Raw genomic sequence first — 57671 nt, 5'->3', positions numbered from 1 at the left:
TCGGGCCGTGGGATCGCCCGAAGATCAAGGGCATCCTCCCCGACGAGCTGCCGCCCGCCATCAACCCCGGGCGCCACAAGACCTGGGGCCAGGACTCGTTCGAGTTCTTCCCGAACTTCACCCTGCTCTTCTGGGTGCCGGGCTGGTATCTGACGTACAACTACTGGCCCACCGGCGTGGACAGCCATATCTTCGAGGCCGACCTCTACTTCGTGCCGCCGAAGAACCTGCGCGAGCGACTCTCCCAGGAACTTGCGGCAGTGACGTTCAAGGAATACGCGCACCAGGACGCCAACACACTCGAGGCGACCCAGACCCAGATCGGCACCCGGGCCGTGCTCGACTTTCCGCTGTGCGACCAGGAAGTCTTACTGCGCCACCTGCACCACACCGCGCACAAGTATGTCGACCGGTACAAAGAAGCCCAAGCGAACGGCAACGGTTCAGCCAACGGCGCGGCCCACACCAAGAGCGAGAAGGATTCCGCAAATGTCTAAACTGCCCGAGGAATTCGCCGATCTGGAGCGGTTCAGCGACTGGTGCCTGCCCACCGAGGAGGAGCGCTATCAGAAGCGACTCAACTCGTCGATGGAGGAGATGCAGGAACTCTACGATGCCGGCATGGCGCGGCTCGAGGACATCATGGTCTACGTCGACGCGCGATTCCCGCTCAAGGGGATGCCCGAGGACGCCAAGGCCCTGGTCCATCTGGGCCAGTCGATCGTCATGGTGAGCTTCCCGATCGAAGTGTGGAAGCAGCCGCGGGTGCTGGACGCCGGTGCGGCGTATGTCCAACTCATCAAGGAGCCGGTGGTCTAGGAGTGACGCAAGCGACCCTCAAGGCTGCGGGTTACGTCGACGTCGACGCGGGTGAGATCGTCCGGCCCGGCGTCGTCACGGTGGAGGACGGCGTCATCGTGGGCGTCGGTGGCGACGTGCCGGAAGACGCGGACGTCATCGACTTGGGTGATGCCATCCTGCTTCCGGGCCTGATGGACATGGAGGTCAACCTCCTGATGGGCGGTCGTGGCGAGAACCCGGGCCTGTCACAGGTTCAGGACGACCCGCCCACCCGGGTGCTGCGTGCCGTGGGCAACGCCCGCCGCACGCTGCGCGCGGGCTTCACCACGGTGCGCAACCTCGGACTGTTCGTCAAGACCGGCGGATACCTGCTCGACGTCGCACTCGGCAGGGCGATCGAAGCAGGCATGATCGAGGGCCCGCGAATCATCCCCGCCGGACATGCGATCACCCCGACGGGTGGGCACCTGGACCCGACGATGTTCGCCGCGTTCATGCCCGGCGTGCTGGAGCTCACCGTCGAGGAGGGCATCGCCAACGGCAACGACGAGATCCGCAAGGCCGTCCGCTACCAGATCAAGCACGGCGCCCAGCTGATCAAGGTGTGCTGCTCGGGCGGCGTGATGTCGCTGACCGGAGAAGCGGGCGCACAGCACTACTCCGACGAGGAGTTGCGCGTCATCGTCGATGAGGCGCACCGGCGCGGGCTGCGGGTCGCGGCCCACACGCACGGCGCCGAGGCGGTCAAGCACGCCGTGGCATGCGGCATCGACTGCATCGAGCACGGCTTCCTGATGGACGACGAGGCCATCCAGATGCTGGTCGACAACGACCGCTTCCTGGTCTCGACGCGCCGGCTCGCCGAGGCCATGGACGTCTCGAAGGCGCCGAAGGTGCTGCAGGACAAGGCCGCCGAGATGTTCCCGAAGGCCCGCACCTCAATCAAGGCGGCCTACGAGGCCGGGGTGAAGATCGCCGTCGGCACCGACGCCCCGGCCATCCCCCACGGGAAGAACGCCGACGAACTGGTCACGCTCGTCGACTGGGGCCTGCCACCCGCCGCAGTCCTGCGCGCTGCCACGGTCGTCGCCGCCGATCTGATCGACCGGCCCGACCTCGGCCGCATCGCCGAGGGCTATCTCGCCGACATCATCGCGGTGCCGGGCGACCCACTGGCCGACATCACCATTACACGGAACGTCAACTTTGTAATGAAGGGCGGTAAGGTCTACAAGAATGACACCCACAAAAACTGAGGATCTCGTCGAGATCCAGCAGCTGCTGGCCAAGTACGCCGTCACGATCACCCAGGGTGACGTCGACGGGTTGGTGGAGGTGTTCACGCCGGACGGCACCTACAGCGCATTCGGTGACACGTACACGCTGAACCGGTTCCCGGTCCTCGTCGATGCCGCGCCGAAGGGGCTCTTCATGACCGGGACCGCGCTCGTCGAGTTCGACGACGACACCCGGGATACTGCAACGGGCACACAGCCGCTGTGCTTCATCGAGCATTCGAAGCACGACATGCGCATCGGCTACTACAAGGACACCTACGTCCGCACCGAGGACGGCTGGCGGCTGAAAACGCGTGCCATGACGTTCATCCGGCGCAGTGGCGAGCATGACTCCGGGCGCCCGCACGCGATCGGCAGGCCCGAGGCCGGATGAGCGCCCCCACCACCGCCGAGTTCCGATCGAATCTCGTCGCCTGGCTGGATGAGAATGATCTGACCCCGCCCGACGATCATTCGCTGCAGGGCCAGATGCGCCAGTTCGCCAGGGTGCAGAAGGCGCTCTACGACGCGGGCTGGAGTCGCTACGGCTGGCCCGAGGACGCAGGCGGGCTCGGCGGTCCGGCCATGCTGCGCGCCGTCGTCGGCGAGGAGGTGGTCGGGCGCCGACTGGCCGAACCGGGCCCGTACTCGATGCCCGAAGTGCTGGCGCCGACGATGATCGACTACGCGCCCGCCGAACTCGCCGCCGAGATGGTGCCGCGACTGCTCAGCGGCGAAGAGCAGTGGTGCCAGGGGTTCTCGGAGCCGGGCTCGGGCAGCGACCTGGCGTCGCTGACGACGCGCGCGGTGAAGCGCGGTGATCAGTGGATCATCAACGGCCAGAAGGTGTGGACCAGCTTCGCGCAGTACTCGCACCGCTGCATCCTGCTCACCCGTACCGGCGACGCGGACACACCGAACCACGAGGCCATCACCGCCTTCTTCGTCGACGTCGACACCCCGGGCATCACGGTCCGGCCGCTGCGCACGATGCACGACGTCGACGAGTTCTGCGAGGTGTACTTCGACGACGTGGCGGTGCCCGAGAGTCGCATGCTCGGCAAGCCGGGCGACGGCTGGCGCCTGGCGATGGATCTGCTGCCCTACGAACGGTCGACCTGCTTCTGGCAGCGCATCGCCTACCTGTACTCCAGGTTCGACGCGCTGATCGAGGACGTCAAGGGCGTCGGACAGGCGGCGGACGCCGACCTCGGCGACGTGTATCTGGCCCTACACACGCTGCGCTGCCGCTCCCGGGCCACCCAGCACCGGCTGGCCGACGGTCAGAAGCTGGGACCGGACACCTCGATCGACAAGGTGTTGCTGGCCGGCGCCGAACAGCTGCTGTACGACACCGCACGCGATCTGCTGCCCGGCGTCATCGAACTCGACGACTCCGACTGGCGCACCGAGTTCCTGTATTCGCGCGCGGCCACCATCTACGGCGGCACCGCCGAGGTGCAGCGCAACATCATCGCCCGCCGTCTCCTGGACCTCGGGAAGGAGTGACCGTGGATCCCCGATCTGACACAGAATCACTGGCCATGCTCGAGGACGGGCTGCGCAAGACCATGCTGTCCACCTCGGGTGCCGAGCTGGACGCCGCGCTGGGCGAACTGGGCTGGGCCGACATGCTCTCCGAGATGCACGAGGCCGCGATCCCGCTGGTGTTCCGACTGCTGGGCGAAACTGGTTCGCACGCTTCGATTCTCAACGACGTGGTGCTGCTGACCTCGGGCGGCGAGCCCGGCACGACCCCGGCGCTGCCGTACGCAGGTGGCGGCTGGGTGGTGTGGGATTACGCTTCGGCAGCCGAGAGCTCGGCGTTGGGCGGACTGCCGCTGCGCCGGGTGGAGGAGGGCGGGCACCTGCGGTTGCCCGACGCCCGCCGGGCGGTGGGCTGGTGGCTGGTCGGTTCGGCGAGGGCGATGCTGACCCTGGCCCGCCAACACGCGCTGGACCGGGTTCAGTTCGGCAGGCCGATCGCGGGGTTCCAGGCGGTCCGGCACCGACTGGCCGAGACCCTGGTGGCCATCGAAGGCGCCGAGGCGACGCTGAGCCTCCCCGGCGCGGACAACCCGGATCTGACCGCGCTGCTGGCCAAGGCCGCCGCGGGCAAGGCCGCGCTGACCGCGGCCAAACACTGCCAGCAGGTGCTCGGCGGGATCGGCTTCACCGCCGAGCACGAGCTTCACCACCACGTGAAGCGAGCCCTGGTGCTCGACGGATTGCTCGGCAGCTCAAAGGAACTCACCCGCAGGGCGGGGGCGGGCCTGCGGGCGCGCGGCTCGTCGCCGCGGCTCGCAGTTCTCTGAGGGGTCGCGGCGGGCCGACTACTTGATGTTGGCCTTCATCTCCTCGAGGTTCACCAGCACCGGCCAGCCGCCGACGCTCAGGGCGTTGCCGTGTCCGGTCTGGTGAACGTCGAACACCGACTGGATCGCGGCGTAGAACCCCTGCACGTCCAGCGTCTGGTTGACCGCCCGCTTGGCCTGGCGCAGGGCGAACGGCGGCATCTTGGCGATCTGCTCTGCCAGTGCCCTGGTCTCGGTGTCGAGCTGATCACGGGGCACCACCTTGTTGACCATGCCGGTGCCGTGCACCTCCTCGGCGGTCATGGCCCGCCCGGTGAAGAGGATCTCCTTGGCCTTGCGAGGCCCGAGTTCCCAGGTGTGGCCGTGGTATTCGACTCCGCCGATGCCCATCAGGACGACCGGGTCCGAGAACTGCGCGTCGTCGGCGGCGATGATGAGGTCGCAGGGCCAGCACAGCAGCAGGCCACCGGAGATGCAGCGGCCCTGGACGGCGGCGATGGACGGCTTGGGGACGTTGCGCCAGCGAAGCGTGTACTCGAGGTAGCGCTTCGCCTCGTGCTGGATGATGAACTCCAGGGTGATCTTGTCGGGCACCGGGCCGCCGCCCCTGAGGTCGTGCCCGGCGGAGAAGTGCTTCCCGTTGGCCCGCAGCACGATCACCGCGACGTCGTTGTCCTCAGCGGCCCGGGTCCACGCCGCGTCGAGCTCGTCGAGCAACTCCGGATTCTGGGCGTTGGCCGCCTCGGGCCGGTTGAGGGTGATCGTGGCGATCTTGTCGGTCACGTCATAGTCGATGTACACGGCGGGTCCTCCGGTCTCGGGCGGGCCCGACGTGGATGCCGTCAGCCGGTGGGCCGACGTGGTGCGATATCTGGGCCTTCTGTTATCACCAAAATGAGAATACTATTCTCGCAGTGAGGAAGTTACAATCTCTGACACGTGCGCCGAGAGGGGGTCGTGGACCGTTATGGCAAGGCGTTCTCCGGTACAGTCAGTTCATGTTCTCCCGAATCGGCCTGCGACAGAGCCGCCGATGACGAGTCCAAGCGAGGAACCCGCCTGGAAGCAGCGCGCGGTCGAGCGGTCCATCAAGACCGCCAAGCTCCGCGCCGCGCAGCGCGTGCAGCGCTTCCTCGACGCCGCGCAGGCCATCATCATCGAGAAGGGCAGCACCGACTTCACCGTCCAAGAGGTCGTCGACCGCTCCCGCCAGTCGCTGCGAAGCTTCTACCTGCAGTTCGACGGCAAGCACGAACTCCTTTTGGCGCTGTTCGAGGATGCGCTGAGTCGGTCGGCAGACCAGATTCGTGCCGCCACCGCCGGCCAGGAGAAGCCGATCGCGCGTCTCAAAGTCGCGATCCAGCTCCTGTTCGAATCGTCCCGTCCCGACCCCGCGGCAAGGCGACCGCTGTTCACCGACTTCGCCCCGCGCCTCCTGGTGTCGCACCCTTCCGAGGTCAAGGTGGCCCACGCGCCCCTGCTGGCCCTGCTCACCGAGCTGATGGAGGAGGCCAGCGCAGCCGGGGAACTGCGCGAAGGAATCAATCCAAAGCGCATGGCCGCCATGACCATGCAGACGGTGATGTTCGTCGCACAGTCCAGCGGTGACGCGGGTGACGGCACCGCCAATCCCATCACCGCGGACGAGGTCTGGGACTTCTGCGCACGCGGATTCGCCGCCGAATAGGCGAGAACTCCTTTCTCTGCAATCTAGAATCCGATTTTCACGTCGCGGCCGTCATGCCGCACTTTCGAGACCCCTCCCGCGAATGAGAAGATAGTTCTTCTCCTCGGAGAGGATTGATTGCCCGAAACGAGTCGGCCATTGACACTCTTTGTCGGCGATGCCACAGTTGTGAGACAAATTGCAGCCCGTTGTCTTACGCAAGACTGGTCCAGCGAGAGGGACACCGTGACGATCAGCGCTGAGAGCGCCGCCGCGCAAGATTCCGTACGAGAACCGTATTTCGTTCCCTACGACGTCGAGATCAATGCCGATCCGTACCCGGCGTTCGCCCGTCTGCGCGAAGAAGCACCGCTCTATTACAACGAGCAGTTCGACTTCTACGCGCTGAGCCGCTTCGACGACGTTTCCAAGGCACTGGTCGACCACGAGACGTTCAGCTCGGCACGCGGCGCGATCATCGAGCTGATCAAGGCCAACATCGAAATCCCTCCGGGCACGGTGATTTTCGAGGACCCACCGATCCACGACGTGCATCGCAAGCTGCTGGCGCGGATGTTCACCCCCCGCAAGATCAACGCGCTCGAACCCAAGATCCGCGAATTCTGCGCACAGAGCCTCGATCCGCTGGTCGGCCGGAGCCGGTTCGACTTCATCACCGACTTCGGCGCCCAGATGCCGATGAAGGTGATCAGCTCGCTCCTCGGCATACCCGAGGACGACCAGGAGATGATCCGCGACTACGGCAATGCGCAGCTGCGCACCGAGGCCGGCAAGCCGATGAACGCGGCCCAGGACGGCATGGTCACCGGTGAGGTGTTCGAGGCCTACATCGACTGGCGCGCCGACCATCCCTCCGACGACATCATGACCGAGCTGCTCAACGTCGAGTTCACCGACGAGACCGGCACCGTGCGCCGGCTCCGTCGCGAAGAGCTCCTCGTCTATCTCAACGTGGTCGCCGGCGCGGGCAATGAGACCACCACCCGGCTGATCGGTTGGGCGGCCAAGGTGCTGGCCGAGCACCCAGATCAACGCCGCCAACTCGTGGAGAACCCCGCGCTGATCCCACAGGCGATCGAGGAACTGCTGCGCTTCGAGCCGCCCGCTCCGCACGTCGCGCGCTACGTGACCCGCGACGTCACGCTGTACGGCCAGACCGTGCCCGAAGGCAGCACGATGATGATGCTGATCGGTGCCGCGGTCCGCGATCACCGACAGTTCCCCCCGGACGGCGACGTGTTCGACATCCACCGGGAGCCGCGCCAGCATCTTGCCTTCAGCGTCGGTACGCATTACTGCCTGGGATCGGCGCTGGCCCGCCTGGAAGGTCGCATCGCGCTGGAGGAGATGCTCAAGCGCTTCCCGGAGTGGGATGTCGATATGGACAACGCCGCGCTGTCACCGACATCGACCGTTCGGGGTTGGGATTCCATGCCGGCGATCATCAGGTGAGTTCGGCTAGACCACCAGAATTGACCAACACAATCACGAAGGAATAGAGGTAGCCATGACTGGACGTGTTGAAGGCAAGGTCGCTTTCATCACCGGCGCTGCGCGCGGACAGGGGCGGGCGCATGCGGTGCGCCTGGCCCAGGAAGGCGCCGACATCATCGCCGTCGACATCTGTAAGCAGGTCGACACCGTCGACCTGATTGCACCGTCGACGCCCGAGGATCTGGCCGAGACCGCGGATCTGGTCAAGGGGTACAACCGCCGGATCTTCACCGCCGAGGTCGACGTCCGCGACTACGACGCGCTCAAGGCCGCGGTGGACGCCGGCGTCGAGCAGATGGGCCGCCTCGACATCATCGTCGCCAACGCCGGCATCGGGAACGGTGGCCAGACCCTGGACAAGACCAGCGAGGCCGACTGGACGGCCATGATCGACGTCAACCTCGGCGGCGTGTGGAAGACCGTCAAGGCGGGCGTTCCGCACATCCTCGAAGGCGGCCGCGGCGGGTCGATCATCCTGACAAGCTCGGTCGGCGGCCTGAAGGCCTACCCCCACACCGGCCACTACGTGGCGGCCAAACATGGTGTGGTGGGCCTGATGCGGACGTTCGCCGTCGAACTCGGCGCGCAGAACATCCGCGTCAACTCGGTGCACCCCACCAACGTGAACACCCCGCTGTTCATGAACGAAGGCACCATGAAGCTGTTCCGGCCCGACCTGGAGAACCCGGGACCGGAGGACATGAAGGTGGTCGGCCAGATGATGCACACCCTGCCCATCGGTTGGGTGGAGCCCGAGGACATCGCCAACGCCGTGCTGTTCCTGGCGTCCGACGAGGCCCGCTTCGTCACCGGCGTGACACTGCCGGTCGACGGCGGCAGTTGCCTGAAGTAGGGCGACGCAGGGTGACGACGCCGGCGGAACTGTCGATTCCGCAGGGCTGGGATGAGATCACTCCGGAGTGGATGACTTCGGCGCTCGCACAACATTTTCCGGGTGCCGAAGTCGACACCGTCCGGGTCGCGCTGCGCGACGACGGCACCAACCGCAGGGCCCGCCTGGCGCTGGGCTACTCGGCAGGCTCGGGGCCTGCGACCGTGTTCGCCAAGGCCGTCGATCCCGAGCACGCCGACCTCGTCGCGCTGACCAGCGGGCTCTACCACGAGCCCAGGCTGTTCTCGTCGGGTGTGCCGCTGCCGCTGGACCATCCGACGGTGTACACGGCGATCATCGTCGAAGACCGGCGTGACTTCCTGATGATCATGGAGGACGTCGTGGCCCGCGGGGCCGACCCGCGTGACTCCACCCGCCCGATGACCGTCGATCAGGCCGCCGCCGGGGTGCGGGGGCTGGCCCGGTTACACAGCGAGTTCTGGGGCGACCGGCTCACCGGGAACCCCACGCTGGGCTGGGTGGAGCCGTTCGTCGCGTTCGAGGGCCTTGAATACGCGCCGCTGCACATCGCGCATCAGCGCCTCGGAGACACGGTGCCCGCCGAGATCCTCGCGCTGAGCGGAACCGAGCTGTTCGTCGACATTTGGGCCCGCTACATCGGCTCGCTCACCACGTCGTCCCTGTCGACACCGACTCTGTTGCACGGGGATCCGCACATCGGCAACACGTACGTGCTGCCCGACGAGACCGTTGGTTTCCTGGACTGGCAGATGGTGCGGCGCGGCAGCTTCTCGCTCGACCTCGGGTACTTCCTTCAGGGTGCCCTCACCATCGAGGACCGACGCGCCTCCGAACGCGACCTGACCCTCGAGTACCGGGACGCGTTGCGCCTGCCCGCAGACGAGATGCCGAGCGCCGACGACATCTGGTTGGGCTACCGCGCGTCGGTGGCGCACGGGCTGGCGATCTGGATGGCCACGCTGTCCGGAGGCGACGCGTGGCAGCGCGCGGACATCTGCCTGGCGTTCGCCCAGCGTTACGCGGCGGCGTTCGTGGATCTGGAGACGCCGCAGGCACTCGACACCATCTGCGGCTGACGCATTCGGTGAAACCCCGTCGATCATGAGTCGCGAGTGGTTGCATGGTTCACCATGAAGCGGCTCAACGGCATGGACGCCATGCTGTTGTACAGCGAGACACCCAACCTGCACACGCACACCTTGAAGATCGCGGTGATCGACGCATCCGGCTACCACGGCGACGAGGGGCGATACGGGTTCGAGGCGTTCCGCCGGACGGTGGCGCGCCGGCTGCACCTGTTGGAGCCGCTGCGCTACCGCCTCGTCGACATCCCGATGCGGTTGCATCATCCGATGTGGATGAAGGACTGTCCGGTGGATCTCGACTACCACCTGCGCCGGGTGCGCGTCCCGTCTCCCGGAGGCCGGCGCGAACTCGACGAGGTGATCGGGGAGATCGCCAGCACCCCGCTGGACCGCTCCCGGCCGCTGTGGGAGTTCTACTTCGCCGAGGGGATGGCCGACGACCGCTTCGCGCTGATCGGCAAGGTGCACCACACCCTGGCCGACGGCGTCGCCTCGGCCAATCTGCTTGCGCGCCTGATGGATCTGTCCGGGGGGCCGCAGGATGAACGAGACGAACCACCCACGCCCTGCGACCCGCCGTCCAGCGGACAGTTGCTCTGGGAGGCCCAGGTCGATCATCTCCAGAACATGGCGGCCCTGCCGCACCTGATGGCCGACGCCGCCCGGGGGTTCACCCGACTGCGGAAGCGTTCCAGGGAACGACGTGCCGACCCGGACTTCGCCAGGCCGTTCCACGCCCCACCCACCTTTCTCAACCACGTCGTCTCCCCCGTTCGCACGTTCGCGACCGCGACGCTGTCACTCGCGGAGGTCAAGGAGACCGGTAAGCACCTCGCGGTGACGTTCAACGACGTCATCCTGGCCGTCGCCGCGGGCGGCCTGCGCGAACTGCTGTTGCGCTACGACGGCCGCGCCGACCGCCCGATCCTGGCGACGGTCCCGATCAGCACCGACCGGTCCGCCGAGCGGATCACCGGCAACGAGATCGGCGGCCTGATGGTGTCGGTGCCCGTGCACGTCGACGATCCGTTGGAGCGGGTCAAGCTGACCTCGCAGGCGACGAAACGGGCCAAGGAGAACAACGATCTTCTCGGGCCCACGTTGCAGGGCAGGATGCTCGAGTATCTGCCGCCGCCGCTGGCTCCGGCGATGTTCCGCGTGCAGTCCAAGCACGCCGACCACAACCGGTTGATGAACGTCGCCATCTCCAACGTGCCTGGCCCCAAGGAGCGCGGACACATCGGGGGTGCCCCGGTCAGCGAGATCTACTCCGTCGGAGTGCTTTCCGCGGGAAGTGCATTCAACATGACGGTGTGGAGTTATGTCGACCAGGTCGACATCGCGGTGCTCTCCGACGATCGCACGTTCGCCGACACGCACGAGGCGACCGATGCCATGGTCCACGCGTTCGACGAGTTGCGGACGGCATGCGGGTTGCCGCGCGCGTGTGTGGTCGACACCGCGATGGCCCCGGCGGCGTCGGGCAGCTAGCCCTGCCCGCGAAGCTCGTTGCGCAGGATCTTGCCCGTGCTCCCGCGGGGCAGTTCCGGCAGGATCGTGATGTCGCGTGGCACTTTGTAATTGGCCAGGTTGTCGCGGACATGCTGCTTGAGGTCGTCGACGGTGACGGTCGCGGTTCCAGCGGTGGCGGGCACCACGTACGCGGCCAGCCGCTGACCGTACTGCTCGTCGTCGACACCGAGGACGACCGCTTCGGCCACCCCGGGGTGGTCGGCCAGCACCTTCTCCACTTCGATCGGGTAGACGTTCTCGCCGCCGGAGACGATCATCTCGTCGTCGCGGCCGACCACGAACAGTCGACCCGCCTCGTCGAGGTAACCCATGTCCCCCGATGCCATGAACCCGTCGTGGAAGTCCTTCGTCGCACCCGAGGTGTATCCGTCGAACAGCGTCCCGCTGCGGACGAAGATCTGCCCGACTTCGCCGGCCGGCACCTCGCGGTGGTCGCCGTCGAGGATCCGGATCTCGGTTCCGTCGGCGGGACGTCCAGCGGTGTCCGGCGCGGCGCGCAGATCGGCCGGGGTGGCCGTCGCGATCATGCCGGCCTCGGTGGCGTTGTAGTTGTTGTAGATCACGTCGCCGAACTCGTCCATGAACGAGGTCACGACGTCGGGCCGCATCCGCGACCCGGACGCGGTAGCGAACCGAAGTGTCTTGCCGCTGTAGCGCTTTCGGACGTCTGCGGGGAGCTCCATGATGCGGTCGAACATCACCGGCACCACCGCAAGCCCGGTGGCCCGGTGGCGGTCGATCAGCTCCAGGGTCGCCTCGGGATCGAACTTGCGTCGCGTGACGATGGTGCAGGCCAGCAGCCCGGCGAACAGCAGCTGCGAGAAGCCCCAGGCGTGGAACATCGGCGCGGCGATGACGATCGGTTCCTCCGCCCGCCACGGGGTGCGGTCCAGGACGGCCTTGAGATCGCCCGCACCGCCGCTGCCCGCAGACCGCTTGGCGCCCTTGGGCGTTCCGGTGGTGCCGGAGGTGAGCAGGATGATGTCGCTCTTACGGCTGCTCGGCGCTGGCCGCTGCCCGAGGTGGGCGTCGATCAGCGCGTCGAGCGTCGGGGTTCCGTCCGGGTCGTCTGCCCAACCGAGAATCCGAACGGCGTCCGGCGCGTTCTGCAGGGCCCGGTCGACCGTGCCGCCGAACTCCTGGTCGTAGATCACTACGTCCGCGCCCTCGCGGTCGATGACCTCCGCCATCGCCGGTCCGGCGAACGATGTGTTCAACAGCAGCACGTCGGCCCCGATGCGGTTGGCCGCCACCAGCGCCTCGACGAAGCCGCGGTGGTTGCGACACATCACCGCAACGGTTTTCGGATTGAGCTCCTGCAGCGCGACCCCGAGGGCATCGATGCGTTCGTCGAGTTGCTTCCAGGTCAGGGTGCCGCACTCGTCGATGATTCCCGGGCGATCGGGGCAGCGCTGCGCCGCGGCCGCGAAGCCGATGGTCGCGGTGATCCCGGCGCGGCGCACCGCCGCGCCCATGCGCAGATATCGGTCGGGACGCATCGGCGCGATGAGCCGAGCCCGCCACAGTGTCGTGAGGAGTCCCAGCTGATCAGCCATGGCGCTCAACCGAGTACCGGGAACCGGCGTTCGCGGGCGAGGTCGTCGAGGGCGGCCTGCATCACCGCCCTGACGTGCAGGTCGACCTCGCCGATGTCGGCGTCGTCGCCGAACTCGGCCACGACGTCGATGGGGTCGAGGACGCGGGTGACGATCTTGGCGGGCAGCGGAAGGTTCGGCGGGAAGATGACCGACAGGCCGAACGGGAACCCGATGCTGACGGGCAGGATCTCCATCCGCGCGCGGGTCAGGCCGATCCTGCGGGCGATCGAATCCCCCCGGGCGAGGAATATCTGGGTTTCCTGACCGCCGATCGACACCATCGGGACGATGGGCACGCCGGTTTCGAGCGCCGTGCGGACATAGCCGGTGCGGCCGTTGAAATCGACGACGTTCTCACTGAGCGTGGGTCGGTACGAGTCATAGTCCCCACCGGGGAACACCAGTACCAAAGCTCCGGACCGCAGTGCGTCCGCGGCGTTCTCGCGAGTGGCCTCGATGACGCCCGCCCGGCGGAGCAGGTCGCCCAGGGGTCCGATGAAGACACCGTAGTGCGCCAGCGTGTACAGCGGCCGGTCGTACCCGAATCGCTCGTAGAAAGCGGGCGCGAAGATCAACACGTCCGGGGTGAACATGCCGCCCGAATGATTGGAGACCACGAGCGCGCCACCTGCGGCGGGCAGCGAGTCGACCCCGCGAACTTCCGCGCGGAAGTATCGTTTGATCGCCGGCCCCACCCACCTGCTGATCTGCCGGGTGAGTCCGGGGTCCCACTTCGCCATCTCGGCGCGGTCGTCGGACATCGTAGTGGCATATGTTACTCTCCGTTAAAGAGAATGTCATATCCGCAGGTAGGGGGGATTATGCCGGGTGCGGTGCTGGTCACCGGTGGCTTCGGACTCGTCGGCTCGGCAACCGTCGCGCGGCTGGCCGAGATCGGCCGCAACGTCGTCGTCGCCGATCTCGGGACCCCCGGCAACCGCAAGGCCGCCGAAAAGCTGCCCTCCGGTGTCACCGTGCACTGGACGGACCTCACCGACGCCGAACAGACCGGCCGACTGGTCGCCCAGGTTGCGCCCGAGGTGATCATCCACCTCGCGGCGGTCATCCCGCCGGCGATCTACAAGAACCGCGCACTGGCCCGTCGCGTCAACGTCGACGCGACGAGGACTCTCGTCGGCATCGCCGAGGCCCAGCCCACTCCCCCGCGATTCGTCCAGGCCTCCAGCAACGCGGTTTTCGGCGCCCGCAACCCGCACCGCGCAACCGGTCCGGTGACCGCGGATATGCCGATGCGGCACTCCGATCTGTACAGCGCCCACAAGGCCGAGGCCGAGTCGATCGTTCGGGCGTCGTCCCTGGAATGGGTGGTGCTGCGGCTCGGCGGTGTGCTCAGCGTGGACCCCAAGGCCATTCCGTTCAATGCCGACGTCCTGTACTTCGAGAGCCTGCTGCCCACCGACGGTCGAATGCACAGCGTCGACGTCCGCGACGTCGCCTGGGCGTTCGCGGCGGCGACTACCGCCGACGTCGCGCGCGAGATCCTGCTGATCGCCGGTGACGATTCCCACAAGCTGCTGTACGGCGACATCACCCCCGCGCTGGCCGCCGCGCGCGGACTCAAGGGGGGACTCGCGCCGGGCCGCAAGGGGAATCCGAAAGACGATGACGCCTGGTTCGTCACCGACTGGATGGACACCACGCGCGCACAGGAAGCCCTGTCGTTCCAGCACTATTCGTGGCAGGACATGATCGACGAGGCTGCCCGGAACGCCGGCCCGTCCAAGTACGTGCTGCCGGTCATCGCCCCATTGATTCGCGCGGTCCTCAAGCGGCGCGGAGCCTACTGGAAGCAGCCCGGTCAGTACGCCGATCCGTGGGGCGCGATCAAGCGCAAGTTCGGCGACCCCTCCCCCGACTCCTAGGACTTCCCGGGTCCGAGGGTCGGCGCATCGTCACGCGGATGGTGGTACCACCCGCCCGCAGCCTCGGTCCCGCCGTCGACGTGGATAGTCTGGCCGGTGATGTAACTGGACATGTCCGATGCGAGAAACACGGCTGCGGAGGCTATCTCGTCGACGTGCCCGGGGCGGCCCATCGGGATGCCGGCGCCGGCGTCCCCGGCCATCTCCCCGCCGGCGATGCTTCGCAGGCCCTCGGTCATGGTCAGGTCGGGCGCCAGCGCGTTGACACGGATGCGGTGGGGCGCCAGTTCGAACGACGCCGTCTTGGTGTAGTTGATGACACCAGCCTTCGCGGCGGCATAGGCCGCGTAACCCGGGGCCGCGCGTACCCCCTCGATCGAGGTGATGTTGATGACGCTGCCCGCCGCGCCTGCGCCCACCAGTCGGCGTGATATCCGTTGCGTGCACAACAGCACGTGCCGAAGGTTGCTCCGGTACAACGCGTCCCAGCCATTCTCGGTGGTCTCGAGCAGCGGCGAGTTGAAGGTGCCCCCTGCGTTGTTGACCAGGATCGACACCGTTCCGAGCTCGCGTTCGGTGCGTTCCAGCGCGGCGTCGACCGCTTGCCCGTCCCGGACGTCGGTGACGAGGCCGAGACCGCCGATGGCCTCGGCCGCCGCGGCACAGGTCTGTGGGTCGCGTTCCCAGATCGCCACCGAGGCACCGAAAGCCGCGAGCCCCTCGGCGATGCCGCGGCCGATGCCCGCGCCGCCTCCGGTGACAACCGCGACGCGGCCGGTGAGCAGGATGTCGGACGGGTCGATGGCCATGACGACGAGGCTAGCGGGCGGGTGCGGTGCCGATGACCCCGTCGGCCTCGAGTCGGCCGATCTCGTCCTCGGTGAGCCCGAGCTCGGTAAGCACGTCGCGGTTGTGCTCGCCGAGCAGCGGTGCGGGTGTTCGGTGCACACGATCGGGTCCGCGGGACAACCGGAAGGGCATGGTGGCGTGCCTGGTCGTGGGATTGACCGGATGCCCGACCGATTCGAAGAACCCCCGCGACGACAGCTGTGCGATCTCGGTCTGCCGGTGTGGCTGCATGACCTTGCCGACCGGTACCCCGTGGTCCCACAGGGCGGTGACGATCTCGTCACCGGCGCGGCTGCTGCACCACTCGGAGAGGTGGCGGTCGATCAGATCGTGGTGAGCGTGCCGCCCGGAAGCAGTCGCGAGCTGGTCTGACATCGCCCATTCGGGGCACCCGAGCGCGTCGCAGAGCCCGCCCCACTGAGCGTCCGTCGCCACGGCCACCGCCACCCAGCTGTCGGGGCGCCCGAACTCGTCGATCTCGTTGCTGCGGTAGACATTCTGCGGCGCCGCGGTGGGACCACGGTTTCCGCGGCGCTGCAGCAGGGCGCCGTAGGCGGAGTGCTCGATCACCTGCTCCGCGGCGACGCTGAGGGCGGCGTCGACCATCGCCGCCTCCACCATCGACCCCTCACCCGTGCGACGCCGGTGCTCGAGCGCCAGCAGCACCGCGTTGAACGCATGGATGCCCGCGTTGGGATCGCCGACCGAATACGGCTCGAACGGGTTCAGATCGGGGTAGCCCGTCAGCCAGCTGATCCCCGCGGCGGCTTCGATCACGTACGCGAACGCCGGGTTGTCGCGCCAGGGCCCGTCGAGCCCGAAGCCCGGCATCCGCACCATGACCACGTCGGGCCGGATCGCTTTCACCGCGTCGTACGTCAGGCCCATGCTCTCGAGCACCCGAGGGGTGAAGTTCTCGACGACGACGTCCGCGGTGGCGATCAACCGGCCGAGCACGTCGCGGCCTGCTGCACTCTGCAGATCCAGCGTCACGCCGCGCTTGTCGGTGTTGAGCCCGGAGAAGATCGGTGAGCGTTCCCACCAGAGTTCTTCGGTGACGGGAATACCGGCGATCAGGCGGGTGCCGTCGGGGTGGCGGGTGGACTCGACGTGAATGACGTCGGCGCCGAGCATGGCCAGCAGGTGGGTGCAGCTCGGCCCGGCCCAGAACGTGGTCATGTCGATGACCCGCACGCCCGCCAGCGGCAGCCCCGGTTCCGCCGAACGTGCATTCCTTGTAGCCGCCGAGTCGGATTCACGACAGGGAATGCACGTTCGCGAGCGGTAGGCGTCGGTGTGCTCGCCGAGGCGGGGCGCCGGCTCCGGCAGCCGCAGCGTCGCCGGCGACATACGGTACGGCGGACCCGGCTGGGTGAAACCGTCTCGGGGGTTCGGGACGAACGAGCGACGCGCCACGAAGTGGTCGAGCGAGTCGACGTTGGCGCCGTTGGCGACCGGAGCATTGGGGATGCGGAATGCCGTCGCGAGGTCCCTGATCTCGTCGACGGTCTGATCGGCCACCCACGCATAGAGGTCCTTCGACCTCTCGTTGGCCTGCTCGGTGATGGAGAGCGGCGAGTCCTCGTCGATCCATTCCTGGTGGCCGGTCATCGCGCACAGGTCGAACCACTGCTGCGCGGTGCCGCACCCGATGTCGACCAGCCCGTCCTTCGCCCGCGCGATGCCCGGCACGGTCAGCCGGCGCGCATCCCGCCACGGCCTGCCCAGCATCTCGAAGTAGCTCACCGGGTAGTAGGTGAGCCCGAGGATCGCGGTTTCCAGCATCGACAGGTCGACCAGTTCGGCGCCGCCCCGCATCCGGGATGCCAGCGTGGCCGCGCTGGCGTAAGCCCCCGCCAGGTACTCCCCGACCTGACCGCCGACGTACACCGGCGCCCGATCCGGGGCGCCGCGGCCGAGGCCGACGATGCCGCCCGACCAGGCTTGCAGCGTGAACTCCGTTGCGGGACGGTCACTCCACGGACCCTCAAGGCCGAACGGGGTGATCGCCGTGACCGTCAGGTGGGGGTGGTTGCGGTGGATCGCGTCCGGGCCGAAGGCAGGGTCTTCGGCCAACCCCGGCCCCCGCGACCACACCACCGCGTCCGCGTCCGCGAGCAGCGCGTTGACGAAGTCGCCGTCCGAAGTCGCGTCGGCCACCACGCTGCGCTTCGAGCACGCCAGGTAGCTGAACAGCGCGCCGTCGGCGCCGTCGACGATCTGCGCACCCGAGGCGGACCAAGCACGTAACGGATCACCCTGTGCCGGTTCGACCTTGATGACCTCCGCACCGCCGTCGGCGAGCAGCTTCGTGCAGTAGGCACCGGCGATGCCACTGGACAGGTGGACGACGACGTAGCCGGAGAGCGGCGGTGCCGGCGGCGGGGACAGCTCGGACATCGCCGCTCTAGTCCTCCTTCGCCCGGTTGCGCTTGCTCAGCCGGAACTCCGGCGGGAACTTGCTGTCGTTGTCGTTGACCGCGGCGGACAACCCGGAATCGATCGACTCGAACATGTCGAGGTCGTCGTCGCTGTCGTTGGCGACCCCGTTGCCCATCGACTCGAAGAACGCGCTCAGCAGGCTGCCCATGTACTCGCCCTGCTGCTGCTTGAAGATCTCGAAGAACATCTTCTGCTGGAACACGGTGTCCACCGGCCGGTTCCGTGCGCAAGCCAGAGCGTATTTCTGGGTTTCGGCCTCGAGTTCGTCGCGCGTCACCACCTTGTTGAGGAAGTTGCAGTCGTACATCTCCGCTGCAGTGAACGGACGCCCGGTGAAGACCATCTCCTGGAACTTGCGCAGCCCCATCATCTGCACCCAGGTCCACATCCGGGGACCCCAGCCGTGATAGCGGAACGACGGGTGACCGAACAGCGCGTCGTCGGAGGAGATCACCAGATCCGCATCCGCGCACTGGTAGAAGTGCCAGCCGTAGCAATAGCCCTTGGCCTCGACGATGCTGATCTTCTTGAAGTCCTGCAACGCGCGATTGCCGGCCTGCGAGTTGGCGTACCAGGCGCTGATGGTGGCCCCGTTGCGGAACGTGCCCTTCGGCGGGTACGTCACCTCCCCCACGCCCTCGTCCTCGAGCCGCAACTCGGCCAGTCGCGCGGCCGGATTGTCGTTGCCCTCCATGAACTCCGGAAGGTCCGCACCGCTTCCCAGGTTGTCCCCGACGCCGCGGATGATCACGACCTTCACGTCGTTGTCGGTGTTGGCCGCGCGCAGCACATCGGCATAGCGCAGCCGCGCCATGGACGTCGGCGCGTTGAGGAAGTCCGGACGGTTGAACGTGATCGTCGCGATCTTGGTCTTCGGATCCTTGTCGTAGAGGATGATCTCCTCGGGCGCGGGCCGCTCCGCGGCGGGGGGCGACGGCCGCTCAGCCATGGACGGCCTCACCGTAAGCCGGAGCGGCCGAGAGAATTTCGGCGCCGTCGGCGGTGATCAAGACCGCATCGCGGGTGAACACCGCACCTATGCCCTGCTCCCACACGTACGCGGTCACCGCAAGCACCATGCCCTCCTCTAGAACGTCGGCCTCCGCGGTCGCCCGCAGAGTCGGTGACACCACCGGCGGGTCGAAACCCAGTCCGAGGCCGTGCGCCACCGGCATCGCCGGCAGAGGTTCGCCGGCCTGCTGGTAGGCATCCAGCAACCCACTTGTGCTTCTGCCGGGCCGGCAGGCCTCGAGCAGTTTGTCCCACACGTCGTCTCGGCGCCGGTACAGCGCGCGCACGGCGTCGGTCGGCTCACCGACATAGAGTGTGCGGGCCACCTCGGCGACATATCCGTCGGCCAGTACCCCGGCCGACAACGCCACCAGGTCACCGTCGCGCACCAGGCCGTCACCGTCGGCGCGGCGCCACGGATGCTCCTTCGACGTCACCCAGGCGGCATCCTGGGTCGCCGGGGTGCTCACCCCACCGGCGGCCTCAGCCTCCAGCACGGCACCGGCGAGCGCCTTCTCGGTGGTGCCCGGACGCAGGGCGGCGACACCCGCGGCCAGGCCTTCCTCGGCGACCACCAGCGCGCGACGCAACGCCTGCACTTCCTCGGGCGTCTTGATCCGGCGGGCAGCCTGCATGGCCTGCTCGGCGTCGATCAGCTCCGCGTTCGGGAAAGCCATCGGCAGCAGCTTGGCGAACGTCGGTGTCAGAGCGTCGGTTCCAACCCGGCGAACGGTGTCGGCGCCCTTGATGTTCTGCAGTATGCCGACCAGCGTCATCGGGTTCCACGCGAACCCGTACAGATTCTCGTGCGGGATCTCCTCGGGGATGCCCTCGTCCCACGTGCTGTTGAGGTGGATCTCACCGGTGGCACGCACGAACTCACAGATCGGCCCGAACGGGCGGGTGCCCACCACCCACAGCTGGGGGGCGCCGGAGATGTAGCGGACGTTGGCCTGCCGGCCGAGCACCAGCATGTCGAGGTCGTAGGCCTCCATCTGCGCGAGGGCGCGCTCCCGACGGCTCAAACGCAGAGCGCGGCCGTCGGCCTCGATCTCAATTCCCACTGGACACCTCGTACGGGTCGTATGGATACTCGGTCAGCGGCATCCAGCCGCCCTCGGTGACCACCACGATCTCCTCGCCGCGATAGCCGCCGGTGCCGTCCTCCCAGACCACCGGCTCGAACACCAACAGCATGCCGTCCGGGAAGACGAAGTTGTCGTCCCACTCCTGGCCGAGATCCGTTCCGATCATCGGCATTTCGGCGGCGCTGGTTCCGATCCCGTGGCCCAGATAGAAGTGCGGCAGCCAGGGCTTCTCACCGCCGGCGGCCGCGGTCGCCGCGCGCCCGAGATCACCACAGGTCGCACCGGCTTTGGTCACCGCGAGCACCGCGTCGACGATCTCGCTCCACTTGTCGAACTGCTCTTGCTGAGCCGGCGTCGGATCCTGACCGACGATCCAGGTGCGCCCGTGATCGGAGCAGTAGCCGTGATAGGCGATCGACACGTCGGTCCACAACACGTCGCCCCGCTGCAGCTCACGCTCGGTCGTCAGCAGGGGCAGGGCGAGATCACCGGTGGTGGTCCAGGTTCCCTCCGCCCTCGACGAGGGCATGACCTGCCAGATCGAGTCGAACATATTGGTGGTGGCGCCGAGTTCGAAAGTGCGGCGCACGAATTCGGCGGACAGATCGATCTGACGTGCACCGGGTGCCAGCGACTTCTGAATGTCTGCGACGGCCTGTTCGGTGATCTGGCATGCCCGCCGGACGCAGGCGATCTGGTCGACGGTCTTGACCAGTTTCGCCGCGCCGATCACCGGGGCGGCATCCACCGGCGCGCCGGCGAACAGCGCACTGCCGGCCCGCCGCATCGCCCCGGTCAGTTCGTCGGTCGCCACTGTCGCACCGGCCGGGATCAGGCGGGCCAGGATCTTCGCGAATTCGGCTACGCCTTCGTCGAACTCGAGATAGACCGGTCCGTGCAGGTGGTCGTCGGGAAGGTCTGATTCCATGGCCGCACCCTCGCGGAAGGGCAGAAACAGGTGCGGGTGCTCGTCGTCGGCCAGCACGACCGACACCGGCCGCTCGACATGCGACAGCCCCGCGTCCGCCAGCGGCCAGCTGATGCCGGTGGCGTACATGACGTTGCCGTTGCCCAGCAACACCAACGCATCCACGCCCTGATCGTTCATCGCGGCGTGCAGCCGCACACCGACTTCGCTACGCAACCGGGCGAAGTCGGGCTCGTGCGGAATGTCCAGCCACGTATACCCGGTCCGAGCGATCTGGGTGACGCCCGAATGAGTGGACGTCGTCACAACAACCCCAGGAACTTCTGCACGTTGGTGCTGACGATCTTGACGGCGTTGTCCGCGCCGACCGCGTCGACCACAGTGGCCAGCGACTTCTCCGAGTATCCGAACGTGCTCTCGTTGTGCGGGTAGTCGCTCGACCACATCACGTTGTCGACGCCGATGCGGTCGATCAGCTGCAGCCCCAGTGTGTCGACCATGAACGAGGCGCTCATGTGGTTGTCCCAGTAGTGACGCACGTCGTGCTCGAGTTGGTGGTTGAACATGTGCCGGTAGGAGGCGAGCATGTGCTCGGCGTCCTGCAAAGCGGTGGGCACCCAGGCGATCCCGCCCTCGAACCAGCCGATCTTCAGCGACGGATGCCGGTCGAGGATGCCGGAGAACACGTACTTCGCGAACTGCTCGCGGAACGAGTCGACGTTGACCATCATGCCGACCACGACGCTGTTGTTCTGGCACGGCGTCTTGGGTGGGGTCTCGCCGATGTGGTGGCTGACCGGGATACCGGAGGCCTCGATCTCGTCCCAGACGGCATCCATGTCGGTGCTGCCGTAGTCGTAGATGTTGCCGTCGTCGTCCTTACCCGGGTTCAGCGGCAGCAGGAACGTCTTGAGGCCCAGAGACTTCAGCTCCTCGAGCGTGCTGCGGGTTCCCTTCGGGTCCCACCAGTTGATCAGCCCGACACCGTGGAAATGGCCGCCTGAGCGCTCCTGGAGGTCGGCGATGTGCTCGTTGTAGATCCGGAACACCCGCTCGCGGAGTGCCTTGTCCGGGTAATGGAAAAGGGCCAGCACCGCGTTCGGAAACGCCAACTCCTTGTCGATGCCGTCTTCCTTGAGTTCCCGGATGCGGGCCTCGATGTTGTTCGTCGCGGCACCGGCGAGGTCGTCGTACTGCATGAGCACCCGCCCGAAATCCCCACCGGTCCAGGCCTTGCCTTTCATGCCGACCATGTAGGCGCCGTCCTCGTACCAGATGCGCGGCGCGGCGCCCTTGAGCTCCTCGGGGAAGCGCTCGTAGAAGATGTCCTCGGCGACCGAGATGTGGTTGTCGGCGGAGAAGATCTCGGTTCCGTCGGGGAGCCCGGCGACACCGCCGCCGGCGTGACCGTGGCGGTTCTTGGGGGCACCCCAACCCTCGGCAGGGTAGAGCGTAGCTGTTGGTGTAGACATCGTCGGTACTCCAATCGGGCGGTGGGCTAGGGCTTTTCGGTGGGCGTTACCAGGCCACCGGAAGTTCGTACACGCCGTAGGCGAGCCGGTCGTGCTTGAACGGCACCTCGTCGAACGGGATGGCCAGGCGCATGGTGGGAATTCGGCGGAGCAGCGTGTGGAACACGATCTGCAGTTCGGCGCGCGCGAGCTGCTGCCCGACACACTGGTGGCGGCCGTAGCCGAAACCGAGCTGCTGGCCGGCATCGCGGGTGAAGTCGAGCTTGTCGGGCTCGGGGTAGGCGCTGGCGTCCCAGTTCGCGGGCGCGAGATCGATGATGATGCCCTCGCCTGCGCGGATGGTCTCCCCCGCGATCTCGATGTCCTCGATCGCGACGCGTCGCTGGCCGTTCTGGATGATCGACAGGTAGCGCATCAGTTCCTCGGCGGCGTTGGCGATGAACTTCGGGTCGTCGGAATCCCGAAGCAGTGCAGCCTGTTCCGGGTTCTCCAGCAAGGCCAGCACGCCGATGCCGATCATGTTCGCGGTGGTCTCGTGGCCGGCGATGAGCAGCCCGGTGCCCAGCTGGGCAGCTTCCTTGACGGTGATCTCGCCGGCGCTCACGCGTTCGGCCAGGTCGGACACCGCATCCTCGGCGGGGTTGGCCTGCTTCTCCTCGACGAGATTGATCAAGTACTGATGCAAGCTCATCGCGCCCTTCTGCATGGCGTCCGCTGCGGCGTAGCGGGCCAGACCGGCGTTGGCGTGCTCCTGGAAGAACTCGTGGTCTTCGTAGGGCACGCCGAGCATGTCGCTGATCACCTTGGTGGGCACCGGCAGCGCGAGCTTGGCGACGATGTCGGCGGGCTGAGGTCCTGCGAGGATCTCGTCGATGCACTCGTTGGTGACCTCTTGGATCACCGAACGCAGGCCCTCGACGCGCCGGAAGGTGAACGGTTTGGACAGCATCCGGCGGAAGCGGGTGTGCTCCTCGGCGTCGGACGTGAAAACCGACCGCGGCCGCTTGTTGACCGTGGAGAGCATGTGCTCGTTCCAGTGCGGGAAGCCCTCCCGCCGGTCGTCGACACTGACCCGGGGATCGGCGAACAGGGTCCGCGCCGCCTCGTGGCCGGTGATCAGCCAGGGCGTGGTCCCGTTCCAGATCCGCACCCGCGAGAGCGGCTTCTGCGCACCCATCTCGAGCATCGCCTGCGGCGGCGCGAACGGACAGCGGGCCTCCCGCTCCATCGGGTACTCGGGGATGTCGGCCGAAACATGCTCGGCGGCAAGGGTGTCTGACATGGGTTCTCCGTCATTCCTCGATGTGGATGGCCAGGGCGGGGCATGCGGCCGCGGCCTTACGGGTCACTTCGGCGTTCTCGGGTCCGGGCTCGGCGATCAGTAGCTCCACCACGCCGTCGTCGTCACGTTGGTCGAAGACCTCGCTGGCGTTGAGCACGCACATCCCCGACGAGACGCACTTGCCCTGATCGACGGTGACCAACATGTCAGGACGGCTCCGTGACAGGGGCGTGCCAGAGCCCGACGATCGCATCGATCAGGCCCGTCGCCGCCGCCTGCCACGAAGACCTGGCCACCGGCGACCCCTGCGCCAGCAGCCGCTCACGGTCGGCGCAACTGTGCATCAACAGGTTCCGCCCCATGATGTTGCGCTCGACCCGGACGTCGACGGGCAGATCGGGCAGGCAGCCGTTGATGCCGTCGAGCACCCGCACCAGCGACGGTGACGACAACGCGTCCTTGACGACGATGTTGTGGTAGGCGGGATCGGTCATCACCTGGGCCGCGAACCGCGCGTACCACGTCGGGTTGCCTAGAGCGGCAAGGTGATCGGTCAACGGGCAGACCAACGCGGCGACCCAGTCCCGCATCTGCGTCGAGTCACCGATCTCGGCGATCCGCCGCTCACGAAGTTCCTCGATCGGTCCGCGATGCTTGTGCTCGATGGCGCGCACCAGGTCGGTCTTCGTGCCGAAGTGGTAGCCGACGGCGGCGTTGTTCCCCTGGCCCGCGGCCTCGCTCACCTGCCGGTTCGACACAGCGAATACGCCGTGCTCGGCGTAGAGGCGTTCCGCGGCCTTCAGGATGGCCTCTTGCGTACTGATTGCACGGTCGGCACGCACGGTGCGGGCAGTGGTCACGGATACAGTGAACCCCGTCACAGCGGCTAAGTCAAGCGACTGATTTAAAACTCTCACGGGGCGGCGCTGTCGGGCTTCGGGGCTTTGCGGACCATGACCTTGCCCGCGACAGTGCCGCCGTCCACCGGCAGCACGGTTCCCGTGACATAGCGCGACCGGTCCGTCGCGAAGTAGAGCGCGGCCTCGGCGACGTCGTCGACGGTGCCTTCCCGCTTCAGCGGCCGGTCGTCGCGCATCTGCTGGCGGATCTTCGCCTCGAATTGTTCGAGCTTCTCGAGATCCTGCCCCGCCGCCGACTTGCGGACGATTGCGGTGCGGATATTGCCGGGAGCGATGGCGTTGACTCGTACCTCGTGGTGCGCCAACTCGATCGCTGCGCACTTCGTGAACTGGATGACCGCCGCCTTCGACGCCCGATAGGTCATCACCCCGCCACCGGCCTGGATCCCGCCGATCGAGGTGAGGTTGATGATCGAGCCGCCGCCGTGCTCGGCCATGTGGCGGGCGGCGTCGCGGGTACCCGCCATCACCGCGAGAACGTTGACCGACATCACCTTGTGGAAGTCGGCGAGGTCGTCGTCGAAGAAGCGGCGGTGCATGGTCCCCGACACCCCGGCGTTGTTGACCATCACGTGCAGGCCCCCGAAGCGCTCCACCGCCGTGGCCACCAGCCGGCCGACCTCGTCGATGTCAGACACGTCGGCTGTCATGAACACCGCGTCGCCGCCGAGTTCGGACGCCAGCGCCGAGCCGCTGTCGGCGTCGAGGTCGCAGAACACCACCTTGGCGCCCTCGGCGGCGAAGCGCCGCACCAGACCTGCTCCCAGACCCGACGCTCCGCCGGTGACGACCGCGACCTTGCCTGCCAGTTCGTCGGTCATTGCGCGATCCCTTCGAAGAAGTCGAGCAGTAGCTCGTTGACAGCCTGTGGCTGTTCCAGTTGTGGGCAGTGACCGGCGCGGTCGATCACCGCGGACCGGCCGTGACGGGTCTGCCCGGCGATCTCGGCGGCCCATCCCGGCGGCAGCAGCTTGTCGCCTGCGCCCTCCACGACCAGCGTCGGGACGCCGATGCGCTCGTAGGCCCGCGTGCTGCTCGGCGTCGACGGCGCCTCCAGGCCGGGACGGCGGAATCTGGCCGCCGCCAACGACTCCCAGGCACGGGTGCGACGCTCGACTCGTAGCGCCTGCGCACATAGTCGTCGTCCTCGGGATAGGACGGGGAGTAGAACAACGCCGCGACGATCCGGCGCATGCCGGCCAGGCTGGCGTCGTAGTCGTACAGCGCGTCGACGTGCTCGTTGCGCTGGATGTCCCCGCCGCCGCAGATCGCCACCAGGCTGCGGACGGGCAGCCGCGGCGATTCCGACGTGGCGTCCACGAGCAGGTTGATCGCGCCCATCGAGTTGCCCACGAAATGCGCGGACTCGATACCCATCACCTCACAGAAGCGCGCGATGTGCCTGATCCGCATGCCACGGCCGTCGGTGAAGTCGACGACCTTGGCCGATCCGCCGAACCCGAGCATGTCGGGGGCGAGCACGCGGTGACGCGCCGCCAGCGCGTCGACGGTGTGCTCCCACCCGATCGCCGCGCTGGCGCCGAACTCCCCGCCGTGCAACAACACGACCGGTTCACCCTGTCCGGCTTCCAGGTAGCTGGTGCGCAGTCCGTCGACCATCAAGGTCTTGCGCTCGAACGTCACGCCCACACGATACTGGTGTTGTCCGCAAGGGAGAACACCATTCTCCGATATGGGAATTGACCAGAGTGCTTAGCTGCGGTCGGTCGCCGCCGCTCCGAGGGCGGCCGCGACGGCTTCGAATTCAACCAGCGCCGCGGTCAGATCCTCCACAATCTCGCGGGCGATCACCTCCGGCGCCGGGAGGTTGTCAGCATCCTCCAACGATTCGTCGCGCAGCCAGGTGATGTCGAGATTCACCTTGTCGCGGGCGACGAGGTCGTCATAGGTGAACGCTTTCCACCGCTCCGACTCGACGCGCTCCTCACGCGGTTTTCCCGACAAGTAGGAGTCGACGAACTCATCGAGGTGACGCCGCCGCAAGGGGTTCTGCTTGAGCGTGAAGTGCTCGTTTGTGCGCAGGTCATAGACCCACAGCTTGCTGGTCCACGGCTGCTCGTTCGCCGGCCTTTTGTCGAAGAACAGCACGTTCGCCTTCACGCCTTGGGCATAAAAAATACCGGTAGGCAGGCGCAACATGGTGTGGAGATCGAAGTCCTCCAGCAGTTTTCGACGCAGCGTCTCCCCGGCGCCGCCTTCGAACAACACGTTGTCTGGCAGCACGACAGCCGCGCGACCGTTGATGTCGAGAATGGTCATGATGTGCTGCAGGAAATTGAGCTGCTTGTTGCTCGTGGTGACGACGAAGTCTTGGCGTTCGATTTCAACGTCGTCGCGCGCTTCTCGGCCGTCAGCACCCACCATGATCAGCGATGACTTGCGTCCGAACGGTGGGTTGGACAGCACCACCGACCAGCGCTGCCCTGGATCGGCTATCAAGGGCATCCCGGACCTCGATCAACGAGGGTCCGTCTGCGGTTCCGATTCCGTGCAGCAGCAGATTCATCGCCGCCAGTCGCGCAGTGCCGTCGACGAGCTCATACCCTGTGACGAACTTGTCCCGCAGATGGTTCCGTTGTGTTGGGGTGAGCTTTCCCGCCCCCTCCGCGACGTGCTCGTGGGCAACGAGAAGGAAGCCACCAGTGCCACACGCCGGGTCGACGACGGTGTCCGCCACCGACGGATCGATCACGTCCACTATGGCGCGGATAAGGTCGCGCGGCGTGAAGTACTGACCTGCCCCAGAACCCTTGTCGGAGGCGCCCTTGGCAAGCAGTTCCTCGTAGGCGTCGCCCTTGAGATCGGTGCCCGAGGCGGACCAGTTCTCTTTGTCGATGAGATCGACGATCAGTCGCTTGAGCTTGGCCGGATCTTGAACCCTGTTCTGCGCCTTCCGGTAGATGGTTCCGAGCGTTCCCGGCTGCTGCGCCAACCCGACCAGAATGTTGGTGTACTCGACTTCGAGGTCGGTGCCCTCCGCATCGAGAAGCTTCTGCCAGGAGTACTCGTCGGGAACGATCTTCTGCGGGTTCAGTTTCCGCGTCGCCCGCTCGTGGGCCATCTTCAAGAACAGTAGGTACGTGAGCTGTTCGGTGTACTCAATGACCCCGACACCGTCGTCGCGCAGAACGTTGCAGTACGACCAGAGCTTGTCGACGAGGCGACGTGATTCAGACATGCATTCCTTCGAATTCAGCTGTGGACATTCAGATTCGGTACACCGTGAAAGATGGCGTCGCCGGAGAACAGTTCTATGCCCTTGGCGACCGCACAAGCCGCGATCCATCGATCAGCGGTGTGGATCTTCTCGTGAAGCGGATGCCCGACCTCCCGGCACTCCGCCGAGAGGTTCACGTAGGCATCAACGACGTCGTTATCGGAGTGGATCGTCGGGGTGCGCGCCAGGATCTCGTGGAGGCGATTGACCCGCGGCGCGCCCCACCCCCTTCGACGGGCGCCCTCAAGTATTTCGGCGCGAGTCTGAAACGAAATGATGACCCGACGTTGCGCTAGCGCGTCTGTCCAGCCTGTGGTACGAGGGTCGGAACCCCTCGGAAGCACATAGACACAGCTGAAGACGTCGGTGTCGACAATCGCGTTCAACACAGTCATGAACGAATCGCCCGAAGGAACTCCGCCGCTTCCTCTTCGGTGAGGTCGAGCCGATCATTCGGATCTGGGCCAGGCGCGCTGGCAAGGGTCTCGTCGAGGGGAACGACACGACTGCCCAAGAACTCTGCCGCGGGGTCGCCCGTCTCGAGCACGCGCGCGTGGTTCAGGACCACCACGCGTCCTGACGGACTCAGCGTCGCGTCCCCCTCGGCGGTCACCCATTGCCCGACAAGCCGCCCAGCAGCCTTGTCGTCGGCGACCCGTCGGAGTTCCACGGTGTTGCCGACGTCATCACGGATCCGGAACGTGTGCGAGTGCAGGTCGACCTTCTCCAGCCAACCCGCAGCGGTGCCCGAGCCCGCGGCGGTGATCCGGTTGACCGCCCAGGTCTCGGGGTGAATTCGTGCGGCGTCGATCCGCACATCTGCACGGGCGGGCGAGGAGATGACCGTGGTCCGTGCTGCTCCCCGCAGCGCGGTGGCGAGCTTGCCCACCGACTCGGCCACCAACGTGCTGGTCCACTCGGGCCGCTGGTCAGCGCTGATGGCACCCAGGATGTCCCACAGCCTGTCGTCTGCTTCGGTCAGTCCAGGTACGTCGACATCCAGTTTGTCCGTCGGCCCTTTGCTGACCTTGAGCACGGTGCTGCCTGCGGTGATTGCGTCCAGCCGGAGTTCGGCGAACTCTTCGACGTACTGCTTCGACCGGCCGGGACCGGCCGCGTCAGCGGCTTCCCTACTGAGGCGGGTCACCAGCTCCTGCAGGGCTGCGGCTATGCCGCTGAGGTCCTTCAACGTGATCTCACCGCTGGGTGCCGAGCCATCGACGAGGTGCAGCTCGATCTGCTTGATCATGGTCGGCGCCTCCCCTCTGCGCTGCGTGCGGTCACCTGCAATTCTGCCTCCTGCGCAGGCGATGACCACTGAGATACTCGCAGAACCGTCCGACAACCGAGATAAGTGTTACTCGACGCCGCGGCTCTCCCACCGCCCGAACGTCGAGCCATCGGCGGCGATCCACTCCCGGCGGCCGTTGCACGACCGGCCCAGCGCCACAGCACCGGCGGTCGAGGGCGAGCTGAACGGGATGTTCCGAACGACTCGGCCCAGTCCCGCTTCGACGGTGATCGCACCGTCGGCGACCAGGTGTTCATGCTGCGCCCGATAGGACGCATATGCCTTCATGGTGCTCTCCGCCTTGCCGACGCCGTGCCAGGTGGCGACCACAGTTGAGCCGGCCAGCATGGTGAACTCACCGTCGATCTGCTGGGCTCTGGCGTCCACGCCGAGCTTGCCGTCGCGCAGCTGAAACACCGGTGACAGCGAGTCGTTGCCGCTGTGGTTCGGGCCAGGCTTCGCCGAGGGTACTCGGATCGCATTGACGCCCAGCACGGGGAGCACGATCTCCAGTTGCGTCACGAAGTAGTCCATGTCGGAGGCGTCGGCTTCGGGCAGCGCCGGCAACGGTGGAGCGGTACCGTTCTCGACCTTCACTCGGCCGGCACGCTTGGCCAACTCGATGATCCGTGATTCCAGATAGCGACCGTGCGCCTTGGTCAGATTCGCGTCCTTGGAAGTGATCACCACGACGCGGTCCCAGAAGTCCTTCTCCCGCTGGTGATAGCGCAGTCGCTCGGCCACAACATCGGCCTCACCGATGTAGCACCGGGTGTTACCGACGGCTTCTTCGTCCTCGCCGAGCAGTAGGTAGGCGCCGGTGTGTTGCGCCTCATCGCGTTTGAGCAGATCTGCCAGCTCGGACCGTGGCGCCGAAAGGACATGGCCGGTCCAGTTGGTGATCTCCGCGGTGGTTAGACTGCCCGGGCCGCCGTCGACTAGGAAGAGCTTGATCTGCCTGCCGCTCACGGGGATTCGAGTTCTTCGACGAGTTCGGACGAAGGGTTGGTGAGGCGCCCAGAGAATGCAGCGGTGAGGAGGGAGCGACGGAGAGCAGCCGCCCTCACCATCGAATCTGCGATTTGATGCCGAAGTCGTTCGCGACTCCCGACGACCTCTTCATAAGCACGAACGCGACGAGATTGCTCATCCAGGGGTGGCAACGGTAACGGAAACGCTTTCAATTTAGTCCCGTTCACATTCGCCTGACCAACTTGCTGGGAAGCAACCGACTTCACGTAGCGTCGGCCTGCCGGACTGTTGATTACCATGTTCGCCCACGCAGGATTCACTTCCTGGCCGAACCTCACTCGTATCAGATACGACGCGAATGATGCGGCTCGCGTGTCTTCGAAGACCGCTGACTTACCAACTAGCTCAGCGCTGTTCGTACGATTGAAAACCAGATCGCCCGATTGCAGCAGCAGCTTCGGGAACTCCGCGTGGCCAGCGGGCAAGTACTTCAATCCAGTCCAATTGATCTTCCCATTCTGGATATTGCCCATGCGGAGCACGGGGACGTCGGAGTCAGCGACTTGTCCAGCACATTTCGCACTTGATCCATACTCGACCAACTCCGCCACAGCTCCGACGGTTGTATCGCGCCAAGCCCTGGACTCCGCTGTCGTTTGCCGATCGAGAGATGCAGTCGCCATCGCATCAATTTTTTGCATCGCGAGTCTGAGCGAGGACTCAGCGACATCGAGACGCGACAGATGGTCTTCGAGAGTGGCGACGATCCGGCGTTGTTCGTCCAGAACTGGCAGTGGAACAGGAATTCGACGCATCGCAGCCTGAGTCAGTTTCAGGCGTGTCGTACCATTTGCGAAGCCGCGGTAATCAGCAGCATCGAGGTAATAGCTCAGGAACCTACGATCAAGCACGTCGTGCGGACGGAGAACATGCGCATGATTGTTCACCCACGCTCGCCCCTCGATGAGGTAGGACTTGCGTTTTGATGGATCAAAGAATTGGACGCCGTCCTCTCCGAGGAGCACAAGCGGTTCGTCGAAGATTGCCTCATCTATGGTTCCTACCTGGCCGGTCGCACCGTAATACGGTACCTTTCCGGGACGTTTTGCACGTTCCTTCGCGCTAACCGGAATGCGACGTGAATCGAGAATCTCGACCAGACCGCCAAGATCATGCACCCGCCATGACGATGGAAATGGGATCATGCCGTCAACTCCGCATTCAATTGGTCAATCAGATCCGCCGCCCGATCCCCCAAATCCCGTATAGCCCCGTCTGTTCCACCGCGTTCGATGAATGGCGCATTGTCGAGGTCTTCCACTCGAATACCCGCCGAACTGGCAATCACCGACACCATCCGGTCCAGCCACCATCGCTCGGTGTCGCTGAACGTCACCCCGGCCTGTTCCTGCTGCGTCAACCACGCCGCGTACTTCTCCCGCACCCGGTCACCGTAGGGGATGAGTTCGTCGTCGACGCCGGTGGCATACCGGACGAGCGACACCAGGTCGGTCACCGCATGTGTGGCGCTCTTGTGCACCTTCGCGCCGTCGACGGCGGCATAGGCGTTCCAGATGATGTCGGGCGTCCAATTGTGTGGTGGCCGGGCAATTCTGGCGGCCAGACCCTCGATGAAGCCGAAGTCGATGCGCCGCTCGCCGGCCTCGTACCCCAACTGCAGCGCCGTGATCTCGTCACGGTGTTCGTCGAGGTAGGCGGTCCACGACTCCACGATCGTCCGGGCCTTGCCGGTGTCCACCACTCCCCCGGCCTCGATCAGCTCGTCGGTGCTGACCTCGTCGATGATGCGGTCGTGCGCGGCCCGAAGTTCCAGGACACGGTTGCGCAGCTCCGGGTTCGACGCGATCGGCACCAGGGCCGCTTCAATGGCCTCCGGTGTCGTCGTCGACGGCTCGACCGCATCGACCAGCGACCGGATGATGTCGCGCACCGGTTGTCCCGCCACCTCATCGAGTTCGACCCGTTCCGCATCGGTCAGGTCGAGTTCGAGCTTGGCCAGGCGTGAGGCCAGGGTAGCCGCCTCATCCTCGGTGATCGTCAGGTTGGCCGCTTTCTCCAGCAGTTTCTTCAGCGGCACCGACCGTTGTCGGTTCAGCGGGGGTTCGACGAAGTCGTGTTCGGTGACACCGATCGCGTCGACGATGACGAACCGGGTCTTGGTCGTGGCGTCCGGGGTGACGGCCTGGAAGTCGGCATCGGGAATGGTGCGTGCCCCCCGGCCCTTCATCTGCTCGAAGTACTGCGCCGACCGCACGTCACGCATGAAGAGCACGCACTCCAGCGGTTTGACATCAGTGCCGGTGGCGATCATGTCGACCGTCACCGCGATGCGCAGAGCCGGGCTGGTGCGAAATGCCTTCAACTGTTCCTTGGCGTTGCGGGCGTTGTAGGTGATCTTGGCGGCGAAGTCGTTGCCTTTGCCGAACACCTCGCGCACCTGTGTGACGATCTCCTCGGCGTGGTTGTCGTCTTTGGCGAAGATCAAGGTCTTGGGAACCGTGCTGCGGCCCGGGAAGATCTCGGTGAACAGCCGGTCGCGGAATGTCTCCAGCACCGTGCGGATCTGATCGGTGGCGGTGACCGCTCGGTCGAGCTGTCCCGGAACGTAATCCAGATCGTCGTCGAGTGCTTCGAGACGCTGTTCGCGGGTGCGGCGGTCCACCTTGGGGACGATGGTGCCGGCCTCGATGTGCGATCCCTGGTCGCTGATCTTGGTGCGGATGCGGTAGACCTCGAAGTCGACGTTGACGCCGTCGGCCACCGATTCCGGGTAGGTGTAGTCCGACACCAGGTTCTGCCGGAAGAACGCGAACGTCTGCTTGCCCGGTGTCGCGGTCAGACCGACGACGTGCGCGTCGAAGTACTCCAGGACTCCGCGCCACACCCCATAGATGCTGCGGTGCGCCTCGTCGACGATGACCAGGTCGAAGGTCTCCGGTGGGAGCACATCACTGTAGGAAACGGTGACCGGCGTGTCCGGGATGTAGTCGTCGATGTCGGGGTCGTCGGTGTCGCTGACCTCGCCGGCCTTGATGAAGCGGAACACCCGCTGAATCGTCGAGATCGTGACCTTGGTCGACCCCAGCAGGCCCGCACTGGAAAGCTTGTTGACGTTGTACAACTCGGTGAAGCGTCGGCCGTCATCGGGTGTGCGGTAGTTCTGGAATTCACCGAGGGTCTGGTCGGCCAGATTGTTGCGGTCGACCAGGAACAGGATCCGGTCGAAGCCGCCATGCTTGAGCAGCCGATACGACTGCGTCACCGCCGTGAATGTCTTGCCGGCACCGGTCGCCATCTGCACCAGGGACCTGTCGTACTGCTGATCGGCCAGGCTCTGCTCCACCCCTTTGACAGCCTCGATCTGCGCCGGCCGCAGAGCGTCCGTGTCCAGCGCCGGCAGCTTGCGGACCTTCGCACGCCAGGTGGGGTAACCCGGGTTCATCTCGGCCTCGCGCAGGTGACGCGCCAGCGTCTCCGGTCGCGGGACGTTGAAGATCAGCCGGGCCCGCGGTTCCGGATCGAAGCCGTTGGTGAAGTGGGTTTCGACGCCGGAATCCTCAAACACGAACGGCAACCGGCCATCTCGTGTCTTGGTCGCAATCCTGACGTCTGCGGGCAGACCGTCGGCGTACATCGCCGACTGCCACTCCACACCGGAGAGCGGCGTGCCGACCGGTTTGGCCTCGATCACGCCGACGACGGCCTTGTCGACGTACAGCAGGTAATCGACACGGCCATGGCCAGGCTTCATCACCACCTCGCGGACGGCCACGCCTTGCGCCGCGAAAAGGTTGAGGTCCTTCTTGTCCTGGACAACCCAACCCGCCTGGGTCAGCTGCGCATCGATGAGCTTGCGGGCGCGCGCTTCGGCCGGCAGCCGGGCGCCGTCATCCGAGTCACTCATACTGGGTCACAGGTTAGCTAGTGTGACCGGAGGTCGGCCAGCGGTTCACGCGCTGACCGGCGGGGCATCTTCGCGACGGTCCACCCCGCCGGGAACCGGCGGGTGTCCGACCGTCAAACAATCGCGCCCGTGGTCAGACCGCCCGCCAGCAGCTCGTGCCGGTCGCTCACGCCGTCTCACGGTTCGTCTGGGCGAAGGCGAGCACCTGGGTGGCCAGCAGTTCGAGTTGGTTGGCGACCGCCTTACCCTGCTCGGTGTCCGCGAGATCGCTGGCCGGATCCCAGATCGGTTCGGCGGAGTTGATCGCCACACCGAGCGGTGTCGGCCATGCGCGCAGGGCGTGCCCGATGCTGCGCAGCTGGGTCAGGGTGCCGACCGCGGCCTGCCACCCGTAGGCGCAGCTGATGCATCCCCACGGCGTGTTGTCGAGGTAGACGCGCGGATCCTCGCGGAGGTCCTCGATGTAGTCGAGGGCGTTCTTGACGAGCCCGGACACCGCGCCGTGGTAGCCGGGCGAGCCGACGACGACGGCGTCGGCGTCGCGCAACGCCGTGACCAGTTCCAGCGCACGGGGTGTGCGTTCCAATTCGTGGGGCGCATACATCGGCAGGTCGAGGTCCTCGGCGCTGAACAGCCTGGTGCGTCCGCCCTGTCGTTCCACCGAGTCCAGGCAGTAACGAAGCGCCCGCTCGGTCGAGGAGTTGGCGCGCAACGTTCCGCCGAGGCCGACGATGAAGGGTTTGTTACTAGTCACTTCCACACTCACTTGATCGCGATCGGACTGACAGGGGCTCCCACCGCGCCGACCACCTTCAGTGGTGGTGCGACGAGCTGGAATTCATAGGTGCTGTCGGCGGCGCAGTCGGCCGCCAGCGGGCCGAGGTCCCAGTATTCGCCGAGCATCAACCCCATGTCGCGCAGGCACAGCATGTGCATCGGCAGGAATGTGCCGTCGACACCGTGGGCGGGGTTGGGGTCCTCGACCATCAGGTTGTCCGCCGCGACGGCGGCGACCTCGTGCTCGTGCAGCCACGCCGCGCATGTCCAGTCGAGTCCGGAACCGGCCTCGGCACCGTCGCCGGTGGAGAGGAAGCGCGTCCACCACCCGGTGTGCACGACGACGACGTCGCCGGAGCGGATCTCGACGCCCTGCGAGGCGACGATCTCGTCGAGTTCGGCAGGCGTGATGGGTTTTCCAGTCTCACAGAACATGTCGGCACCGCGGTGGGCCACCACGTCGAGGAGCACGCCACGGGAGGTGATGCCCTTGACGTCGACCTTCTCGATACCGCAGTGGAAGGCGCCGAAGCTGGTGACCGAGTCGGCCGGGAATCCGTTGTAGAGCTTGTCCTCGTAGTACACGTGCGACAGGGCGTCCCACTGGGTGGCCGCCTGCAGCGGCATGACGATCATGTCGTCGTTGAAACGGAACGGGTTGTCGGCGAAGAACGCTGCGACATCGGAGGCGACCGCGTTGCGCAACCACTCCGGACCGTACTGGACGAGCGTCGAGGCGTCGCCACCGTCGACGGTCATCACGTGTACCGGGTTCTGCCGGAACTTGAACGCCCCCTGTGGTCCCCCGGACCCGAAGTCGCCGCCCAGCGAGATGACCTTGCCCTGCTTCACCGTCGCAGCCGCCTCGGCGACCTTGTCCGGGGTGATGAAGTTGAGGGTGCCGATTTCGTCGGCGTCACCCCATCGCCCCCAGTTGCGCACCTCGTCCGCCATCTGGCGGAAGTCAGTCATGCTGCCGGCCATGTCCCGCCCTTCGTCCGTCTTGTTCACGCTCGATGCTGCGGGCATCGGTGAGATCACCGAACACCCGCTCGGCGACCGACCCACCGTCGACCCAGATCACCTGTCCGGTGATGTGCCTGGCCGCAGCGCTGTTCAGGAACACCAGCACGCTCGCCTGTTCGTCGGCTTCGGCGTGGCGGCCCAGCGGGTTACGGAACGAGTCGAGGAACTGCTGCCCGTAGGCAGTCCGCAACTGGTCGAGGATAGGAGTGTCGGTAACCCCCGGCCCCGTGCAATTGATCCGAATTCCCTTGGCTCCCAGCACCGCGACGTTACGCATGCCATAGAGGATGATCGCCTCCTTCGACAGCCGGTAGCCGCCGTCGGCCAGCGCGTCCGGATTCTGCCGGCACCATTCGACGCCGTCGGCCATCGACACGGTATCGAGCAGGCCCGCGGTCACCGAGGCGTTCGCCAGATACTCCGACGCCGCGAGCGACGACACGTTGGCGATCGCCGACCCCGGCGGCATCAGCGGGACGAGCGACTCGGTGAGCAGCCGGGTTCCCAGGAAGTTGATCGTCACCACCCGCAGCGGGTCGCCGATGCCCGACGACACGCCCGCGACGTTGAAGAGCGCATCGACCGGACCGTCGATGGCGGCGACCGCCCGGCCGATGGACTCTTCGTCGACGAGGTCGACGGCGTGGAACCCAGCGAGATCCGCCGGTGACGCCGGGAGCCGGACATCGAGGCCGAAGACGTCGGCACCGAGGCCGACGAGTTGACGGGACAGGTCCGCTCCGATGCCCGAGGCGCAGCCGGTCACCACGACCCGGCGCCCGTCGTAGCGGAACATTTCCTCGATCTGAACCACGGTGGAAGTGTCGCTCAGCTCGCGGCTTCCTTGGCCGCCCTGGCTTCCTTCTCCGCTTGCGCGGCCTTGACGCGGCCCTCGTTGATCTCGGCCATCGCCTCGGGGATCTCACCGGCGGTGAACTTGCCGCCACGGCCGGTGGGCAGCCCACCGAACTCGTAGGTCTCGTCGAACAGCGGTGCATCCCAGGACTGGCGGCGCGCTTCCACCTTCTCGATCACCGGCTCGAGGCGTTTGGCCTTGTCCGCCACCGCCTTCGCGTCACGCTCGATGAACTCGGGCAGGATCTCCTTGCCCATGATCTCGATCGATTCCATCGTGCCCTCGTGGCTGCGCGGATTGAGCAGCAGGATGATCTCGTCGACACCACTGGCTTCGTAGCCGCGCAGGAACTCCCGCACCGTGTCGGGCGAGCCGATCGCACCGCGGCCCGGCCCGTAGGCCAGCGTCGGATCTTCCTTGACGGCCTCCTCGTAGCGCTCCCACACCTTGGTGCGGCCAGGGGTGTGCATGCCGGTCAGGTAGTAGTGCATGATCCCGAACGAGAAGAAGCCCCCGCCGATACCGAGCCGCTTGAGCGCCTCGTCGTCGCTCCTGGCGACCATCATCGACAGGTCTCCACCGATCGCGAGCAGGTTCGGGTTGATCGCCGGCGTGATCGGCGTGCCCTTCTCCTCGAACTCCTTGTAGTAGCCGTCCACCCGGTCCTTCAGCGCCTCCGGACCCGTGTACGCGAAACTGAGTGCGCCGATGGCCTTCTGGGCGGCCATCTGCACCGACGACGGCCGGGTGCACGCCACCCAGACCGGCGGATGCGGCTTCTGCAGCGGCTTGGGGATCACGTTGCGGGCGGGCATCTCGACGTGCTCGCCCTTGAACCCGCTGAACGGCTCCTCGACCATGCACCGGATCGAGACCTCCAGCGCCTCTTCCCATTGGGCGCGCTTGTCTGCCGGGTCGATGTTGAATCCGCCGAGTTCGGCGACTGAGGATCCTTCGCCGGTGCCGAACTCCACGCGGCCGTTGGACAGGTGGTCCAGTGTCGCGATGCGCTCGGCGATTCGCGCGGGATGGTTGATCGGCGGCGGGAGGTGCATGACACCGAAGCCGAGCCGGATGTCCTTGGTGCGCTGGCTGGCAGCGGCCAGGAACATCTCCGGCGCCGTCGAGTGGCAGTACTCCTCGAGGAAGTGGTGCTCGGTCAGCCAGACGGTGGAGAACCCGGCCTTGTCGGCAAGCTCGACCTCGTCCAAACCGTGCTGGAACAGCTGGTGTTCGTCGTCCTCCGACCAGGGTCGGGGCAGCGGGAACTCGTAAAACAGGGAAATCTTCATCTCTGGTTACCTCCTTGAAGATCCGGGACGATCGATGGCTGGGATGGGGTCTGGTCGGCGATGTGCCGGGCGGCCACATAGCCGAAGGCCATGGCCGGTCCGATGGTGGCACCCGCACCGGCGTAGCTGCGTCCCATGACGGCGGCCGACGCGTTGCCGACCGCGTACAGACCGTTCACGACGCTGTCGTCGGCGCGCAGCACCCGGGCGTGCTCGTCGGTGCGCAGTCCGCCCGAGGTGCCGAGGTCGCCCAGGATGATCTGGAACGCGTAGTAGGGCGGCTTGCACAGCGGGTGCAGGTTCGGGTTGGGCAGCGTCGGGTCGCCGTAGTAGTTGTCATAGGCGCTGTCGCCGCGGTTGAAGTCGTCGTCGTGACCTTGGCGGGCCAGCTCGTTGAACCGTTCGGCGGTGTCCCGCAACCGGGCGCCGGGAACGCCGATCTGCTCGGCCAGTTCCTCCCAGCTCGTGCCCTGTTTCACCACGCCCGACTCCAGCCACGCCGCGGGCACCTTCCATCCGGTCGGTACTGGTGCGAACGGGATCTTCGGGATGGGCAGATGCCCGGCGACGACGTAACGGTGGAAGGACCGGATGTCGGTGATCAGCCAGCACGGGATGTGCGTGACCCCTGACCGCTGCCCGTCGATCATCGCGTGCGCGAAGTCCATGTAGGGCGCGGCCTCGTTGATGAAGCGTTCACCGTTGCCGTTGACGACGAACTGGGAGGGCATCATCCGTTCGTTGAGCATGAACTGCAGCCGGCCGTCGGGCCAGCAGATCGCCGGGAACCACCACGCTTCGTCGAGCAGCTCGGTGGCGCCGCCGACCTTCTCCCCCGCGCGGATCCCGTCACCCATGGCCGCGGGATTGCCGAAGCTCCAATCCTTCTCGACCTCCGGTAGGTGTTCTGTGCGCCACTGCATGTCGTGGTCGAATCCGCCGCTGGCGATCACGACACCGCGGCGCGCCCGGATGCGAATTGCGCGCCCGTCCTTCTCGACCACCGCGCCGACCACCGCGCCGTCGGCGTCGGCGATCAGCTCCGTCATCGGGGAACTGAGCCACAGCGGGATGTTCTGTTGCTTCATCGCCAGCCGCAGCCTGGCGGCCAGCGACTGTCCGATGGCGGCCATCCGGTCGCCGAAGACCCGGGCGCGGAACATCCGCCAGATCAGCTTCACCAGTACGGCCTTGCCCCGCCAGGATTGCCGGACCTGATAGAACAGCCGCAGATCCTTGGGCCCGAACCAGATTCCTTTCGGTGCGAGAGCCGGCGGGGTCAGCAGGTTCTGTTCCTCGTCGCCGAGCACGCGCAGATCGATGGCCTCGACGTTGATGGTGCTGCCGAGCGCCGAGCCGCCGGGTGCCTCGGGGTAGTAGTCGGCATAGCCGGGCTTCCAGACGAATTCCAGCCAGGGGCTGAGGTTCTCCAGGAACTCCATCATCTCGGGCGCGGAATCGACATACTTGCGCAGTCGTGCGTCGCTGACCAGTCCGCCGGTGATCTCCTTGAGATACCTGAACACCTCGTCGGGGTCGGGCACGTGACCCTGACGACGCTGTGACGGCGCGCCCGGAACCCAGATCCCGCCGCCGGACAGGGCCGTGGATCCGCCGAACTGGGCCGACTTCTCCACCACGAGGGTGTCCAGGCCGGCCGCATCGGCCGTCAGCGCGGCGGTCATCCCGCCGCCGCCGGATCCGATCACCAGGACGTCGGTGACATGATCGAACCCCGGTTCTGTTGCGGCGCTCATGCTGCCACCGCCGTTCGGATGGCGAAGCCCGCGATCAGCTCGGGGGCCGCGCGGTAGAAGTGGTTGCCGGTTTCGTAGCTCCCCTGCGCGGCCAGCGCAGCGAACGCGGCGACCCAGGTGCGGACCTCGTGCGCGGAGTTGCCCGCCTGCGCGGCGATCCAGCCGTTGTCCCAGCCGTCGACCTCGGCGAGCCGCTGGGTGTCGAGGAGATCCAGGAACGCGTGGTCCCAATCAGGGTTCAGCGGCGCGAGACTTCCCTGCCCCGAGGCGAACTCACGGGCGGCCTCGATCACCGCCGCCTGGCGGGCCTGACGCTGTTCGGTCGTCATGGGCTTGCCGTGCACGATCCGCTCCAGGGCGGCCGGCGGGGCCGTGGCCAGCGTCGGCACCGGCGGATCATGCGACAGGCCGCCGGATCCTACGACGAGCACCCGCTTGCCGAGGGTGGCCAGATGGGCGCCTACGGCGGCGCCGAGCGCCCGAACGCGGCTCAACGGCCCCAACGGTGTGGCCACGGAGTTGACGAACACCGGGATCACCGGTTTCGCCGTGGCTTCGCCGAAGAGTTTCTGCAGGGGCTGCACCGTGCCGTGGTCGACCTGCATCGCGGCCGAGATCGCGACGTCGACACCGGAGTCGAGTACCGCTCGGGCGCAGTCGGTTGCGAGCTCGACGGGCACGTCGAGCGGGCCCTTGTGGGTGCCGTAATCGCCGACTCCCTCAGCCGCGGTCGCGATGCAGAACGGGGGCATCACGTTGTAGAAGAAGCCGTTGTAGTGGTCCGGGGAGAACGTGACGACCAACTCGGGATCGAACGCGGTGACGAAATCGCGGGCGGCCGCGATCGCCGACTCGATGTCGTCAAGGAGTTCCTGTGACGGTCCCGGAAGGTTCAGTAGTGGGCTGTGCGACATGCAGCACAGCGCTATCTGGCTTGTCGCCATGAGAACCGGTGCCTCCTTCCTGGGGCAGTGTGGTCGTCAGGTGCAGCACCGTGAACAACGCCGCCGAGACCTCCGGTGCGCGCTGGGCGATGCACGCCCCGGCGATGCACCGGTCGGGGCGCAGGAACAGTACGGAATCGGTGTGGACGTCGAACCAGGATTTGAGGGCACCCGTTCGGTCGCCGATGACCGTGACATCGGCGTCGTCGTGCCCGGGCCAGTTCAGCTGGGTCATCGGGCGGGCCTCGATGAACGTGGCTCCCAGGGCTTTCCAGCGTTCGAATGCGTTGTCGCCGAGGACGGCCCGCAGGTTGTTGCTCCAGCACAACACGGCGAACCCGGGGCCGATCACGTCGTCGAGCAGCACGTTCTGCCGATCACGGGTGTCGACGCGAGGCTGGATGAACAGCGTGCCCGTCGGTGAGTTCGCCCCGGAGTGTCCGGCGCCCGCCTCATTGTGGTGCACCGCTCCCTGCAGGTAGCGCGGCATCGGTTTGAACCGCATCTCCAGCACGTAGCGCTTGAGCGAGGGCACCACCGACGCGGCGTGGATCACGCGGTCCCGCAGTGCGGCCACCCGCCGGTTCGTCGGCGAGATCACCCGGCCCACCATGGTGGACAGGTCGATCATGGCGCGGGCGTGCTTGCGCCGCTCGATGTCGTAGGTGTCCAACAGCGCGTCGCCCGCCTGCCCGGTTACCACGGCGGCCAGTTTCCAGCCGAGGTTGGCGGCGTCCCGGATGCCGCTGTTGTAGCCCTGGCCCTGCCACACGGGCATCAGGTGCGCGGCGTCGCCTGCCAACATGAGCCGTCCCTTTCGGAACGATCCGGCGATACGCGAATGGTGGGTGTAGACCCGGTGCCGGATCATGTCGACGCGCTCGGGATGTGGGACACGCTGGGCGAGCATGCGTCGGACGAACGCCGGATCGTCGGCCAGTTCGTCGGATTCGTCGGGGTGGATCAGGAACTCGAAGCGCCGGATGCCGTGGGCGATGGAGATCGAGACGTAGGGACGGTCGGGATCGGCCCCGACCTCGCTGTTCGGGTGGCCCAGTGGATCATTGGCGACATCGACGACGAGCCAGCGTGTCGACGACGTGGTGCCGTCGAACGACACGCCCATCAGGCGGCGAGTGGCACTGCGGCCGCCGTCGCAGCCCACCACGTAGCGGGCATGCACGGATTCGCGTCCGTCGGCGAACTCGACCGTGACGCCGTCCGGCGTCTCGGCGCAATTCTGCATCCGACGGCCGAAGCGCACCTCGACGTGGTCGAACCGCTCGAGACCGCCGAACAGTTCGGCGTCCACCATCGGCTGGACGAAGCCATTGCGCTTCGGCCATCCGAATCGGGCGTCGGGCGGGGCCATTTCGGCGAGAAGGCGGCGCCTGGCATCGAAGAAGCGCAGGATCTGGTTCGGCACGGTGTGCGGCAGAACTCGGTCCACGAGGCCGATGGACTGAAAGGTGCGCAGCGCCTCGTCGTCGAGGCCGACGCCGCGGGGATAGTCGATCAGGGTCTCGCGCTCCTCGACCACGAGGGTGCGAACACCCTGCAGCCCAAGGATGTTGGCCAGCGTCAGGCCGGAAGGCCCGGCGCCGACGATCACCACGTCGACCCGGTTGTCTGCGCCTGCGGCAGTCACGCGCGCCCCAGCAGGAAGTCCAAGTGCAGCCGGTCGAACGTCTTGGGGTCCTCGTACTGCGGCCAGTGCCCGCATCCGGGCATCAACTCGAACCTGGCGCCGGGGATCATCGACGCGATCCGCCGCCCTTCCTCGACGTCGGCGGTCGGATCGTCACTCGTCCACACCACGAGCGTTGGGGCGGTGATCGCACCGTATTCGCCTGGCCCGAGCAGGTTTCGGGCCCGGATCTCTGGGTCCTGCAGCGCCATGATGTCTTTCATCGCCGCGGCGAAGCCGGGCTGGCGGTAGACGCGTTGCCTGCTGGCGACGATGTCGTCGTAGTCCTTCGACTTGTCGGCCATCAGCCACTTGATGCGGGCCTGCACCGTCTCCCATGTGGGGTCCTCCGCGGCGGCCATCGACAGGGTGATGATGCGCTGCATCACCTCGGGGTCGGCCTGCGATCCGCCCGCGGTGTTGAGCACCAGGCGGTCCACCAGGTCCGGGTGGTCCACCGCCATCCGTGCGGCGACCCAGCCGCCCAACGACTCCCCGCTGATGTGGGCGCGGTCGGCGCCGATCGCGGACAGGAACGCGACGAGATGCTCTACATAGTGGGCGATCTCGAGGGGGTGACCGGGTTTGTCGGTGTATCCGTGCCCGAGCATGTCGATCGACCAGGTCGAGAAATGTCCGGCGTGCGCTTCGAGGTTGCGCACATAGGCCTCGGCATGTCCGCCGGAGCCATGCAGGAACACCAGGGGCGGGTTGCCCGGGTCGCCGGCATGCAGGTAGCGAGTGCGAACTCCGCCGGCATCGAGATAACCCTGGGAGAACGCGACGCCTTGCAGGTCGCTCCACACGCTCTCGAACTCCGGCACCCTGCGCACCTCTTTCATGCTTCCCGAAAACTTGACTGCGAGAACCACATTCTCGTATTTTGTAAGCACCCTGCTCATTTATCGCACACCATGTGCACTATGGTCAGAGCATCACTCTCCCGAGTGCGTCTGTCAAGGAAGGTCCGCATGACTCGACCGTCTGTCGACCGTGGCCGCCCGCCCGAAGAAGGCGGGCCGGGGACGACCGTTGCGGCCGCCAACGCCCCCGGCTCCCAGACGCTGGCCCGCGGGCTGAGCGCGCTGCAGTTGGTCGCCAGCTCACCGACGGGACTGAGCGTCGCGCAGGTCGCCGACGACATCGGGGTGCACCGCACCATCGCCTACCGGTTGCTGACCACGCTGGCCCAGTTCCGGTTCATCGCCAAGGGTGAGGACGGCCGGTACCGCTCGGCCGCGGCGCTGGCGGTGCTCGGGGCGTCGTTCGACAACAACGTCCGTCAACTGTGCGTGCCGACGCTGCGCGGGCTGGCCGACGAACTGGGCACCACGGTGTCGCTGCTGGTCGCCGAGGGCGACCAGCAGGTCGCCGTCGCGGTGATGGTGCCGACGAACGTCTTCTACCAGCTGTCGTTCCACGAGGGCAGCAGATACCCGCTCGAGCGCGGCGCGGCGGGCATCGCGCTGCTGGCCAGCATGCCGCCGCGGCCGGGAGAGCGCGACCTGGTGCCCCAGACGCGCCAGCAGGGCTGGGTGATCACCCACGGTGAGATCGAACCGAACACCTACGGTCTGGCCGTTCCGGTGCGCCGCAGGCCGCCGTCACCACCCACATGCATCAACCTGATATCCCACCGTGAAGACGTCGTCGTGCACGGGCGCGACTCCGTCATCAAGGCGGCCAACGACTTGTCGGCGATCCTCAGCTGAGGGTGGCCGACGCCGGGCGGGTAAGACACAAAAGGAGACAGCGGTGACCGACTGGGACCACGACGTCGACGTCGTCGTACTGGGCAGCGGAGGTGCGGGGCTGACTGCGGCACTGACAGCCGCGGCCAACGGCGCCTCGGTGGAGGTATACGAGAAAGCGCCGACCGTCGGCGGCACCACCGCGGTCTCGGGAGGGATCGTGTGGATTCCCGCGCACGAGCGGGCCGCGGACGGCGTGCTGACCACCGACGACGCCATGGCCTACCTGCGAGCGCAGTCGCTGGGTTTCATGGACGACGAGCTGGTCGAGACCTTCGTGCACACCGGAGCGGCGATGCTCGACTTCGTGGAGGCACACAGCGATCTCGAGTTCGAGATCGCCGCCGGGTTCCCGGATTACAAGCCCGAACTGCCCGGCGGGAAACCGGCGGGCGGACGGTCCCTGAACACCAAGCCCATCGACCTCTCCCGGCTCGGCGACTGGCGCGACCGGATCACGTCGTTCCCCGCCGACTTCAGCAATGTCGGCATCGACGCCGAGACGCGGGCGCGTATCCACGCCTCGGTCGACGACATGTCGGGCGACTACTGCGTCGCCGGAACCGCCCTGATCGCAGGCCTGCTGAAGGGCCTGCTGGACGCGAACGTGGTGCCTCAGACCGACGCGCGCGCCGTGGAGCTCATCGCCGACCCGCTGGGAATCACCGGCGTGCGGATCGAGCAGGGCGACAGGGACTTCCGCGTGCGGGCCCGACGCGGCGTCGTGCTGGGCACCGGCGGCTTCGAATGGGACGAGCGACTGGTCGAGGCCTACCTGCGGGGCCCCATGCACGGCGCCGTCTCCCCGCCCAACAACACCGGAGACGGCCTGCGGATGGCGATGGCGCACGGGGCCGACCTGGCCAACATGGGCGAAGCGTGGTGGGTGCCGATCGTGCAGATCCCCGGCGACACCTACAACGGCCATCCCCGCAGCCGCAGCGTCCGACTCGAGCGCACCCGCCCGCGGAGCATCATCGTGAACCGGGCAGGCAGGCGGTTCCTCAACGAAGCGGGTGAATACAACTCGATGGCAGGGCCGTTCCACTTCCTCGATCCCAAACTCGGGTATGCCAACGACCCGGCATGGATCGTGTTCGACTCCCTCCACCTCAAGCACTACGGCTTCCTCGGCGTGGAACCCGACGGCCCCATCCCCGACTGGTTCTGCAAGTCCGCCGATCTGGTCGAGTTGGGCGAGAAGACCGGAATCGACCCCGCAGGCCTGGAACGCACGCTGCGCGACTGGAACGCCGCGGTCGCCGACGAACGCGACCCCGACTTCGGCCGCGGCGCAAGCGCATACGACGGCTACTGGGGTGACGACAAAGCCACCACGACCGCCGGCAGGACGCTCGGCCCCATCGACACCGCCCCGTACTTCGCGGTACCGGTGTCCGTCGGCGCGATGGGCACCAAGGGCGGCCCGCGCACCGACCGCGACGGACGGGTCCTTCATGTCAGCGGCACCGCGATCACCGGCCTGTTCGCCGCGGGCAATGCCATGGCGGGCCCCACCGGGAAGGCCTACGGAGGCGCGGGCGGGACCCTCGGCCCGGCGATGGTGTTCGGTTACCGCGCCGGCCATGCCGCCGCGACCGGCAGATCGGCGTCCTGACAAGTTCCGCAGTCGGCAGTTGCCGGTCGGCTACCCTCGTCGCTGTGACGCCTGCCCGCTCCGAGCCCAGGTTCAGCGCGATCCCGCGCACCGCGGCGCAGACCCGGGTACTCGACGCCGCCATCAGCCTCATCGCCGAACACGGCGTCAGCGGAACGTCCCTGCAGATGATCGCCGACGCCGTCGGCGTCACGAAGGCCGCGGTCTACCGCCAGTTCAAGACCAAGGAAGAGATCGTCATCGCGATCACCGAGCGTGAGATGAGCCGACTGGAGGACGCGGTGGAGGCCGCCGAGGCCGAAGGCCACCCGGTGCGGGCGCGCGAGGTTCTGCTGAACCGGATGATCGACCAGGCCATCGAGCGTCGGGGCGTGGTCAGCGTGCTGCAGTTCGATCCGGTGATCATCAGACTGCAGGCCGAACACGAACCGTTCCAGCGATTCATCGAGCGTCTCTACGCCGCGCTACTCGGCACCGAGTCCGGTGTCGAAGCACGCTTTCACGCGGCGATGCTGTCGAGTGCGATCAGCGTGGCGGTCATGCATCCGCTGATCGCCGATTTCGACGCCGACACACTCCGCGACCAACTCACCCTGATGGCCCGCCGCATGTTGGATCTGCCCGAGTCGACTCGCTAGTCGGTCCGGTCCGCGATCAGCTGAGCGGCGGCGGCGTACGGGTCGAACGACCCGTCGGCGACCGACGCGGCGAGCCGATCCAGATCGGGATGCTGCCGTAGCAGGGTCTGGGCCAGCGACAGGACCTGCGAGCGGGCGCGTGCGGCGCGCCGGTGCGCGCTGTCGCTGCGATGGTGCGCCTCGATCGTGTCGAGCAACTCGTCGATGCCTTCACCCTGTGCGGCAACGAGTTTGAGGATCGGCGCCGCCGTCTCGGCGCGCAGATCCCGCACCGTCTGGTCGGCGCCGTCGCGATCGGCCTTGTTCACCACGACGATGTCGGCAACCTCGAGCAGACCCGCCTTGGCGGCCTGAACCGCGTCGCCTGCACCGGGATTGAGGATCACCACGGTCGGATCGGCGACCGCCGCGATCTCGATCTCCGACTGCCCGACACCCACCGTCTCGAGTACGACAAGGTCATAGGACAGTGCCGTCAGGAGCCTGATCGCGGCGGGCACGGCGGCGGCGAGGCCGCCGAGATGCCCCCGGGTCGCCACGGACCGGATCAGGACGTCGGGATCGTTGATGTGGGCGGCCATCCGGATGCGGTCACCCAGGAGCGCACCGCCGCTGTAGGGGGAGGACGGGTCGACTGCCAGCACCGCCACCCGCATCCCTTTTCTCCGGTACGCGGTGACGAGGGCGCCGACCGTCGTCGATTTCCCGGCGCCCGGAGGACCGGTGATGCCGACGACGCGGGCCGGGGCGACGTCCCCGAGCGCGTCGAGCACCTCGTCTCGGCGTGGGCTCTCGACGAGGCTGAGCAGCCGCCCCGTCGCCCTGGCCGAGCCGTTGCCGGCCGCCGCGATGAGCTCGTCGATGGTCACCTGAGACACACTACGCAGCGGGTACCCCTTTGCTCGTGACCACGTTCCCACATTGAGAATGATATTCTCTCTCGTTGAGAGTGTCAGTTTCAAGAAGGGACCGCGTATGCAGATCACCGGAAGCTCAGCCCTGGTCGTCGGGGGCGCTGGCGGACTCGGCGAGGCAACGGTGCGACGGCTGCACGGTGCGGGAGCCAAGGTCGTCGTCGCGGACATGGCCGACGACAAGGGCAAGGCGCTCGAGTCCGAGTTGGGCGTGCGTTATGTACGCACCGACGCCACGTCCGAGGAATCGGTCAATTCCGCGATCGCGGAGGCGGAATCGCTTGCCCCGCTGCGGATCTCCGTCGACACCCATGGCGGACCGGCCAGTGGCGGTCGGCTGATCGGCAAGGACGGGTCACCGCTGGACCTCGACGGTTTCAAGAAGACCATCGAGTTCTACCTCACCGCGGTGTTCAATGTCATGCGACTGTCTGCCGCAGCCATCGCCAAGTCGGAGCCCCTGGACGAGGGTGCCCGCGGCGTGATCGTCAACACCGCCTCGATCGCGGGCTACGAAGGCCAGATCGGGCAGCTCCCCTACGCCGCCGCCAAGGGCGGGGTACTGGGGATGACGCTCGTCGCGGCCCGCGACCTCTCCCCTCTCGGCATCCGCGTCGTCACCATCGCGCCCGGAACCATCAACACCCCGGCGTACGGCAAGGCGGCCGACCAACTCGAGCAGTACTGGGGTCCGCAGGTGCCGTTCCCCAAGCGCATGGGCCGCTCGACGGAGTACGCGCAGCTGGCCCAGAGCATCATCGAGAACGACTACCTCAACGGCGAGATCATCCGCCTCGACGGAGCGCTGCGGTTCCCGCCCAAGTGAGCGGCCCGCTCGCCGGCCGCGTCGCGTTCGTCGCGGGCGCCAGCCGCGGGATCGGCGCCACCGTTGCCCGCGCCCTGGCCGGCGCGGGTGCAGCGGTGGCCGTCGCGGCCCGCTCCGAGGAGCAGGGCAAGCTGCCGGGCACCATCGGATCCGTCGCCGCTGGCATCACCGCCGACGGCGGCCGGGCGATGCCGGTGTCGTGCGACGTCACCAGTGAAGCGTCCGTCGACAGTGCCGTCGCTGCGACCGTCGCCGAGTTCGGCGGCATCGACATCCTCGTCGCGAACGCCGGTGTGCTGTGGCTCGGCCCGATCGAATCCACGCCGCTGAAGCGCTGGCAGCTGTGCCTGGACGTCAACACCACCGGGGTCTTCGTCGTGACCAAGGCGGTGATCCCGCACGTGCGTGCCCGCGGTGGGGGCTCGTTGATCGCGGTGACGACCACCGGGGTGGCGATGACCGACCACGGCGCCAACGCGTACTGGGTGTCCAAGGCCGCCGCCGAACGGCTCTACCTCGGCCTGGCAGCCGATCTGAAGCCGGACAACATCGCGGTGAACTGCCTGAGCCCGTCACGGGTGGTGCTGACCGAAGGCTGGCAGGCCGGCGGCGCGGGCATGGAGATACCGCCCGAGATGGTCGAGCCTCCCGAGGCGATGGCCGAGGCCGCGGTGCGGCTGGCCCAGCAGGACGCCTCCGGGATCACCGGCACCATCCAGCGCTCCGAAGCACTCACCTTCTGAGCGCCCCTTTTCTGGCGTTCAGACTGCATCCAGGGCGAGGATGTGCGAGTGAGTCACACCGTGGGCGCAGTCTCAACGCCGCTCGGGAGGCAGTCGGTCAGTTCTTGGCGATCAGCCCGTCGACGATCGTGTTGAAATCGGCGGTTCCGAACGACACGTACTCGGACAGGTTCGCGTAGTCCAGAGACGCCATCACCGACTTCTCCAGCTGAATGTTCATCAGCCGCTTGGTGGCCTCCAACGCCTGCTGGGGCAGCTCCATGATCTTCTTCGCGCACGCGATCGCCTCGGCCAGCGGGTCGGCGACCACATGGTTGGCCATCCCGAGCTCGAGTGCTCGCGCAGCCTTGATCCGCACTCCGGTGAACGCGAACTCCTTGGCGTGCAACATGCTGATCTGCGACGGCCAGACCAGCGGCCCCCCGTCGGCGGCCACCAACCCGATCGACACATGCGGGTCGGCGAAGAACGCGGTCTCGGCCATGTAGACGATGTCCGACAATGCCGCCAGGCTGCAGCCCAGCCCGACGGCCGGACCGTTGACGGCTGCGACCACCGGGATGCGGCATCGCACCATGCCGATGACGAGGTCGCGGCCGTGCTTGATCGTCTTCTGCCGCAGCGCTTCGTCGTTGCGCAGTTCGTCGAGGTAGTTGAAGTCACCGCCTGCCGAGAACGCCCGTCCCGCACCGGTGATCACGGCAGCACGCGCGTCGACGTCCTCGTTGAGCTCTTCCCAGATCCTCGCAAGGCCGACGTGCAGCGCATCGTTGACGGCATTGAGGTCATCGGGCCGGTTGAGCGTGATGATGCGAAGACCGCCGTCCGCCCGAACGTCGATCTCGGTTGGCATACCGTACATTCAGTTTCCTTTGCTCTTCATCGTGTGCTCATCCCGCCATCTGCTCTTCGCGCTAGCGCTCATCGCCCGCCCAATCCGAGAATCCGCTGCGCGATGATGTTCTTCTGGATCTGCGACGTGCCACCCATAACGCTCTGCGCGCGGCTGTACATGTAGGCGCCGAACAGTTCGGGATCCTTGGTGCCGAGCGTGGCCAGCGTCGCATGGCCGACCGACTGCTCGGTCCAGGTCATCAGCAGCTTGTCCAACGACCCCTGCGGGCCGTGCGTGATGCCGTCCAACTGCTCGGACAGGCGCCGCCGCACGTGCAGTCGCAGCATCTCGGTCTGCACCCACGCCCAGGACAACTCGTCGGGCGCGGGGCTGTCGACGCGGGCGGCCAACTGGCGCACCAACTTTCCGTAGCGGGCCGAGAAACCCAGCGTCGACGGTTCGCGCTCATGGCTGACCACCGTCATCGCCAACTTCCAGCCGTCCCCGGGTGCGCCGACCATGTTCCCCGCAGGCACCCGCGCACCGTCGAACTCGACCTGGCCGAACTCCTTGGTGACGCCGCTGATCATCTTCAGCGGGCGCTGCACGATTCCGGGTTGATGCATGGAGACGATGAACGCCGAGATGCTTTTATGTTTCGGCAAATGCACGGAACGTTCCTTGTCGGTCCGGGCCAACACCAGGCACCAGTCGGCGACGTCGGAGTAACTCGTCCAGATCTTGTGACCGTGGATGATGTACTCGTCTCCGTCGCGGGTCGCGGTCGTCGTCAGCGACGCCAGGTCCGACCCTGCGCCCGGCTCACTGAAGCCCTGACACCAGCGTTCGGTGCCGTTGATCATCCCGGGCAGAAAACGCTGTCGCAGTTCCTCATCGCCGTGGTGGGACAGGCCGACGACGAGGTAACCGAGGCTCGGCCTGGCAGGGGCACCCGCCTTGGCGATCTCCTCGTCGACGATGACGTCGTACACCGCAGGCAGGTCCTGACCCCCGTACTTCTTGGGCCACGACGTGCCGAAGAACCCGGCCTGGAAGAGGGCCTGGTGCCACTCACCCGCCTTCGCCCAGTACTCGTCACCCGAGGTGGGAAACTTGCCCTTCTGCTCGGTCAGCCAGCCGCGCAACCGCTCCCGGAAGTCGGCTTCCTCCGGCGAATCACGAAAGTCCAATGGTCAGCTCCTCCAGCTTCACAGGCCACGTCTCGGTGGCGGCGAGCACCCGCCGCAGGTAGATGTGCGCGAGGCACTCCCAGGTGTTGCCGATGCCGCCGTGGACTTGGATCGATGTCTCACAGACCGTCAATGCCGCACGTGCACAATAGATCTTGGCTATCCGCGCGGCCTCGATGGCCTCTTGCGGGGACAGCTCGTCGACGGCCCACGCGGCGTGCCGTGAAACACTGATCGAGCCTTCGATGAGCGCCAGGCTCTCCGCCAGCAGGTGGCCGACCGCCTGGTAGGACCCGATGGTCGCACCGTACTGCTCACGCATCTTTGCGTATTCGCATGCCAGCGCGTGGGTTCCGCGCGCGGCACCGACGAGGTCGGCGCAGGTCACCGTCAGCGCGAGCGCCCGCCAGCGGCCGGCGTCGTCCTCGGTGAGCTCCGCTAGTTCGGCCGGCGACTCGACCACCCCGGCGAGTGCGCCGGTCAGGTCCACGGATTCGGGGTCCTCGGCCGCCGCGGCCGTGTCACGACCGAGGCGGTGCTTCAGATCGTCGGCGAGGACCGGCGCGAGGAACGGGACATCGACCAGCCCGCGTGCGAATTCCTCGGCGACGATCGCCACCTCGACCCCGGACGCGCCGTCGGAGCGCAGCGTCCGGAAACCCGTCGCGTCCACGGCTTTCTCCAGCCGCGCGGCCCGGACCCCGTCGTCGAGGTCGGCAACCGACCCAGGGCCCAGATCGTCGGCCAGCTTGGCCGCGGCATCCCGCAGCTGTTGCTGTTCACTTGTCAGACGGACGTCCACAGACGCTCCTTAAGCACTCGGCGCAGTACCTTTCCCGATGGCAGGCGAGGTATTTCGGACACGATGAACACTCGGCTCGGTCGCTTGTAGCTCGCGAGCCGCTCCGCGACATGCGCGATCAGCGCGTCGGGTTCGACTGCGGCGCTTGTCTTGACGGCGGCCACCACGGCTTCGCCGTTGGTCGCGTCGGGTACCCCGAAGACCGCGCAGTCCTCGACGGCGGAGTGGCCGTGCAGCACGGCTTCGACCTCGGCGGGCGCGACCTGGAATCCTCGCACCTTGATCATCTCTTTCGCCCGGTCGGTGATCCTCAGCCATCCGTCCTCATCGAGATAGCCGACGTCACCGGTGCGGTACCAACCGTCCGCGAACGCGTCCGCGGTCGTTTCCTCCGGAAGATAGCCCGCCATCGCCGAATCCGAGAGCACCTGGATCTCGCCCTCGGTCCCCGCGTCCAGCGATTCGCCGGTGTCGAGCGAGACGATCCGCACACTCACCCCGGAAGCCGGCCGGCCGACGGTGTCCAGCCGCGCATTCTCGATGTCGTTGCACGAGATCACCGGCAGTTCACTCGCGCCGTAGGCGGTCACCCAACTGACGCCGGTGCGTTCCGTGACCGCCTGCGCCACGCTCTGGGTCACCGGGGTGGCACACCACATGATGTATCGCAGCGAGGACAGGTCGTGCGTTTCCAGGCGGGGGTGCGCGGACAGGGCCAACGCGATGGGCGCCACCGCCATCTCGATGGTGATGCGGTCCGATTCGATGTGCCGCAGCATCGTGTCGATGTCGAACCGGGGATGCAGCCGAATCCAGGCGCCGGTGTCGAGCGCCATCACGATGTTGAGTAGGCCGAGGATGTGCGACGGCGGCGTCATGACCTGCATGCGGTCCGTCTCGAACAGTTGCAGGGCCTCGCGCCAGTGGCGCACCGCGACGGCCAGCGAGGCGTGCGTGTGACGAACCGCCTTCGGCATGCCCGTGGTTCCGGAGCTGAACACGAACACCGCGTGGGCGTCGCCGGCGACCGTGCCCGACGCGCGGTGTACGGGCGTCACCGGCTCGTCGAGGTGCAACATCGGCATCAGCTCGGCGAGCACCGGGTGATCGCCGACAGCGTGCGACGGGACGGTCAGCGCCAGCGCATGGTTGACCTCGGCCTGCTTCCATGCCGGGCTCAGCAGCACCGCCGCCGCGCCCAACCGCCAGATCGCGCGCAGCGCGACCACGAACTCGGGCCGGTTCGACGACATCACCGCGACGCGCGCGCCCGGCCCCACGCCGCGCTCCTCGAGAACCGCGGACATTCCTGCGGCAAGCGCGTCGAGGTCGGAGACGCTGTATTGCCGCTCCTCGAAGGCGAGCGCCATCCGCTCACTCACGTCGCGCGGGCCCCTTCCGGAAGTCGTGGATCATGTTTACGAGAGGACTAGCGTTTGTCGAGGAGAATAGTATTCTCCTATTATCAGAATGACAATGTCGGAGAGGGGTCAGATGACCGGCCCATGCGCAGGGGGCACCGTGACAGAGACGGATGATGCCACCGTCACCATCCACCTGGACGGCAAGACCGCGTCGGTGTCACCGAAATCCGGCGAGACGTTGCTGGAAAGCGCCCGCCGCGCCGGGATGGCACCGCCCTTCTCCTGCGAAGCGGGCAACTGCGGCACGTGCATGGCGGTGCTGACCGACGGCAAAGCCACGATGCGCGTCAATGACGCACTGACCGAGGACGAAGTCGAGGACGGGTATGTGCTCACCTGTCAGGCCGTTCCGGAAACTCCCTGTGTGACGGTGACTTACGACGATTGAGATGCGCCGGTGGCCTCATCGATGACGGCGGCGTGCTCGTCGAGGCGGGGCGCGGGCCGGTAGGCGGGTTCATATCCCGCGATCCGGATCGGGCTGCCCACGAGCCGGAAGTCGCCCGCTGTGACCACAACGTCCGGTGTGGCCGCGAGCGCCTCAGGCAGAGTGCGGACCGCAGCCACCGGAATTCCCAACGGCTGCAGCCTCTCCTGCCAGCGTGAGGCGGTGTCGGTGGCCAGCGCGGCGCTGACGACGGCGAGCACCTCGTCGCGGCGGGCGGCCCGTTCCGCCATCGTCGGGAAGCCCTCGATCCCAGCCTCGGCGGCGAACGCGGCCCAGAACGCGTCGTGGGTGATGAACAGCGCGAGGTACCCGTCGGCGGTTGCGAACAGTTGGGCCGGAGCATAATACGAATGCGCACCGTAGGGGTGGCGTTGCGGTTCGATCCCGTCGTTCAGGAACGCAGCAGCACGGTAGTTCAGCTGTGACAGCATCACGTCCTGCAGCGACACATCGACCTGTCCGCCGCGTCCCGACAGGATCTGCGCCAGCAGGCCCAGGGCCGCGGTGAGGCCGGTGGAGTTGTCGGCCGACGAGTACCCCGGCAGAGTCGGCGGCCCTTGAGGATCTCCGGTCATGGCCGCCACACCCGTCGCCGCCTGGATGACGTAGTCGAACGCCGGGTCGTCACCGCCGTCGAGCCCGAAACCCGTCATCGCCACACAGACGATGCTCTCGTTGAACTCGCGTAGCGCCTCAAACGTCAACCCCAGCCGCCGTATCGCCGACGGTTTCATATTGACCAGCAGCGCATGCGAGTTCGCGACGAGCTCACCCAGCTTCTCTCGCCCCTGCGCCGACCTGAGGTCGAGACAGATGCTCTGCTTGTTGCGGTTCAGGCTGGCGAAGTAGCTGTCGCTCACCTGCCGGGAGATCTCACCACCGGGCGGCTCGATCTTGATCACCTCGGCGCCCAGGTCGGCGAGAAGCATGGTGGCGTAGGGGCCGGCCAACATCACGCCGACCTCGAGGATGCGGATGCCTGCCAGTGGACCAGGTGCGCTCATGACGGCAGTCTGCTCTTCGCGCAAGCGCTCACCTAACAGCCTTGGCCAACTCCGCGATCACCTCGCGCGTCCGGTACTTCGACGCCACCAGTTCGTCTCGGGTGTCCCCGATCGGCAGCAGCCGCACGGACAGGTCGGTGACGCCGGCGTCGGCGAACTGCTTGAAGCGCGTCAGGATTGCGTCTTCGTCACCGGCGGCGCAGAGGTCTCCCACGTTGCGGGCGTCTCCGCGGTCCAGCAGCTTCTGGTAGTTGGGCGACGTCTCGGCCTCGGACAGAATCCGGTTGGCGCGCTCCTTGGCCGCATCGATCTCCGAGTTGGCGCACAGACACACCGGGATGCCCGCGACCACGCGCGGCGCCGGCCGACCCGCCTCGGCGGCGGCCTTGTTGATCTTGGGAGCGATGTGCTCGCCGATGGCCTTCTCGTCGGCCATCCACAGCACGGTCCCGTCGGCACGCTCCCCCGCGATCTGCAGCATCACCGGACCGAGGGCGGCGACCAGCACCGGCATCGGCGTCTCGGCGCCCAGCACGGTCGGGTTGTGCACGGTGAAGGATCCGTTCTCGACATCGACCGGACCCGGACCGGCGATCGCCGCGTTGAGCACCTCGAGGTAGTCGCGGGTGTAAGCCGCCGGCTTCTCGTAGGGCAGCCCGAGCATGTCCCGGATGATCCAGTGGTGCGACGGCCCGACACCGAGCGCCAGCCGTCCTGCCGCCATCGCATGTACCGAGAGCGCTTGGCGGGCAAGGGCTATCGGGTGCTGAGCCTGTAGCGGCACCACCGCGGTGCCGAGCTCGATGCGGGAGGTGTGCGCCGCCATCAGCGCCACCATCATCAGGCAGTCGAAGTCGTCGGGCACCTGCGGCATCCACGCGGTGTCCATGCCCGCCGCTTCGGCCCACTCGATGTCGGCGACCAGCTTGGAGACCTTGCGCGTCATGTCGCCGCGCTCGGCCCCGATCATCACGCCCAGTCTCATTCTGCTCCCACCCAGCTTCGCCCCAGCTTCGCCCACCCGGCCTCATTTTGCTCCCACCCAGCTTCGCCCACCCGGCCTCATTTTGCTCCCACCCAGCTTCGCCCACCCGGCCTCATGCGGATTCGCCTGCCTTCTCGGTCAATTCGCGCACGTCTCGCACCAGGTCTTCCAGTGATGTGCCGGTCGGGAACACCGCTGCAGCACCCGCGTCCAGGAGCTTCTGGACGTCGCTCTGCGGGATGGTGCCGCCGACGACGACGGCGATGTCACCCGCGTCGGCCGCGCGCAGCGCGTCCACGGTCCGGGTGGTCAATGCGACGTGCGCACCGGAGAGGATCGAAAGACCCACGAGCGCAACATCTTCCTGCAGGGCGATGGACACGATGTCCTCGATCCGCTGGCGGATGCCGGTGTAGATGACCTCGAATCCCGCATCGCGCAGAGTACGCGCGACGATCTTGGCACCCCGGTCGTGCCCGTCGAGACCGGGCTTGGCGACAAGCACCCTGGCGGTCACCTAGAACACCACCGGCTGCTGGAACTCGCCCCACACCGACTTCAGCGTGGACACCATCTCCCCGACCGTGCAGTAGGCGTTGGCACAGTCGATCAGCTTGTGCATCAGATTGTCACTCCCCTCAGCGGCTTTCGACAACGCTGCGAGTGCGTCTTTGACCGCCACGTCGCTGCGCTCGGCCTTGACCTTCGCCAGTCGTTTCAGTTGCAGGTCGCGACCCGCGGCATCGAGTTCGTAGGTGGCCAGGTCCGGCGGGGGCTCATCGACGACGAACTTGTTCACCCCGACGACCGGACGCGCGCCAGATTCCACCTCCTGGTGGATCTTGAACGCCTCGTCGGCGATCAGGCCCTGCAGGTAACCGTCCTCGATGCACCGCACCATGCCGCCGTGCTGCTCGAGGTCGTGCATGATCTCGATGATCTTCTCCTCGGTGGCGTCGGTGAGCGCCTCGACGAAGTAGGAGCCGCCGAGCGGGTCCGCCACCTTGGTGACGCCGGTTTCGTAGGCGAGGATCTGCTGGGTGCGCAATGCCAGCGTGGCCGATTCCTCGCTGGGCAGCGCGAACGGCTCATCCCAGGCAGCGGTGAACATCGACTGCACGCCGCCGAGTACCGCCGCCATCGCCTCGTAGGCGACGCGGACCAGGTTGTTCTGTGCCTGCGGCGCGTACAGCGACGCTCCGCCGGCCACACAGCCGAACCGGAACATCGACGCCTTGTCCGTGGTCGCGCCGTAACGCTCGCGCACGATGGTCGCCCAGCGCCGTCGGCCCGCGCGGTACTTCGCGATCTCCTCGAAGAAATCGCCGTGGGTGTAGAAGAAAAACGAGATCTGCGGCGCGAACTTGTCGATCGTCATCCGGCCGCGCTCGATCACGGTGTCGCAGTAGGTGACCCCATCGGCCAGGGTGAAGGCCATCTCCTGGACGGCGTTGGCGCCCGCGTCGCGGAAATGCGCACCGGCCACCGAGATCGCGTTGAACCTGGGCACCTCCGCCGCGCAGAACTCGATGGTGTCGGCGATCAGCCGCAGTGACGGCTCTGGCGGCCAGATCCAGGTACCGCGGGAGGCGTACTCCTTGAGGATGTCGTTCTGGATGGTCCCGGTGAGCTTCTCGCGCGGCACCCCGGCCTTCTCGGCGGCCGCGACATAGAACGCCAGCAGGATCGCCGCGGTGCCGTTGATCGTGAAGCTGGTGCTGATCTTGTCCAGCGGGATCCCGTCGAACAGGATCTCGGCGTCGGCCAGCGTGTCGACCGCCACGCCGACCCTGCCGACCTCTTCGCCGAACTCGGGATCGTCGGAGTCGTACCCGCACTGGGTGGGCAGGTCCAGCGCCACCGACAGCCCGGTGCCGCCCTGGCCGAGCAGATACCGATACCGCTGGTTGCTCTCCTCGGCGGTGCCGAAGCCCGAATACTGGCGGAACGTCCACGTCTTCCCCCGGTAACCGGAGGCGAAGTTGCCGCGGGTGAACGGGTAGGTCCCCGGCGGGGGTGGGTCGCCGGCCCTGTCGTCCGGTCCGTACACGGGTTCCAGCGGGAGCCCGGAAGGTGTCTGTACTGGCTCGCTCATCAGAGGATAACGTACTTGCAAAAAATGAGAATGCCAATACCGCTGGAGGGAAAGGTGCACGCCGCAGTGGGTGCGAGGTCGCCAGACGGTCAAG

Annotated in this window: 56 protein-coding genes (1 of these 56 only partly in view); 18 read left to right on the top strand and 38 right to left on the bottom strand. The window is 66.8% G+C overall.

Annotation, left to right across the window (positions count from 1 at the left end; genetic code table 11):
• The 6 genes in view from H7I57_RS29330 to H7I57_RS29305 are tightly spaced (at most 35 nt apart) and all read left to right on the top strand, a layout consistent with a single transcriptional unit that may run on beyond the window.
• Positions 1-497, top strand: the final stretch of a protein-coding gene (locus tag H7I57_RS29330; RefSeq protein ID WP_264028040.1) for an aromatic ring-hydroxylating oxygenase subunit alpha. Its footprint begins 841 nt before the window's first position; only the last 497 of its 1338 coding nucleotides appear in the window; its start codon lies off the left edge, out of view; its stop codon occupies positions 495-497.
• A complete protein-coding gene (locus tag H7I57_RS29325) occupies positions 490-819 on the top strand; it encodes a hypothetical protein (protein WP_264028039.1) in 330 nt (109 codons plus the stop codon). Before H7I57_RS29330 ends, H7I57_RS29325 begins: the two co-directional genes overlap by 8 nt.
• 2 nt (positions 820-821) lie before the next feature.
• Complete coding sequence (locus H7I57_RS29320; RefSeq protein WP_264028038.1) at positions 822-2057, top strand: metal-dependent hydrolase family protein; 1236 nt, start codon at positions 822-824, stop codon at positions 2055-2057.
• Positions 2038-2472 (top strand): nuclear transport factor 2 family protein, encoded by a 435-nt coding sequence (locus tag H7I57_RS29315; RefSeq protein WP_264028037.1) that lies wholly within the window; start codon positions 2038-2040, stop codon positions 2470-2472. Before H7I57_RS29320 ends, H7I57_RS29315 begins: the two co-directional genes overlap by 20 nt.
• The gene (locus H7I57_RS29310) at positions 2469-3587 is read left to right on the top strand and encodes an acyl-CoA dehydrogenase family protein (protein ID WP_264028036.1); all 1119 of its coding nucleotides are present in this window, start codon (positions 2469-2471) and stop codon (positions 3585-3587) included. Before H7I57_RS29315 ends, H7I57_RS29310 begins: the two co-directional genes overlap by 4 nt.
• A gap of 35 nt (positions 3588-3622) precedes the next feature.
• Complete coding sequence (locus tag H7I57_RS29305) at positions 3623-4393, top strand: acyl-CoA dehydrogenase family protein (RefSeq protein WP_264028047.1); 771 nt, start codon at positions 3623-3625, stop codon at positions 4391-4393.
• Between the two features lie 18 nt (positions 4394-4411).
• Here H7I57_RS29305 and H7I57_RS29300 read toward each other — a convergent pair whose 3' ends face one another.
• Positions 4412-5194: an enoyl-CoA hydratase gene (locus H7I57_RS29300; protein ID WP_264028035.1), complete on the bottom strand. Its 783-nt coding sequence runs from the start codon at positions 5192-5194 to the stop codon at positions 4412-4414.
• Between the two features lie 166 nt (positions 5195-5360).
• Here H7I57_RS29300 and H7I57_RS29295 point away from each other — a divergent pair, with 166 nt between their 5' ends.
• The 5 genes from H7I57_RS29295 (at position 5361) to H7I57_RS29275 (ending at position 11024) form a co-directional block, all read left to right on the top strand.
• On the top strand, positions 5361-6080 hold the full coding sequence (locus H7I57_RS29295) for a TetR/AcrR family transcriptional regulator (protein ID WP_264028034.1): 720 nt from the start codon (positions 5361-5363) through the stop codon (positions 6078-6080).
• A gap of 225 nt (positions 6081-6305) precedes the next feature.
• The gene (locus H7I57_RS29290) at positions 6306-7532 is read left to right on the top strand and encodes a cytochrome P450 (protein WP_264028033.1); all 1227 of its coding nucleotides are present in this window, start codon (positions 6306-6308) and stop codon (positions 7530-7532) included.
• 55 nt (positions 7533-7587) lie between these two features.
• Positions 7588-8427: a mycofactocin-coupled SDR family oxidoreductase gene (locus H7I57_RS29285; RefSeq protein WP_264028032.1), complete on the top strand. Its 840-nt coding sequence runs from the start codon at positions 7588-7590 to the stop codon at positions 8425-8427.
• Between the two features lie 71 nt (positions 8428-8498).
• Entirely contained in the window at positions 8499-9524 is a 1026-nt protein-coding gene (locus H7I57_RS29280; RefSeq protein ID WP_264028046.1) for a phosphotransferase, read from the top strand.
• A 54-nt stretch (positions 9525-9578) separates the two neighbouring features.
• On the top strand, positions 9579-11024 hold the full coding sequence (locus H7I57_RS29275; protein WP_264028031.1) for a WS/DGAT/MGAT family O-acyltransferase: 1446 nt from the start codon (positions 9579-9581) through the stop codon (positions 11022-11024).
• Here H7I57_RS29275 and fadD12 read toward each other — a convergent pair.
• Together fadD12 and H7I57_RS29265 are read right to left on the bottom strand one after the other, a co-directional pair.
• Positions 11021-12622: an acyl-CoA ligase FadD12 gene (gene fadD12 / locus H7I57_RS29270; RefSeq protein ID WP_264028030.1), complete on the bottom strand. Its 1602-nt coding sequence runs from the start codon at positions 12620-12622 to the stop codon at positions 11021-11023. The genes H7I57_RS29275 and fadD12 overlap by 4 nt on opposite strands.
• Before the next feature lie 5 nt (positions 12623-12627).
• Complete coding sequence (locus H7I57_RS29265) at positions 12628-13425, bottom strand: lysophospholipid acyltransferase family protein (protein WP_264028029.1); 798 nt, start codon at positions 13423-13425, stop codon at positions 12628-12630.
• Between the two features lie 60 nt (positions 13426-13485).
• On the opposite strand from H7I57_RS29265, the gene H7I57_RS29260 reads away from it, so the two are divergent.
• Positions 13486-14547: an NAD-dependent epimerase/dehydratase family protein gene (locus H7I57_RS29260; protein WP_264028045.1), complete on the top strand. Its 1062-nt coding sequence runs from the start codon at positions 13486-13488 to the stop codon at positions 14545-14547.
• Here the strand turns inward: H7I57_RS29260 and H7I57_RS29255 are convergent.
• The 26 genes from H7I57_RS29255 to H7I57_RS29130 all read right to left on the bottom strand — a co-directional run bounded on the left by H7I57_RS29255 (position 14544) and on the right by H7I57_RS29130 (position 43128).
• Positions 14544-15356, bottom strand: a complete 813-nt coding sequence (locus H7I57_RS29255; protein ID WP_264028028.1) for an SDR family NAD(P)-dependent oxidoreductase — start codon at positions 15354-15356, stop codon at positions 14544-14546. The two genes, H7I57_RS29260 and H7I57_RS29255, sit on opposite strands and share 4 nt — an antisense overlap.
• A gap of 10 nt (positions 15357-15366) precedes the next feature.
• A complete protein-coding gene (locus tag H7I57_RS29250) occupies positions 15367-17796 on the bottom strand; it encodes a CaiB/BaiF CoA-transferase family protein (protein WP_264028027.1) in 2430 nt (809 codons plus the stop codon).
• A gap of 7 nt (positions 17797-17803) precedes the next feature.
• The gene (locus H7I57_RS29245) at positions 17804-18787 is read right to left on the bottom strand and encodes an enoyl-CoA hydratase/isomerase family protein (RefSeq protein WP_264028026.1); all 984 of its coding nucleotides are present in this window, start codon (positions 18785-18787) and stop codon (positions 17804-17806) included.
• Positions 18780-19913: a M24 family metallopeptidase gene (locus H7I57_RS29240; RefSeq protein ID WP_264028025.1), complete on the bottom strand. Its 1134-nt coding sequence runs from the start codon at positions 19911-19913 to the stop codon at positions 18780-18782. Before H7I57_RS29240 ends, H7I57_RS29245 begins: the two co-directional genes overlap by 8 nt.
• Positions 19903-21171, bottom strand: a complete 1269-nt coding sequence (locus H7I57_RS29235; protein WP_264028024.1) for a M24 family metallopeptidase — start codon at positions 21169-21171, stop codon at positions 19903-19905. The genes H7I57_RS29240 and H7I57_RS29235 overlap by 11 nt, the downstream gene beginning before the upstream one ends.
• Positions 21168-22337 (bottom strand): amidohydrolase family protein, encoded by a 1170-nt coding sequence (locus tag H7I57_RS29230; RefSeq protein ID WP_264028023.1) that lies wholly within the window; start codon positions 22335-22337, stop codon positions 21168-21170. Before H7I57_RS29230 ends, H7I57_RS29235 begins: the two co-directional genes overlap by 4 nt.
• A 46-nt stretch (positions 22338-22383) precedes the next feature.
• Entirely contained in the window at positions 22384-23619 is a 1236-nt protein-coding gene (locus tag H7I57_RS29225) for a cytochrome P450 (RefSeq protein WP_264028022.1), read from the bottom strand.
• A gap of 10 nt (positions 23620-23629) precedes the next feature.
• Positions 23630-23824, bottom strand: a complete 195-nt coding sequence (locus tag H7I57_RS29220; protein ID WP_264028021.1) for a ferredoxin — start codon at positions 23822-23824, stop codon at positions 23630-23632.
• A gap of 1 nt (position 23825) precedes the next feature.
• Positions 23826-24536 carry a TetR/AcrR family transcriptional regulator gene (locus tag H7I57_RS29215; RefSeq protein ID WP_372510487.1) on the bottom strand — a complete coding sequence of 237 codons (711 nt, stop codon included), beginning with the start codon at positions 24534-24536 and terminating at the stop codon, positions 23826-23828.
• Complete coding sequence (locus H7I57_RS29210; protein WP_264028019.1) at positions 24533-25360, bottom strand: SDR family NAD(P)-dependent oxidoreductase; 828 nt, start codon at positions 25358-25360, stop codon at positions 24533-24535. The genes H7I57_RS29215 and H7I57_RS29210 overlap by 4 nt, the downstream gene beginning before the upstream one ends.
• Positions 25361-25445: 85 nt before the next feature.
• Positions 25446-26183, bottom strand: a complete 738-nt coding sequence (locus H7I57_RS29205) for an alpha/beta fold hydrolase (RefSeq protein ID WP_372510486.1) — start codon at positions 26181-26183, stop codon at positions 25446-25448.
• Between the two features lie 69 nt (positions 26184-26252).
• Positions 26253-26969 carry an HsdM family class I SAM-dependent methyltransferase gene (locus H7I57_RS29200; protein WP_264028018.1) on the bottom strand — a complete coding sequence of 239 codons (717 nt, stop codon included), beginning with the start codon at positions 26967-26969 and terminating at the stop codon, positions 26253-26255.
• Positions 26911-27738, bottom strand: a complete 828-nt coding sequence (locus H7I57_RS29195) for a type I restriction-modification system subunit M (protein WP_264028017.1) — start codon at positions 27736-27738, stop codon at positions 26911-26913. Before H7I57_RS29195 ends, H7I57_RS29200 begins: the two co-directional genes overlap by 59 nt.
• Before the next feature lie 14 nt (positions 27739-27752).
• Positions 27753-28172, bottom strand: a complete 420-nt coding sequence (locus H7I57_RS29190; protein ID WP_264028016.1) for a PIN domain-containing protein — start codon at positions 28170-28172, stop codon at positions 27753-27755.
• Positions 28169-29026, bottom strand: coding sequence for a hypothetical protein (locus H7I57_RS29185; RefSeq protein ID WP_264028015.1), 858 nt, complete (start codon positions 29024-29026; stop codon positions 28169-28171). The genes H7I57_RS29190 and H7I57_RS29185 overlap by 4 nt, the downstream gene beginning before the upstream one ends.
• 108 nt (positions 29027-29134) lie before the next feature.
• The gene (locus tag H7I57_RS33630; protein WP_264028014.1) at positions 29135-30037 is read right to left on the bottom strand and encodes a GIY-YIG nuclease family protein; all 903 of its coding nucleotides are present in this window, start codon (positions 30035-30037) and stop codon (positions 29135-29137) included.
• Complete coding sequence (locus H7I57_RS29175) at positions 30034-31245, bottom strand: restriction endonuclease subunit S (protein WP_264028013.1); 1212 nt, start codon at positions 31243-31245, stop codon at positions 30034-30036. The genes H7I57_RS33630 and H7I57_RS29175 overlap by 4 nt, the downstream gene beginning before the upstream one ends.
• Entirely contained in the window at positions 31242-33965 is a 2724-nt protein-coding gene (locus H7I57_RS29170) for a type I restriction endonuclease subunit R (protein ID WP_264028012.1), read from the bottom strand. The genes H7I57_RS29175 and H7I57_RS29170 overlap by 4 nt, the downstream gene beginning before the upstream one ends.
• A 166-nt stretch (positions 33966-34131) precedes the next feature.
• On the bottom strand, positions 34132-34719 hold the full coding sequence (locus H7I57_RS29165) for an NADPH-dependent FMN reductase (RefSeq protein ID WP_264028011.1): 588 nt from the start codon (positions 34717-34719) through the stop codon (positions 34132-34134).
• An 8-nt stretch (positions 34720-34727) separates the two neighbouring features.
• Positions 34728-35726, bottom strand: a complete 999-nt coding sequence (locus H7I57_RS29160; RefSeq protein WP_264028044.1) for a cyclase family protein — start codon at positions 35724-35726, stop codon at positions 34728-34730.
• Positions 35707-36582 carry a coniferyl-alcohol dehydrogenase gene (locus H7I57_RS29155; protein ID WP_264028010.1) on the bottom strand — a complete coding sequence of 292 codons (876 nt, stop codon included), beginning with the start codon at positions 36580-36582 and terminating at the stop codon, positions 35707-35709. The genes H7I57_RS29160 and H7I57_RS29155 overlap by 20 nt, the downstream gene beginning before the upstream one ends.
• A 14-nt stretch (positions 36583-36596) precedes the next feature.
• Complete coding sequence (locus H7I57_RS29150; RefSeq protein WP_264028008.1) at positions 36597-37916, bottom strand: LLM class flavin-dependent oxidoreductase; 1320 nt, start codon at positions 37914-37916, stop codon at positions 36597-36599.
• Positions 37913-39673, bottom strand: a complete 1761-nt coding sequence (locus H7I57_RS29145; RefSeq protein WP_264028007.1) for an FAD-binding protein — start codon at positions 39671-39673, stop codon at positions 37913-37915. The genes H7I57_RS29150 and H7I57_RS29145 overlap by 4 nt, the downstream gene beginning before the upstream one ends.
• Positions 39670-40587: a 3-carboxyethylcatechol 2,3-dioxygenase gene (locus H7I57_RS29140; protein WP_264028006.1), complete on the bottom strand. Its 918-nt coding sequence runs from the start codon at positions 40585-40587 to the stop codon at positions 39670-39672. The genes H7I57_RS29145 and H7I57_RS29140 overlap by 4 nt, the downstream gene beginning before the upstream one ends.
• Positions 40535-42265: a bifunctional 3-(3-hydroxy-phenyl)propionate/3-hydroxycinnamic acid hydroxylase gene (locus tag H7I57_RS29135; RefSeq protein ID WP_264028005.1), complete on the bottom strand. Its 1731-nt coding sequence runs from the start codon at positions 42263-42265 to the stop codon at positions 40535-40537. The genes H7I57_RS29140 and H7I57_RS29135 overlap by 53 nt, the downstream gene beginning before the upstream one ends.
• Positions 42262-43128 (bottom strand): alpha/beta fold hydrolase, encoded by an 867-nt coding sequence (locus H7I57_RS29130; RefSeq protein ID WP_264028004.1) that lies wholly within the window; start codon positions 43126-43128, stop codon positions 42262-42264. The genes H7I57_RS29135 and H7I57_RS29130 overlap by 4 nt, the downstream gene beginning before the upstream one ends.
• 147 nt (positions 43129-43275) lie before the next feature.
• Between H7I57_RS29130 and H7I57_RS29125 the strand changes: the two genes are divergently transcribed.
• From H7I57_RS29125 to H7I57_RS29115, 3 genes are read left to right on the top strand one after another with little or no spacing between them, the layout of a single operon-like run.
• The gene (locus H7I57_RS29125) at positions 43276-44016 is read left to right on the top strand and encodes an IclR family transcriptional regulator (protein WP_264028003.1); all 741 of its coding nucleotides are present in this window, start codon (positions 43276-43278) and stop codon (positions 44014-44016) included.
• A 43-nt stretch (positions 44017-44059) separates the two neighbouring features.
• Complete coding sequence (locus tag H7I57_RS29120; protein WP_264028002.1) at positions 44060-45673, top strand: FAD-dependent oxidoreductase; 1614 nt, start codon at positions 44060-44062, stop codon at positions 45671-45673.
• 44 nt (positions 45674-45717) lie between these two features.
• Positions 45718-46311: a TetR/AcrR family transcriptional regulator gene (locus H7I57_RS29115; protein ID WP_264028001.1), complete on the top strand. Its 594-nt coding sequence runs from the start codon at positions 45718-45720 to the stop codon at positions 46309-46311.
• Here the strand turns inward: H7I57_RS29115 and meaB are convergent.
• Positions 46308-47180 carry a methylmalonyl Co-A mutase-associated GTPase MeaB gene (gene meaB, locus H7I57_RS29110; RefSeq protein WP_264028000.1) on the bottom strand — a complete coding sequence of 291 codons (873 nt, stop codon included), beginning with the start codon at positions 47178-47180 and terminating at the stop codon, positions 46308-46310. The two genes, H7I57_RS29115 and meaB, sit on opposite strands and share 4 nt — an antisense overlap.
• Before the next feature lie 106 nt (positions 47181-47286).
• Between meaB and H7I57_RS29105 the strand changes: the two genes are divergently transcribed.
• On the top strand, positions 47287-48051 hold the full coding sequence (locus H7I57_RS29105; protein ID WP_264027999.1) for an SDR family NAD(P)-dependent oxidoreductase: 765 nt from the start codon (positions 47287-47289) through the stop codon (positions 48049-48051).
• A complete protein-coding gene (locus H7I57_RS29100; protein WP_264027998.1) occupies positions 48048-48794 on the top strand; it encodes an SDR family NAD(P)-dependent oxidoreductase in 747 nt (248 codons plus the stop codon). The genes H7I57_RS29105 and H7I57_RS29100 overlap by 4 nt, the downstream gene beginning before the upstream one ends.
• 97 nt (positions 48795-48891) lie before the next feature.
• Here H7I57_RS29100 and H7I57_RS29095 read toward each other — a convergent pair whose 3' ends face one another.
• The 4 genes from H7I57_RS29095 to H7I57_RS29080 are packed head-to-tail and all read right to left on the bottom strand — an operon-like array spanning position 48892 to position 53003.
• Positions 48892-49656 carry an enoyl-CoA hydratase/isomerase family protein gene (locus H7I57_RS29095; protein ID WP_264027997.1) on the bottom strand — a complete coding sequence of 255 codons (765 nt, stop codon included), beginning with the start codon at positions 49654-49656 and terminating at the stop codon, positions 48892-48894.
• A 59-nt stretch (positions 49657-49715) separates the two neighbouring features.
• Positions 49716-50819 (bottom strand): acyl-CoA dehydrogenase family protein, encoded by a 1104-nt coding sequence (locus H7I57_RS29090; RefSeq protein ID WP_264027996.1) that lies wholly within the window; start codon positions 50817-50819, stop codon positions 49716-49718.
• Entirely contained in the window at positions 50806-51621 is an 816-nt protein-coding gene (locus tag H7I57_RS29085; RefSeq protein WP_264027995.1) for an acyl-CoA dehydrogenase family protein, read from the bottom strand. Before H7I57_RS29085 ends, H7I57_RS29090 begins: the two co-directional genes overlap by 14 nt.
• Positions 51606-53003 carry a class I adenylate-forming enzyme family protein gene (locus H7I57_RS29080; protein WP_264027994.1) on the bottom strand — a complete coding sequence of 466 codons (1398 nt, stop codon included), beginning with the start codon at positions 53001-53003 and terminating at the stop codon, positions 51606-51608. Before H7I57_RS29080 ends, H7I57_RS29085 begins: the two co-directional genes overlap by 16 nt.
• Before the next feature lie 88 nt (positions 53004-53091).
• Between H7I57_RS29080 and H7I57_RS29075 the strand changes: the two genes are divergently transcribed.
• Positions 53092-53433 (top strand): 2Fe-2S iron-sulfur cluster-binding protein, encoded by a 342-nt coding sequence (locus H7I57_RS29075; protein ID WP_372510485.1) that lies wholly within the window; start codon positions 53092-53094, stop codon positions 53431-53433.
• Here H7I57_RS29075 and H7I57_RS29070 read toward each other — a convergent pair.
• The 4 genes from H7I57_RS29070 to H7I57_RS29055 all read right to left on the bottom strand — a co-directional run bounded on the left by H7I57_RS29070 (position 53421) and on the right by H7I57_RS29055 (position 57577).
• Positions 53421-54497 (bottom strand): CaiB/BaiF CoA transferase family protein, encoded by a 1077-nt coding sequence (locus H7I57_RS29070; protein ID WP_264027991.1) that lies wholly within the window; start codon positions 54495-54497, stop codon positions 53421-53423. The two genes, H7I57_RS29075 and H7I57_RS29070, sit on opposite strands and share 13 nt — an antisense overlap.
• 28 nt (positions 54498-54525) lie before the next feature.
• Complete coding sequence (locus tag H7I57_RS29065) at positions 54526-55482, bottom strand: LLM class F420-dependent oxidoreductase (RefSeq protein WP_264027990.1); 957 nt, start codon at positions 55480-55482, stop codon at positions 54526-54528.
• Positions 55483-55594: 112 nt separating this feature from the next.
• Entirely contained in the window at positions 55595-55999 is a 405-nt protein-coding gene (locus H7I57_RS29060; protein WP_264027989.1) for a cobalamin B12-binding domain-containing protein, read from the bottom strand.
• The gene (locus tag H7I57_RS29055) at positions 56000-57577 is read right to left on the bottom strand and encodes a methylmalonyl-CoA mutase family protein (RefSeq protein WP_264027986.1); all 1578 of its coding nucleotides are present in this window, start codon (positions 57575-57577) and stop codon (positions 56000-56002) included.
• Positions 57578-57671: the final 94 nt, after the last annotated feature.

This window comes from Mycolicibacterium pyrenivorans (assembly GCF_025821625.1).
Classification (GTDB): Bacteria; Actinomycetota; Actinomycetes; order Mycobacteriales; family Mycobacteriaceae; genus Mycobacterium; species Mycobacterium pyrenivorans.
The sequence above is the reverse complement of the archived record's forward strand: the minus strand, read 5'-3'. Positions and strand labels throughout refer to the sequence as shown.

Excerpts from the sequence above, each read along its gene's own strand:
- H7I57_RS29225 (WP_264028022.1), bottom strand. The coding sequence starts at position 23,619 with ATGTCAGACACCCTTGCCGCCGAGCATGTTTCGGCCGACATCCCCGAG.
- H7I57_RS29210 (WP_264028019.1), bottom strand. The coding sequence starts at position 25,360 with ATGACCGACGAACTGGCAGGCAAGGTCGCGGTCGTCACCGGCGGAGCG.
- H7I57_RS29305 (WP_264028047.1), top strand. The coding sequence starts at position 3,623 with ATGCTCGAGGACGGGCTGCGCAAGACCATGCTGTCCACCTCGGGTGCC.
- H7I57_RS29250 (WP_264028027.1), bottom strand. The coding sequence starts at position 17,796 with ATGTCCGAGCTGTCCCCGCCGCCGGCACCGCCGCTCTCCGGCTACGTC.
- H7I57_RS29255 (WP_264028028.1), bottom strand. The coding sequence starts at position 15,356 with ATGGCCATCGACCCGTCCGACATCCTGCTCACCGGCCGCGTCGCGGTT.
- fadD12 (WP_264028030.1), bottom strand. The coding sequence starts at position 12,622 with ATGGCTGATCAGCTGGGACTCCTCACGACACTGTGGCGGGCTCGGCTC.
- H7I57_RS29055 (WP_264027986.1), bottom strand. The coding sequence starts at position 57,577 with ATGAGCGAGCCAGTACAGACACCTTCCGGGCTCCCGCTGGAACCCGTG.
- H7I57_RS29260 (WP_264028045.1), top strand. The coding sequence starts at position 13,486 with ATGCCGGGTGCGGTGCTGGTCACCGGTGGCTTCGGACTCGTCGGCTCG.
- H7I57_RS29070 (WP_264027991.1), bottom strand. The coding sequence starts at position 54,497 with ATGAGCGCACCTGGTCCACTGGCAGGCATCCGCATCCTCGAGGTCGGC.
- H7I57_RS29245 (WP_264028026.1), bottom strand. The coding sequence starts at position 18,787 with ATGGCTGAGCGGCCGTCGCCCCCCGCCGCGGAGCGGCCCGCGCCCGAG.
- H7I57_RS29285 (WP_264028032.1), top strand. The coding sequence starts at position 7,588 with ATGACTGGACGTGTTGAAGGCAAGGTCGCTTTCATCACCGGCGCTGCG.
- H7I57_RS29280 (WP_264028046.1), top strand. The coding sequence starts at position 8,499 with ATGACTTCGGCGCTCGCACAACATTTTCCGGGTGCCGAAGTCGACACC.
- H7I57_RS29185 (WP_264028015.1), bottom strand. The coding sequence starts at position 29,026 with ATGATCAAGCAGATCGAGCTGCACCTCGTCGATGGCTCGGCACCCAGC.
- H7I57_RS29065 (WP_264027990.1), bottom strand. The coding sequence starts at position 55,482 with ATGAGACTGGGCGTGATGATCGGGGCCGAGCGCGGCGACATGACGCGC.
- H7I57_RS29150 (WP_264028008.1), bottom strand. The coding sequence starts at position 37,916 with ATGAAGATTTCCCTGTTTTACGAGTTCCCGCTGCCCCGACCCTGGTCG.
- H7I57_RS29195 (WP_264028017.1), bottom strand. The coding sequence starts at position 27,738 with ATGTCTGAATCACGTCGCCTCGTCGACAAGCTCTGGTCGTACTGCAAC.
- H7I57_RS29295 (WP_264028034.1), top strand. The coding sequence starts at position 5,361 with ATGGCAAGGCGTTCTCCGGTACAGTCAGTTCATGTTCTCCCGAATCGG.
- H7I57_RS29230 (WP_264028023.1), bottom strand. The coding sequence starts at position 22,337 with ATGTCTACACCAACAGCTACGCTCTACCCTGCCGAGGGTTGGGGTGCC.
- H7I57_RS29145 (WP_264028007.1), bottom strand. The coding sequence starts at position 39,673 with ATGAGCGCCGCAACAGAACCGGGGTTCGATCATGTCACCGACGTCCTG.
- H7I57_RS29075 (WP_372510485.1), top strand. The coding sequence starts at position 53,092 with ATGACAATGTCGGAGAGGGGTCAGATGACCGGCCCATGCGCAGGGGGC.
- H7I57_RS29175 (WP_264028013.1), bottom strand. The coding sequence starts at position 31,245 with ATGATCCCATTTCCATCGTCATGGCGGGTGCATGATCTTGGCGGTCTG.
- H7I57_RS29170 (WP_264028012.1), bottom strand. The coding sequence starts at position 33,965 with ATGAGTGACTCGGATGACGGCGCCCGGCTGCCGGCCGAAGCGCGCGCC.
- H7I57_RS29220 (WP_264028021.1), bottom strand. The coding sequence starts at position 23,824 with ATGTTGGTCACCGTCGATCAGGGCAAGTGCGTCTCGTCGGGGATGTGC.
- H7I57_RS29275 (WP_264028031.1), top strand. The coding sequence starts at position 9,579 with ATGAAGCGGCTCAACGGCATGGACGCCATGCTGTTGTACAGCGAGACA.
- H7I57_RS29315 (WP_264028037.1), top strand. The coding sequence starts at position 2,038 with ATGACACCCACAAAAACTGAGGATCTCGTCGAGATCCAGCAGCTGCTG.
- H7I57_RS29265 (WP_264028029.1), bottom strand. The coding sequence starts at position 13,425 with ATGTCCGACGACCGCGCCGAGATGGCGAAGTGGGACCCCGGACTCACC.
- H7I57_RS29310 (WP_264028036.1), top strand. The coding sequence starts at position 2,469 with ATGAGCGCCCCCACCACCGCCGAGTTCCGATCGAATCTCGTCGCCTGG.
- H7I57_RS29190 (WP_264028016.1), bottom strand. The coding sequence starts at position 28,172 with ATGACTGTGTTGAACGCGATTGTCGACACCGACGTCTTCAGCTGTGTC.
- H7I57_RS29160 (WP_264028044.1), bottom strand. The coding sequence starts at position 35,726 with ATGGCCGGCAGCATGACTGACTTCCGCCAGATGGCGGACGAGGTGCGC.
- H7I57_RS29325 (WP_264028039.1), top strand. The coding sequence starts at position 490 with ATGTCTAAACTGCCCGAGGAATTCGCCGATCTGGAGCGGTTCAGCGAC.
- H7I57_RS29125 (WP_264028003.1), top strand. The coding sequence starts at position 43,276 with ATGACTCGACCGTCTGTCGACCGTGGCCGCCCGCCCGAAGAAGGCGGG.
- H7I57_RS29105 (WP_264027999.1), top strand. The coding sequence starts at position 47,287 with ATGCAGATCACCGGAAGCTCAGCCCTGGTCGTCGGGGGCGCTGGCGGA.
- H7I57_RS29095 (WP_264027997.1), bottom strand. The coding sequence starts at position 49,656 with ATGTACGGTATGCCAACCGAGATCGACGTTCGGGCGGACGGCGGTCTT.
- H7I57_RS29140 (WP_264028006.1), bottom strand. The coding sequence starts at position 40,587 with ATGTCGCACAGCCCACTACTGAACCTTCCGGGACCGTCACAGGAACTC.